The organism is Winogradskyella marina (assembly GCF_015645385.1).
Taxonomy (GTDB): domain Bacteria; phylum Bacteroidota; class Bacteroidia; order Flavobacteriales; family Flavobacteriaceae; genus Winogradskyella; species Winogradskyella marina.
The window spans coordinates 57,672-115,342 of sequence record NZ_JADOET010000001.1 but is presented as its reverse complement, the minus strand read 5'-3'; the positions used below and the strand labels follow the sequence as shown (position 1 = coordinate 115,342).

The 57,671-nt window shown below is 32.9% G+C and carries 57 protein-coding genes and 2 tRNA genes (2 of these 59 cut by a window edge); 34 read left to right on the top strand and 25 right to left on the bottom strand.

Going from position 1 to position 57,671, the window contains the following annotated elements; all coding sequences use genetic code 11:
• The 9 genes from ITJ86_RS00565 to ITJ86_RS00530 all read left to right on the top strand — a co-directional run.
• A protein-coding gene (locus ITJ86_RS00565) for a leucine-rich repeat domain-containing protein (RefSeq protein ID WP_195869654.1) crosses the window boundary here: on the top strand, positions 1 to 182 show its final stretch. 661 nt of this gene lie to the left of the window's left edge; 182 of the gene's 843 nt are visible here — the last part of the coding sequence; the start codon falls outside the window, past its left edge; it ends in the stop codon at positions 180 to 182.
• 173 nt (positions 183 to 355) lie between these two features.
• Positions 356 to 428: transfer RNA gene (locus ITJ86_RS00560), tRNA-Met, on the top strand.
• Positions 429 to 639: 211 nt separating this feature from the next.
• Positions 640 to 1,170, top strand: a complete 531-nt coding sequence (locus tag ITJ86_RS00555; RefSeq protein WP_195869653.1) for a lipid-binding SYLF domain-containing protein — start codon at positions 640 to 642, stop codon at positions 1,168 to 1,170.
• A gap of 162 nt (positions 1,171 to 1,332) precedes the next feature.
• Complete coding sequence (locus tag ITJ86_RS00550; RefSeq protein WP_195869652.1) at positions 1,333 to 1,890, top strand: helix-turn-helix domain-containing protein; 558 nt, start codon at positions 1,333 to 1,335, stop codon at positions 1,888 to 1,890.
• Positions 1,891 to 1,909: 19 nt separating this feature from the next.
• The gene (locus ITJ86_RS00545; protein ID WP_195869651.1) at positions 1,910 to 2,356 is read left to right on the top strand and encodes a response regulator; all 447 of its coding nucleotides are present in this window, start codon (positions 1,910 to 1,912) and stop codon (positions 2,354 to 2,356) included.
• Positions 2,357 to 4,138 (top strand): sensor histidine kinase, encoded by a 1,782-nt coding sequence (locus ITJ86_RS00540; RefSeq protein WP_195869650.1) that lies wholly within the window; start codon positions 2,357 to 2,359, stop codon positions 4,136 to 4,138.
• Between the two features lie 144 nt (positions 4,139 to 4,282).
• Positions 4,283 to 4,435, top strand: a complete 153-nt coding sequence (locus ITJ86_RS17295; RefSeq protein WP_230080177.1) for a DUF5670 family protein — start codon at positions 4,283 to 4,285, stop codon at positions 4,433 to 4,435.
• A 408-nt stretch (positions 4,436 to 4,843) separates the two neighbouring features.
• Entirely contained in the window at positions 4,844 to 5,860 is a 1,017-nt protein-coding gene (locus tag ITJ86_RS00535; protein ID WP_195869649.1) for a helix-turn-helix domain-containing protein, read from the top strand.
• Between the two features lie 140 nt (positions 5,861 to 6,000).
• The gene (locus tag ITJ86_RS00530; protein ID WP_195869648.1) at positions 6,001 to 6,459 is read left to right on the top strand and encodes an RNA methyltransferase; all 459 of its coding nucleotides are present in this window, start codon (positions 6,001 to 6,003) and stop codon (positions 6,457 to 6,459) included.
• An 80-nt stretch (positions 6,460 to 6,539) separates the two neighbouring features.
• Here ITJ86_RS00530 and rho read toward each other — a convergent pair whose 3' ends face one another.
• Positions 6,540 to 8,237, bottom strand: coding sequence for a transcription termination factor Rho (gene rho / locus ITJ86_RS00525; protein ID WP_195869647.1), 1,698 nt, complete (start codon positions 8,235 to 8,237; stop codon positions 6,540 to 6,542).
• 216 nt (positions 8,238 to 8,453) lie between these two features.
• On the opposite strand from rho, the gene ITJ86_RS00520 reads away from it, so the two are divergent.
• A complete protein-coding gene (locus ITJ86_RS00520) occupies positions 8,454 to 8,864 on the top strand; it encodes a DUF4293 domain-containing protein (protein WP_195869646.1) in 411 nt (136 codons plus the stop codon).
• 68 nt (positions 8,865 to 8,932) lie between these two features.
• On the opposite strand, the gene ITJ86_RS00515 is transcribed toward ITJ86_RS00520, so the two are convergent.
• On the bottom strand, positions 8,933 to 9,427 hold the full coding sequence (locus tag ITJ86_RS00515) for a metallophosphoesterase family protein (protein ID WP_195869645.1): 495 nt from the start codon (positions 9,425 to 9,427) through the stop codon (positions 8,933 to 8,935).
• 139 nt (positions 9,428 to 9,566) lie between these two features.
• Here ITJ86_RS00515 and truA point away from each other — a divergent pair, with 139 nt between their 5' ends.
• Both truA and ITJ86_RS00505 read left to right on the top strand, forming a co-directional pair.
• The gene (gene truA, locus ITJ86_RS00510) at positions 9,567 to 10,313 is read left to right on the top strand and encodes a tRNA pseudouridine(38-40) synthase TruA (protein ID WP_195869644.1); all 747 of its coding nucleotides are present in this window, start codon (positions 9,567 to 9,569) and stop codon (positions 10,311 to 10,313) included.
• Positions 10,314 to 10,364: 51 nt separating this feature from the next.
• Positions 10,365 to 12,134 carry an ABC transporter ATP-binding protein gene (locus ITJ86_RS00505; RefSeq protein ID WP_195869643.1) on the top strand — a complete coding sequence of 590 codons (1,770 nt, stop codon included), beginning with the start codon at positions 10,365 to 10,367 and terminating at the stop codon, positions 12,132 to 12,134.
• Between the two features lie 154 nt (positions 12,135 to 12,288).
• Here the strand turns inward: ITJ86_RS00505 and ITJ86_RS00500 are convergent, their stop codons facing one another.
• The 4 genes from ITJ86_RS00500 to folP all read right to left on the bottom strand — a co-directional run bounded on the left by ITJ86_RS00500 (position 12,289) and on the right by folP (position 15,635).
• Entirely contained in the window at positions 12,289 to 13,062 is a 774-nt protein-coding gene (locus ITJ86_RS00500) for a DUF3667 domain-containing protein (RefSeq protein WP_195869642.1), read from the bottom strand.
• Positions 13,062 to 13,844, bottom strand: a complete 783-nt coding sequence (gene cdaA, locus ITJ86_RS00495) for a diadenylate cyclase CdaA (protein WP_195869641.1) — start codon at positions 13,842 to 13,844, stop codon at positions 13,062 to 13,064. Before cdaA ends, ITJ86_RS00500 begins: the two co-directional genes overlap by 1 nt.
• Before the next feature lie 183 nt (positions 13,845 to 14,027).
• Positions 14,028 to 14,729, bottom strand: coding sequence for a hypothetical protein (locus tag ITJ86_RS00490; RefSeq protein WP_195869640.1), 702 nt, complete (start codon positions 14,727 to 14,729; stop codon positions 14,028 to 14,030).
• Between the two features lie 78 nt (positions 14,730 to 14,807).
• Positions 14,808 to 15,635, bottom strand: coding sequence for a dihydropteroate synthase (folP, locus tag ITJ86_RS00485; protein WP_195869639.1), 828 nt, complete (start codon positions 15,633 to 15,635; stop codon positions 14,808 to 14,810).
• Positions 15,636 to 15,854: 219 nt separating this feature from the next.
• On the opposite strand from folP, the gene ITJ86_RS00480 reads away from it, so the two are divergent.
• The 4 genes from ITJ86_RS00480 (at position 15,855) to tpiA (ending at position 19,568) form a co-directional block, all read left to right on the top strand.
• Positions 15,855 to 16,397, top strand: coding sequence for a DUF1599 domain-containing protein (locus tag ITJ86_RS00480; RefSeq protein ID WP_195869638.1), 543 nt, complete (start codon positions 15,855 to 15,857; stop codon positions 16,395 to 16,397).
• 85 nt (positions 16,398 to 16,482) lie between these two features.
• A complete protein-coding gene (locus tag ITJ86_RS00475; protein WP_195869637.1) occupies positions 16,483 to 17,577 on the top strand; it encodes a BT_3928 family protein in 1,095 nt (364 codons plus the stop codon).
• A 79-nt stretch (positions 17,578 to 17,656) separates the two neighbouring features.
• Positions 17,657 to 18,733: an ABC transporter permease gene (locus ITJ86_RS00470; protein ID WP_195869636.1), complete on the top strand. Its 1,077-nt coding sequence runs from the start codon at positions 17,657 to 17,659 to the stop codon at positions 18,731 to 18,733.
• 85 nt (positions 18,734 to 18,818) lie between these two features.
• Positions 18,819 to 19,568, top strand: coding sequence for a triose-phosphate isomerase (gene tpiA, locus ITJ86_RS00465; protein WP_195869635.1), 750 nt, complete (start codon positions 18,819 to 18,821; stop codon positions 19,566 to 19,568).
• 106 nt (positions 19,569 to 19,674) lie between these two features.
• On the opposite strand, the gene ITJ86_RS00460 is transcribed toward tpiA, so the two are convergent.
• Positions 19,675 to 20,877, bottom strand: a complete 1,203-nt coding sequence (locus tag ITJ86_RS00460) for a porin (protein WP_195869634.1) — start codon at positions 20,875 to 20,877, stop codon at positions 19,675 to 19,677.
• A gap of 72 nt (positions 20,878 to 20,949) precedes the next feature.
• On the opposite strand from ITJ86_RS00460, the gene prmA reads away from it, so the two are divergent.
• Both prmA and ITJ86_RS00450 read left to right on the top strand, forming a co-directional pair.
• On the top strand, positions 20,950 to 21,783 hold the full coding sequence (gene prmA / locus ITJ86_RS00455; protein WP_195869633.1) for a 50S ribosomal protein L11 methyltransferase: 834 nt from the start codon (positions 20,950 to 20,952) through the stop codon (positions 21,781 to 21,783).
• 62 nt (positions 21,784 to 21,845) lie between these two features.
• On the top strand, positions 21,846 to 22,118 hold the full coding sequence (locus tag ITJ86_RS00450; protein ID WP_195869632.1) for an ATP-dependent Clp protease adaptor ClpS: 273 nt from the start codon (positions 21,846 to 21,848) through the stop codon (positions 22,116 to 22,118).
• Positions 22,119 to 22,544: 426 nt separating this feature from the next.
• Here the strand turns inward: ITJ86_RS00450 and ITJ86_RS00445 are convergent, their stop codons facing one another.
• From ITJ86_RS00445 to ITJ86_RS00425, 5 genes are all read right to left on the bottom strand, one after another.
• Positions 22,545 to 23,951, bottom strand: a complete 1,407-nt coding sequence (locus tag ITJ86_RS00445; RefSeq protein ID WP_195869631.1) for an MBL fold metallo-hydrolase — start codon at positions 23,949 to 23,951, stop codon at positions 22,545 to 22,547.
• Between the two features lie 70 nt (positions 23,952 to 24,021).
• Positions 24,022 to 24,825: a sulfite exporter TauE/SafE family protein gene (locus tag ITJ86_RS00440; protein WP_195869630.1), complete on the bottom strand. Its 804-nt coding sequence runs from the start codon at positions 24,823 to 24,825 to the stop codon at positions 24,022 to 24,024.
• A gap of 1 nt (position 24,826) precedes the next feature.
• Positions 24,827 to 25,243: a DUF6691 family protein gene (locus ITJ86_RS00435; RefSeq protein ID WP_195869629.1), complete on the bottom strand. Its 417-nt coding sequence runs from the start codon at positions 25,241 to 25,243 to the stop codon at positions 24,827 to 24,829.
• Between the two features lie 2 nt (positions 25,244 to 25,245).
• Entirely contained in the window at positions 25,246 to 25,803 is a 558-nt protein-coding gene (locus ITJ86_RS00430) for a YeeE/YedE family protein (RefSeq protein WP_195869628.1), read from the bottom strand.
• A gap of 61 nt (positions 25,804 to 25,864) precedes the next feature.
• Positions 25,865 to 26,500, bottom strand: a complete 636-nt coding sequence (locus tag ITJ86_RS00425) for a Crp/Fnr family transcriptional regulator (protein ID WP_195869627.1) — start codon at positions 26,498 to 26,500, stop codon at positions 25,865 to 25,867.
• Positions 26,501 to 26,585: 85 nt separating this feature from the next.
• Here ITJ86_RS00425 and ITJ86_RS00420 point away from each other — a divergent pair.
• A tRNA-Arg gene (locus ITJ86_RS00420) sits at positions 26,586 to 26,659 on the top strand.
• Between the two features lie 146 nt (positions 26,660 to 26,805).
• Here the strand turns inward: ITJ86_RS00420 and ITJ86_RS00415 are convergent.
• Both ITJ86_RS00415 and ITJ86_RS00410 read right to left on the bottom strand, forming a co-directional pair.
• Positions 26,806 to 27,234 carry an organic hydroperoxide resistance protein gene (locus tag ITJ86_RS00415; RefSeq protein WP_195869626.1) on the bottom strand — a complete coding sequence of 143 codons (429 nt, stop codon included), beginning with the start codon at positions 27,232 to 27,234 and terminating at the stop codon, positions 26,806 to 26,808.
• Between the two features lie 220 nt (positions 27,235 to 27,454).
• A complete protein-coding gene (locus tag ITJ86_RS00410; protein ID WP_195869625.1) occupies positions 27,455 to 27,610 on the bottom strand; it encodes an SsrA-binding protein in 156 nt (51 codons plus the stop codon).
• A gap of 561 nt (positions 27,611 to 28,171) precedes the next feature.
• Between ITJ86_RS00410 and ITJ86_RS00405 the strand changes: the two genes are divergently transcribed.
• Entirely contained in the window at positions 28,172 to 30,133 is a 1,962-nt protein-coding gene (locus tag ITJ86_RS00405; RefSeq protein WP_195869624.1) for an endonuclease, read from the top strand.
• A 77-nt stretch (positions 30,134 to 30,210) separates the two neighbouring features.
• On the opposite strand, the gene ITJ86_RS00400 is transcribed toward ITJ86_RS00405, so the two are convergent.
• Both ITJ86_RS00400 and ITJ86_RS00395 read right to left on the bottom strand, forming a co-directional pair.
• The gene (locus tag ITJ86_RS00400) at positions 30,211 to 32,289 is read right to left on the bottom strand and encodes a M56 family metallopeptidase (RefSeq protein WP_195869623.1); all 2,079 of its coding nucleotides are present in this window, start codon (positions 32,287 to 32,289) and stop codon (positions 30,211 to 30,213) included.
• A gap of 2 nt (positions 32,290 to 32,291) precedes the next feature.
• Positions 32,292 to 32,651 carry a BlaI/MecI/CopY family transcriptional regulator gene (locus ITJ86_RS00395; protein ID WP_195869622.1) on the bottom strand — a complete coding sequence of 120 codons (360 nt, stop codon included), beginning with the start codon at positions 32,649 to 32,651 and terminating at the stop codon, positions 32,292 to 32,294.
• A 170-nt stretch (positions 32,652 to 32,821) separates the two neighbouring features.
• Between ITJ86_RS00395 and ITJ86_RS00390 the strand changes: the two genes are divergently transcribed.
• A complete protein-coding gene (locus tag ITJ86_RS00390) occupies positions 32,822 to 33,772 on the top strand; it encodes a calcium/sodium antiporter (RefSeq protein WP_195869621.1) in 951 nt (316 codons plus the stop codon).
• Between the two features lie 352 nt (positions 33,773 to 34,124).
• Here ITJ86_RS00390 and ITJ86_RS00385 read toward each other — a convergent pair whose 3' ends face one another.
• Positions 34,125 to 35,966 (bottom strand): T9SS type A sorting domain-containing protein, encoded by a 1,842-nt coding sequence (locus ITJ86_RS00385; RefSeq protein ID WP_195869620.1) that lies wholly within the window; start codon positions 35,964 to 35,966, stop codon positions 34,125 to 34,127.
• Positions 35,967 to 36,415: 449 nt separating this feature from the next.
• The gene (locus ITJ86_RS00380) at positions 36,416 to 37,429 is read right to left on the bottom strand and encodes a glutamine synthetase beta-grasp domain-containing protein (protein ID WP_195869619.1); all 1,014 of its coding nucleotides are present in this window, start codon (positions 37,427 to 37,429) and stop codon (positions 36,416 to 36,418) included.
• 178 nt (positions 37,430 to 37,607) lie between these two features.
• On the opposite strand from ITJ86_RS00380, the gene ITJ86_RS00375 reads away from it, so the two are divergent.
• From ITJ86_RS00375 to ITJ86_RS00360, 4 genes are all read left to right on the top strand, one after another.
• Positions 37,608 to 39,794, top strand: coding sequence for a glutamine synthetase III family protein (locus ITJ86_RS00375; protein WP_195869618.1), 2,187 nt, complete (start codon positions 37,608 to 37,610; stop codon positions 39,792 to 39,794).
• 217 nt (positions 39,795 to 40,011) lie between these two features.
• Complete coding sequence (locus ITJ86_RS00370) at positions 40,012 to 40,155, top strand: hypothetical protein (protein ID WP_195869617.1); 144 nt, start codon at positions 40,012 to 40,014, stop codon at positions 40,153 to 40,155.
• Between the two features lie 165 nt (positions 40,156 to 40,320).
• A complete protein-coding gene (locus tag ITJ86_RS00365; protein WP_195869616.1) occupies positions 40,321 to 41,499 on the top strand; it encodes an AIR synthase related protein in 1,179 nt (392 codons plus the stop codon).
• A gap of 12 nt (positions 41,500 to 41,511) precedes the next feature.
• Positions 41,512 to 42,516 carry a DUF3078 domain-containing protein gene (locus ITJ86_RS00360; RefSeq protein WP_195869615.1) on the top strand — a complete coding sequence of 335 codons (1,005 nt, stop codon included), beginning with the start codon at positions 41,512 to 41,514 and terminating at the stop codon, positions 42,514 to 42,516.
• Between the two features lie 10 nt (positions 42,517 to 42,526).
• On the opposite strand, the gene ITJ86_RS00355 is transcribed toward ITJ86_RS00360, so the two are convergent.
• Positions 42,527 to 43,186: an ATP-binding cassette domain-containing protein gene (locus ITJ86_RS00355; RefSeq protein WP_195869614.1), complete on the bottom strand. Its 660-nt coding sequence runs from the start codon at positions 43,184 to 43,186 to the stop codon at positions 42,527 to 42,529.
• Positions 43,187 to 43,728: 542 nt separating this feature from the next.
• Between ITJ86_RS00355 and prfA the strand changes: the two genes are divergently transcribed.
• From prfA to ITJ86_RS00340, 3 genes are all read left to right on the top strand, one after another.
• Complete coding sequence (prfA, locus tag ITJ86_RS00350; protein ID WP_195869613.1) at positions 43,729 to 44,805, top strand: peptide chain release factor 1; 1,077 nt, start codon at positions 43,729 to 43,731, stop codon at positions 44,803 to 44,805.
• Between the two features lie 34 nt (positions 44,806 to 44,839).
• Positions 44,840 to 45,649 carry an orotidine-5'-phosphate decarboxylase gene (gene pyrF, locus ITJ86_RS00345; protein WP_195869612.1) on the top strand — a complete coding sequence of 270 codons (810 nt, stop codon included), beginning with the start codon at positions 44,840 to 44,842 and terminating at the stop codon, positions 45,647 to 45,649.
• Positions 45,650 to 45,806: 157 nt separating this feature from the next.
• Positions 45,807 to 46,595 (top strand): ABC transporter substrate-binding protein, encoded by a 789-nt coding sequence (locus ITJ86_RS00340; RefSeq protein WP_195869611.1) that lies wholly within the window; start codon positions 45,807 to 45,809, stop codon positions 46,593 to 46,595.
• Positions 46,596 to 46,740: 145 nt separating this feature from the next.
• Here the strand turns inward: ITJ86_RS00340 and ITJ86_RS17290 are convergent, their stop codons facing one another.
• The 3 genes from ITJ86_RS17290 to purU all read right to left on the bottom strand — a co-directional run bounded on the left by ITJ86_RS17290 (position 46,741) and on the right by purU (position 48,753).
• Positions 46,741 to 46,944: a Lacal_2735 family protein gene (locus ITJ86_RS17290; protein WP_195869610.1), complete on the bottom strand. Its 204-nt coding sequence runs from the start codon at positions 46,942 to 46,944 to the stop codon at positions 46,741 to 46,743.
• A gap of 98 nt (positions 46,945 to 47,042) precedes the next feature.
• Positions 47,043 to 47,753 (bottom strand): DUF4197 domain-containing protein, encoded by a 711-nt coding sequence (locus ITJ86_RS00330; RefSeq protein ID WP_195869609.1) that lies wholly within the window; start codon positions 47,751 to 47,753, stop codon positions 47,043 to 47,045.
• Positions 47,754 to 47,898: 145 nt separating this feature from the next.
• Positions 47,899 to 48,753 carry a formyltetrahydrofolate deformylase gene (gene purU / locus ITJ86_RS00325; protein WP_195869608.1) on the bottom strand — a complete coding sequence of 285 codons (855 nt, stop codon included), beginning with the start codon at positions 48,751 to 48,753 and terminating at the stop codon, positions 47,899 to 47,901.
• Positions 48,754 to 48,898: 145 nt separating this feature from the next.
• On the opposite strand from purU, the gene ITJ86_RS00320 reads away from it, so the two are divergent.
• The 4 genes from ITJ86_RS00320 (at position 48,899) to ITJ86_RS00305 (ending at position 54,649) form a co-directional block, all read left to right on the top strand.
• The gene (locus ITJ86_RS00320) at positions 48,899 to 52,339 is read left to right on the top strand and encodes a methylmalonyl-CoA mutase family protein (protein ID WP_195869607.1); all 3,441 of its coding nucleotides are present in this window, start codon (positions 48,899 to 48,901) and stop codon (positions 52,337 to 52,339) included.
• A 381-nt stretch (positions 52,340 to 52,720) separates the two neighbouring features.
• A complete protein-coding gene (locus ITJ86_RS00315; protein WP_195869606.1) occupies positions 52,721 to 53,188 on the top strand; it encodes an OsmC family protein in 468 nt (155 codons plus the stop codon).
• Positions 53,189 to 53,434: 246 nt separating this feature from the next.
• The gene (locus tag ITJ86_RS00310; protein ID WP_195869605.1) at positions 53,435 to 53,974 is read left to right on the top strand and encodes a sigma-70 family RNA polymerase sigma factor; all 540 of its coding nucleotides are present in this window, start codon (positions 53,435 to 53,437) and stop codon (positions 53,972 to 53,974) included.
• 60 nt (positions 53,975 to 54,034) lie between these two features.
• Positions 54,035 to 54,649 (top strand): DEAD/DEAH box helicase, encoded by a 615-nt coding sequence (locus ITJ86_RS00305; protein ID WP_195869604.1) that lies wholly within the window; start codon positions 54,035 to 54,037, stop codon positions 54,647 to 54,649.
• Positions 54,650 to 54,652: 3 nt separating this feature from the next.
• On the opposite strand, the gene ITJ86_RS00300 is transcribed toward ITJ86_RS00305, so the two are convergent.
• On the bottom strand, positions 54,653 to 55,048 hold the full coding sequence (locus ITJ86_RS00300) for a hypothetical protein (RefSeq protein ID WP_195869603.1): 396 nt from the start codon (positions 55,046 to 55,048) through the stop codon (positions 54,653 to 54,655).
• A 117-nt stretch (positions 55,049 to 55,165) separates the two neighbouring features.
• On the opposite strand from ITJ86_RS00300, the gene ITJ86_RS00295 reads away from it, so the two are divergent.
• Complete coding sequence (locus tag ITJ86_RS00295) at positions 55,166 to 55,609, top strand: Lrp/AsnC family transcriptional regulator (RefSeq protein WP_195869602.1); 444 nt, start codon at positions 55,166 to 55,168, stop codon at positions 55,607 to 55,609.
• 52 nt (positions 55,610 to 55,661) lie between these two features.
• Here ITJ86_RS00295 and ITJ86_RS00290 read toward each other — a convergent pair whose 3' ends face one another.
• Positions 55,662 to 56,636, bottom strand: coding sequence for a YpdA family putative bacillithiol disulfide reductase (locus ITJ86_RS00290; RefSeq protein WP_195869601.1), 975 nt, complete (start codon positions 56,634 to 56,636; stop codon positions 55,662 to 55,664).
• A 117-nt stretch (positions 56,637 to 56,753) separates the two neighbouring features.
• Here ITJ86_RS00290 and ITJ86_RS00285 point away from each other — a divergent pair, with 117 nt between their 5' ends.
• Positions 56,754 to 57,368: a DUF1684 domain-containing protein gene (locus ITJ86_RS00285; RefSeq protein WP_195869600.1), complete on the top strand. Its 615-nt coding sequence runs from the start codon at positions 56,754 to 56,756 to the stop codon at positions 57,366 to 57,368.
• Positions 57,369 to 57,397: 29 nt separating this feature from the next.
• Here ITJ86_RS00285 and ITJ86_RS00280 read toward each other — a convergent pair whose 3' ends face one another.
• Positions 57,398 to 57,671, bottom strand: the 3' portion of a protein-coding gene (locus ITJ86_RS00280) for a GNAT family N-acetyltransferase (protein ID WP_195869599.1). Its footprint extends 191 nt past the window's final position; only the last 274 of its 465 coding nucleotides appear in the window; its start codon lies beyond the right edge, outside the window — the gene reads right to left on this strand; it ends in the stop codon at positions 57,398 to 57,400.

Here is a 57,671-nt window from a genome sequence, read left to right as displayed (position 1 = left end):
AACTTCCAACTGAGTTAGCACAGTTAACAAATCTAAAAACATTACTGTTGAGTGAAAATCAATTTAAAGGTAATTTTGCAGCGTTAAAAGATAAGCTTCCAAATATTGTTGATTTCGATTTAGACGATGTTAATAGTAAAGGAGCGTTAGCTACATTAGATACAGAGGATGACGACGATTAATTTTTGCCATATTATAAATTTATGATCATAGCGCTCAAATAAAAATTGAGCGTTATTTTTTGGTTTAGATTTTGGTATTCGAAAAAAAGTATTATCTTTGCAGTCCTAAAATGATATAGTCGGCATTATGAACCGAAAGTTAAGAGCTAAGTTTATCATTTTTTGAATTACATCGCGGGATAGAGCAGTAGGTAGCTCGTCGGGCTCATAACCCGAAGGTCACTGGTTCGAGTCCAGTTCCCGCTACTAGAAAAATCAAGCCTTCACAGAAATGTGGAGGCTTTTTTGTGTCTTAGACTCAACCATAGAGTAGGTTAATCAGAAGCATTAACAATCAAATGTTTTGAACTAAGTAAGGTTAGTTGTTATCCATAATTTTATCTCAAGAAAGTTAGAAGCAATTAGTTGCTGTTATAGGCTTTCTAAAAACAAAATGTTTAACCAAAAAAATAAAATTATGAAAATTAGAAATTTAATAGTAACGATAGCATTTATGTTCGTAACTGTATTCGCTTTTTCTCAAAATAAAGATGATATGCGTGTTATGAAAGATGCAGATAAGGCAATTTCAACTTTAAAAAGTTCAGATAAAGGATTAAATAAATTTTTTAGTAACGCTTCTGGCTATGTTGTCTTTCCTAATGTTGGTGAAGCCGCATTAATTGTTGGAGGTGCTTCGGGTAATGGTGTGGTATATGACAATGGTGTAGCCATAGGAATGTCTGATGTAAAAAAAATAGATGTTGGGCTGCAAGCCGGAGGTGAGGCTTATACACAAGTCATCTTTTTTGAAACAGATGATGCACTTAATGAGTTTAAACAAGGTAACTTTGAGTTTTCGGCTGAAGCAAAGGTTGTCATTGTAGAAGAAGGAGCTAGCAAAGCTGCTAATTACGATGATGGTGTTGTCGTTTTTATTCATCCTAAAGCAGGTGCAATGGCAGATGTTTCTATAGGTGGTCAGAAATTTAGCTACTCAGAATTTTAAATTAAACCAAAAAATTTAATATTAAAAAAAGCCGATTTTTATAGTCGGCTTTTTTGTATTTTTAATTCTTGTAATATCTCAAAACATTTTAGGGAGGAGATATGATATTGATGTGATGCTATTTTAATTAGAATAGACATTAATTATGTAATACATACCACGATGAAATTATTTTTAAAGTTTGATTACACTACGGTTTGTAATAGAGTTATTGAAGAACAGCTCAAAATGTTTAATTTTAAGTATCAGCAGACCGCTTTTGGAGAAATAGAACTGTTAGAAAAAGTAACGAGCAAGCAACTTCAAGAATTTAATAGTAGTATTGAAAATTACGGTATTTCTCTTATTGAAGATTCTAAAAAAATAATGGTTCAAAAAATTAAAGATGTTATAAGAGATATGGTCCTTAATAAAGAAAATGATGTCATTGTGAAAACGTCAGTATTTCTTTCCGAAAAATTGAATCACAACTATAGTTATTTATCCAATCTGTTTTCTGAAGTGACTTATACGTCTATAGAAAATTACGTGATTTTGCAAAAAATAGAATATACAAAAACATTACTGGTGAAGCAAGATTTATCGCTTACCGAAATAGCCTATAAACTCAATTACTCTAGTGTGGCGCATTTAAGTAAGCAGTTTAAAAATACAACAGGAATAACACCATCTGCTTTTCAGCGTATAGTAGCAAAGCGAAAAGAAAGCCATTTACAATAATTTATTAGGTTTTATAATTATGATAAAAGAATATATGAAAATAGCCTTAGCGGACGATGATGAAGATGACAGATTCTTTTTCACAGAAGCCTTCGATGAGTTAAAGGTAAAAAGTAAAGTCTCTACTTTTAAAGATGGCATTGAACTAATGCATTATTTAGAACAAGCCGAAAATGAACTTCCAGATTTGTTGTTTTTAGATTTAAATATGCCTAAAAAATCAGGGATTTCTTGCTTACAAGACATCAAAGCTAATAGTAGATTAAAAGATTTAGTTATTGCTATTTATTCCACATCTTCTTCTGAAGAAGACGTAGAACACACCTTTGTTCTTGGAGCTAATATTTATATAAAGAAACCTAATGATTTTGAAAAATTAAAGAAAGTACTTTCTGAAGTGGTCACTACAAATTGGCAATACATAACAAGTGGCTTAAATAAAGATAATTTTTTATTACGCTTATAAATGATAAGAATAACTCCTAGTAAACTTTTAAAAATTGTATTTGGTGTAGGCCTTTTTGTGATATTATGCATTGGTGGTTTTACATATAAACATATTCAAGAACTTTCAGAGTCTACTGAGGAGGTTAACGATACCCAAACTTTACGAACTGAGTTAGAACATATGGTATATAACCTTAAAGAAGCCGAAGTAGGTCATAGAGGTTTTTTGCTAACTCACGATTCTTTATTTCTAAAACCTTATCACGAAAGTCGATTAAAAATAGATCAAAACCTTAAAAGGTTAGATACGTTAATTGTTAAGGATAAAGCTCAGCGAGAAAATCTAAACCAACTAGAACAAGATATAGTTAAACGATTTATAATATTTAATAAATCTTTAAACATTGCCACAGACGATGAAATATTGACAAAAGACATCTTATTGTTGCTGCATGAAGGAAAAATAAAAATGTCGCGTATACGTAACGATATATCTGTAATGTTAGAATTAGAAAACAAATTACTACATGAACAACAGAAAAAAAATGAAGAAGCAATTGGTATTACACCTTTGTTTTTATACAGCATATTAATTCTTACCTTATTGCTTTTATTGTTGGCTTATGCTAAAATTAACAAAGATCTTATGGTTCTAAAAAAAACGAATAAGGATCTTAAAATATTTAAAACATTAACAGAACAGGCCGAAATAGTTAGTAAAAGCGGTACATGGATGTGGAAAATAAAAGACAATACATATCACTTTTCAGATAATTTGTATAAACTATTAGGTACAGAGCCGCAATCTTTTGAACCAAACTTAGAAAGTATTTTTAAATATGTACACGAAGATGATGCTGAAGATTTGAGGCAAGAAATAAGCAATATGATAAAAAACGAAGACTTACCTTTTGTAACCTTTCGTATTGTGCAACCAAACGGGGCAACTAAACATCTTAAAGCACATGCAAAGCTTATTGATATTGGGTTTGAAGAAAAACAATTATTAGGAGTTGCTGTAGATGTCACGGATGAGTTTGATAGTTTTAATCTTATTCAAGAACGCAACCAAGAATTAGAACGTAATAATAAAGAACTGTCTGATTTTAATTATGTAGCCAGTCATGATTTACAGGAGCCACTAAGAAAAATACAAACTTTTATTTCACGATTAGAAACTAATGATGGTGAACAAATTTCAGAAAAAGGACAATTTTACATATCTAAAATAAAGTCATCTTCAGCTAGAATGCGAATGTTAATCGAAGATTTACTACAGTATTCACGCACTAATAATGCCGACAAAGATTATGTGAATACCAACATAAATATGCTATTAGAACACGCTAAACACGAACTCTCTGATAGTATAGAAAGTAAAGGTGCTATTATTACTAATGATAACCTGCCAAATCTTGAAGTTGTTGCATTTCAGATACAACAATTGTTTATCAACCTAATTAGTAATTCTCTCAAATATTCCAAAGAAGGTATAGCACCTGTAATAAATATCTCGCATCAAGAAGTGCGGACTAATACGGTTAAAGACATAGAGAAATCACTCTTCAAATATCACCATAAGATCTCATTTAAAGACAATGGTATTGGTTTCGAACAAGTTTATGCTAAGAATATATTTGAGCTTTTTAATAGGTTACATGGAAAAACTGAATATTCTGGAACAGGAATAGGCTTGGCCATTTGTAAAAAAATAGTCGAAAACCATAATGGTGTAATCGTTGCAGAAGCAGAACCAAACATCGGTACTACAATTACCATTTATTTGCCATTTTTAAAATAGTATAATATATTTTTAAAATTGTATAATAGAAACCACCTTCTATTACTGACATTTGTTCTAAGTAATTTAACAGTATTATATTCAGCTACTTCTCTTATTAAGTCCTCTGTTTTGTTAAAGCCTTAATTAAAATGTATACACGTTATGAAAACTTTTCTTAGCATTATATTGGTGTTATTAATAATTCTTTGGGCACTTGGTTATTTTGTTTTTATGTTTACATCGGCAATTCACTTTCTATTGCTAATTGCTGCCGTTGTCTTATGGCTATTAAATAAGAAATTTAACGACAATTAGAGCTCATAACTTCTCAATGCTTTAGTGATTACTGATTTTAATTACCGCTCTTAAATTGTAAACACTTTATTTTCAGGTCTCTTATAAGACATTAATCAATCAAATAATCGATTTATTATGTTTTGTTTAACAATAAAACTGAATGTTGTAACAAAACCTCAGAATTGTATAACACATAACCTGCCTTTGTGTCTTTACTTTGTAGTATCAAAAACTAAAACTAAAATTCTTAATGAAAATTACAAAATCACACATCAAAAAGCAATTCGCTAAAGTGGGAAGAATATTCCCGAAACCAATTCTTGGCGGAGCTGTACTAGCGGATTCTAAAAATAGTAAGAAATAAAGAATTTAATGCAACCGCAACAAACTACAAACTAATCAATGTCTAACCAAAAATCAGTACTCATGAAAACCATAGAAATTAAAGCAAATAATTTACAGTCAATGTTTACCACGCTAAAAAGAAAGATAGGCGGTACATTTACTTTACAACGAAATGAAGGTGAGCTACACATTGATAGCACGTTTGGAAAAGGTATCATTAGAGGTATAGAATTAGAGCGCAATACGACCTTTGTTGAGTTTGATCTAAAGTTTAATGAAGATGTTGAATTTATTTTCGCAAGTCCACAACAATCAGTGGTTAATTTTCTGTATTGTGCAGAAGGTAAATTGGCTCATGCATTTAATAGTGACAAAACGAAAAAAACAGTAGAAACTTTTCAAACAGGAATTGCTGCAAATATGGTATCAGAAAAAAATCATATTTATTTTTATAAAGATGTATTTGTGAATTCTACATTAATTTCGGTGAATACTTCAAAATTAAGTACATCAAAACATCGTATTAATAAAATGGTATCTGAAATTTTTAATACAGATACTTCCAATGACTATAGTTTTGTTGGCTCTTATAATTTAAAAATTGCAGATAGTATTAAGCAGTTACAAGCAATAAAGCAACAGGGAGTTGTGAGAACATTGTTAATTCAAGGTTTAGTTAATCTTATACTAGCTTTAGAAATAGAGCAACATTCTTTAGATATGAAACGTGCAGAGCAGCCTAAAGGTTCGCTAACTGCTTACGAGTTAAAACAAGTAAAAGAATTGTCAGATTATATTAATAATTTCCCAGAAACTAATCTGAATGTCATTGAGTTGGCCGCAAAAATAGCTTTAAGTCCGGCAAAAGTACAAGAAGGCTTTAAGCTTATGCATGGCAAAACTTTAAATAGTTATATACGTTTTGTAAGAGTGAAAAAATCTGAAGAACTTATTAAAACGACAGATTTAAATATTTCAGAAATAGTGTACTCATTAGGATTCTCTAGTAGAAGTTATTTCTCTAAAATTTTTAAAGAGCAATACAATTGTTCACCAATAAATTACAAACAAAACATTAAGTTAGCTGCAACAGCATAATTATATATCCAAAAGTGGTTGTGAAAAATTATAATTTAAGATTTTTCACAACCACTTTTATTAAGAACGCATTTAAGTATTTAAATGAGTTCTTTTTTTATTTATAGGAATAAATATCGTCAAATTTATATTTTTGAATTATGAACGATAACTTTACAAATGAATTTTTCGGTATAGGAATCCAAAATGGTAAAACACCTGAAAATCTAGGTGTCCTTTGGAGATCTGCTCAAAACCTTGGAGCGAGTTTTATTTTTACTATTGGTAATCGCTATGCTAAACAAGCATGTGATACACACAATGCCGTAAAGTCAATGCCTTATTTTCATTACGATACTTTTGAAGATTTCTTTACTAATATCCCAAAAGGAGCAAGACTGGTTGGTGTAGAGTTAACCGAAGATGCTGAGGCTTTAGAAACGTTTAAGCATCCAAGACGATGCGTGTACTTGCTTGGAGCAGAAGATCATGGCTTGTCTAAACAAGCCATTGAGAAAAGTCATTTTTTAGTTAAGTTTAATTCCCAATTAAGCCTTAATGTGTCCGTTGCAGGTAGTATTGTAATGTACGATAGAGGTATCGCTAAACCAAGAGTTTAATAGTAATCACTAGATACAAAACACAAAAAAACCTTGAACGTTCAATTCAAGGTTTTTTTAATTTATTTTTAGTTTAAAATCTATCCATTCATAGAAATTAAGAACTCTTCATTATTTCGGGTTTGTTTAAAGCGATCATTAATAAATTCCATCGCTTCAACCGGATTCATATCTGCAAGATACTTACGCATTACCCACATTCTCTGAATAGTATTCTCGTCTAATAATATATCATCACGTCTTGTGCTCGATGATGTTAAATCAATAGCTGGGAAAATACGACGGTTAGAAATCTTACGATCTAACTGAAGCTCCATGTTACCAGTTCCTTTGAATTCTTCAAATATAACTTCATCCATTTTAGAACCAGTCTCTGTTAATGCTGTTGCAATAATGGTTAATGAACCACCATTTTCGATATTACGAGCAGCACCAAAAAAGCGTTTTGGTTTGTGTAGAGCATTGGCATCAACACCACCAGAAAGAATCTTTCCAGAGGCTGGTTGAACCGTATTATAGGCTCTTGCTAAACGTGTAATAGAATCTAATAAAATCACTACATCATGGCCACATTCTACCAATCGTTTCGCTTTTTCTAAAACGATATTAGCAATTCTAACATGCTCATGCGCTTCTTTGTCAAATGTAGACGCAATGACTTCGCCACGAACGTTACGTTGCATATCCGTAACTTCTTCAGGACGTTCATCAATTAATAAAATCATTTGATAAACTTCAGGATGGTTCGCTGCAATAGCATTTGCAACATCCTTAAGAAGCATTGTTTTACCTGTTTTTGGTTGCGATACAATCATACCACGTTGTCCTTTACCTATTGGTGAGAACAAATCCATAATACGTGTAGAAATCGTCGCTTGTTTTTCTGCTAAATTAAATTTCTCTTGTGGAAATAATGGAGTTAAATGCTCAAAAGCAACTCTATCTCTAACAACGTTAGGGTTTTGGCCGTTAATTTTACTGACCCTAATTAATGGGAAGTATTTTTCACCTTCTTTTGGTGGTCTTACATGCCCAAGAACCGTATCACCTGTTTTTAATCCAAATAATCTAATTTGAGATTGCGATACATAAATATCATCTGGAGATGACAAATAGTTATAATCCGAAGATCGTAAAAAACCATAGCCATCTTGCATGATATCTAAAACACCCTCACTTTCAATAATCGCATCGAATTCAAAGTCTGGCTCACGATAGCGATTTCTGCTATCCTTGTTGCCATTGTTTTTAGAATTGTTGTTGTGTGAGTTATTATCTTTAGAACGTGATGGCCTGTTGTCCTTATTCTGAGAACGTCTTTTGTCGTCCTTTCGAGGATTTGGCTTCTTTTGATCTTGAGATTTATTATTGGATTTATCAGTATTCGTTTTATCCTCTTTAGGTTTGTTTTCTTGTGGCTTACGCTCTTGAGGTTTGCGAGGTTTAGGCTTGTCTTTAGCTTGTGGTTTAGCTTTTGTGCCTTCCTCTTTATCTGTAAACTCTAAGGATTTTTGGTCCTTTTGGTCCTTAGTGTCTTTTGGCTTTTGTGGAACTCGAGCACGCTTTTTGGTCGGTTTATTCTCCGGTTGTTTTGGTGCTGAAGTAGTTTCGGTATCGACTTTGGCCTTTACTGCACTAGGATTTGCAGCTTGGTAATCTAAAATTTGATAAACCAAGTCTAATTTTTTTTGTGTACGGTATTTTGGTACCTTTAGTTGTTTTGCTATTTCCTGTAATTCTGGAAGTTTTTTAGCTTTTAACTGTGAAATTTCAAACATTCGTATGTTGTATATGTATTATAATTTTGATATTATTAATTCAATATTTTCTAAATGAAATAAAAAGAAAAAAAGTGAGATTAATTTGGAAGATTAGAACGATGCAACTCAGTATGTTACTTCTTTCTATTGCAATAATACAATTTTATTTTAAATTAATTTCTATCTTTTTAAAAAATAAACTACTAATTTTGCATTCGTTTTAGAGTTAAAGATATGATTCAACGCATTCAGACCTTATATTTGTTTTTAGCAGCTGTGATTTCAGCTGGCTTAATATTCGTGTTTCATTTGTGGACAAACAATGACGATGTAAAAATTTACGCACTAGATAATTATTTGTATTTAGGTTTATTTTTAGGATCGGCTTTATTATCTTTGGCTTCGATTTTTAGATTTAAAGACAGAAAATCCCAGTTTATTTTGGGACGACTCAATATAGTATTAAACTTTATTTTACTAGGAATCTTTGTATATCAATCGCTAAACTTATCTGGAGAAATTAACGTTTCTGAGAAAGGTATTGGGATTCTTCTTCCTATTTTTTCTATTGTGTGTTTAGTCTTGGCTAACAAGGCTATTAAAAAGGATGAAGAACTTGTAAAATCTGTAGATCGATTACGATAGACCTAAAATCTTAGTAGTATTAGTGTGAAAAACCCAAACGCTGCCGTTTGGGTTTTTTTTATTTTTATTTATCGCTTTTCAAACTCTATAACTTCTAAATCTTTTATTTGTTTTCCATCAATCTTAAACCGTAACATGGTTCTTACGTTATGAAAGCCATGTTTGCCTACTGCGCCAGGATTCATGTGTAGTAAATTTAGCTTTTTATCTGGCATTACTTTTAATATATGAGAATGGCCAGTAATAAAAATATCTGGCGGATTGTTAAGTAATGCGTCTCGCACCTTGTTATTATATTTAGGAGGATAACCACCAATATGTGTAATCCAAACACTGACGTCTTCACACATAAATCTGTTATGAAGCGGAAATTCTACACGTACTTTGGTATCGTCAATATTGCCATACACTGCTCTTAAGGGTTTAAGTTTTTTTATACGATCAGTAACGTTTAAATCACCAATATCACCTGCATGCCACACTTCATCTGCTTGTTTAACATGTTTTAAAATGGCATCGTCTATGTAACTATGTGTGTCTGATAAAAGGAGTATTTTTTTCAAGAAAATGTTTGATTTAATTCGAAATTACGTTTCAAGTAAGTATTACTATTGCTTTTTCGATTCTAAATAATACGTTAATGAGATTCCTGCGTTCACAGGAATAGAGTAACTTTGCACTTTAACAAAAGTAAGATTTCTATTGCGATTTTTCATTGAACTTTCATATAATGGTAAAGCCTATCATGGTTGGCAAAATCAACCTAACGCTATTTCGGTACAAGAAGTATTAGAAAAAGCATTGTCTACCATTTTGAAAACCGATATCTCAGTTATGGGTGCAGGTAGGACAGATTCAGGTGTGCATGCCTCACAAATGTTTGCGCATTTTGATTATGAAGGTGATTTTAAGTCCATAGATATCGTTTTTAAACTCAATTCGTTTTTACCAAAAGATATTGCGGTTAGTGCTGTATTTGAAGTTAAACCAGAAGTACATGCTAGGTTTTACGCAACGAGTAGAACGTATCACTATAAAATTTCTACGTCTAAAAATGTATTTAACTACGATTTTGCATATCAAATACAATTGCCTTTAGATATAGATGCGATGAATGAAGCTTGTAAGATCTTATTTCAGTATAAAGATTTTCAATGCTTTTCTAAGACAAATACAGACGTAAAAACGTATAATTGTGAAATAAAAGAAGCGCATTGGACAAAAATTAATGACCAACTTGTCTTTACAATCACAGCCGACCGATTTCTAAGAAATATGGTTAGAGCGATTGTTGGCACTATGGTGAATATTGGTTTAGGAAAAATGAAAGCTGAAGAATTACACGCAGTTATTGCTTCAAAGAGTAGGAGTGAAGCTGGATTTTCAGTACCAGCACACGGCTTGTATTTAGTGAAAATTGTGTACCCTGAAAGTATAAAAAATTATTAAAGTGATTTCCGTTTTTACGGAAAGTAGATACCGAAAATAGTTCGGCATAAGATGGCAGAAAAAGGTAAAAAAATATTTGATGTTTCGTTGTTTAAACGATTATTGCAGTACATAAAACCGTATCGAACGGTTTTTTTAGTGTCATTAATATGCGTAATTGGCTTGGCACTTTTTGGTGCTTTTAGACCGTATGTATTAAAGGAGGCTATAGATGTTAAAATAGCTAATAAGGAGTACAATGGGTTTGTGGTTTATATGCTCATAATGTTAGCCTTATTGGTGTTAGAAGTCGTTTCGCAATTGCTCTTTATTTATTATGCGAGTTGGTTAGGACAATCTGTGGTTAGAGATATCAGAGTTAAATTATTTAAGCACATGCTTAAATTTAAAATGACCTATTTTGATAAATCATCTGTAGGTGTTTTAATCACAAGAGCCGTTACAGATATGGAGCGTATTGCCGATATATTTGGACAAGGACTCTTTATGATTTTTAGTGATGTGTTAAAAATGTTGGTCGTTGCTGGTTTTATGTCTTTTATAAACTTAAAGTTAAGTCTTATTGTTTTTACGACCATGCCAATAGTTTTGTTTGCTACTAAAATTTTTCAGAAGTATATGAAAATTGCTTTTGAAGATGTACGTACCGAAGTTTCAAACTTAAATTCCTTTGTGCAAGAACGTGTCACAGGCATGAAAATTCTACAATTATTTACACGAGAAGATGTAGAGTATAAAAAGTTTAAAGCCATTAATGAACGTCATAAAAAAGGATGGTTAAAAACGGTTTGGTATAATTCTATTTTCTTTCCTATTGCTGAATTTTTAGCCTCTTTAACCATGGCCATGGTAATTTTGGTTGGTGGCTTTGATGCCATTTCAGGAAGTGGAGGAACCACCTTAGGAGAGTTAATTTCTTTCACCATGTTTATTCCTATGTTATTTAGACCTTTAAATCAAGTAGCGAATAAGTTTAATACCCTTCAAATGGGAATGGTTGCTGCAGATCGTGTTTTTAAAGTGCTAGATACAAGCTCTAATATTGATGATTCTGGTACTATTGAAGCCAATCACTTTAAAGGCACAATAGCATTTGAAGCTGTTCGATTCGCTTATATTAAAGATGAAGAAGTATTAAAAGGAATTTCGTTTAATGTTGAAGCAGGTGAGACGGTTGCCATAGTTGGTGCAACTGGAGCTGGAAAATCGACCATCATTAATTTATTAAATCGTTTTTACGATATTAATTCAGGAACCATTAAAATTGATGATACTGATATTAAGGATATGACGATTAGTTCGCTTAGAAGTCAGATTGCGGTTGTATTACAAGATGTATTTTTGTTTGCAGATACTATTCTTAATAATATTACCCTAAATAGCGAGGATATTACCGAAGACGATGTGGTAAATGCGGCAAAGGCTATTGGAATTCATGATTTTATTTCAAGTCTTCCAAATGGCTATCAATACAATGTGAAAGAACGTGGTGTCATGTTATCTTCTGGTCAGCGTCAATTAATTTCGTTTTTAAGAGCATATGTAACCAATCCTAGTATTTTAATTTTAGATGAAGCGACCTCTTCTGTAGATTCACATTCCGAACAATTAATACAAGATGCCACCGATAAAATAACAAAAGGCAGAACTTCAATTGTAATTGCACACCGATTGGCAACGATACAACAGGCCGATAAAATTATTGTCATGGATGCTGGTGAAATTGTTGAAATTGGGACACACAAAACCCTTTTAGAAAAAGAATCGGGATATTACAAAAAACTATATGAAGTCCAGTTTCTGAAAGCTGAGGCGGTTTAATCTATTGGTTACTTAGCGTGTTCTATCGAAGCTTTTTAGAACTTCAATAATGTTTTTGCATAAAGGCAGAATCTTTATATAGTAATGCCACAACAACGTTAACAGTAGTCATCTAGTTCTTCAAGTTGCGTATGGCAGTTTTTACAATTCATTTTTATATTTTGAAATTGCCACTTAGATATAATATTAAAAAGAGTAACATTATTGCAATAAAATAGATAACCACGTATACGAACATTACCATTAAAAACTTGGCGAAAGTACTCCAGAAATCTTCATTAAATACTTTTTTTAATACGTAAGCCAAATAGATGAAGGTAGGTAAGCCAAGAAGACTAGATACAATTAGATAATTCATACCTGTCACTAAGAATAATATGCTTAAGACCGCAGTTATTATGATGATTTGAGCGGAGTAATATAGGTTTAAAACTAAATGTTCTGTAAAATTAAAACGTCTATCGCCTAAAATAAGATATACAAGCCATGTTGCTAACGCAGATACAGGAACACCTAAAATATAAATTAAACCTTGATATTTTGTGAACAAATCTGAATTAAAACCTGGTAAAGGATTAATATCTTTTTCTGGATTGATAAAACCTGGCGTAAAATCTAATGCGTCTTTAAAAAATGTAGTTATTAAAAATACCTGAATACCAGCAAGAGTTAAAGAAATTGCAAAATACTGAAGAACATCAATATATTTTTTTCGTGTACCATTAATGTAACCAATAATTACAGATTCAGGTTGTTTAAATAGATCAAAGAAAGTGCGAAAAAATTTATTGTCAATCGAAATAAACTGTTCATTAACTTGTTGTGCAATTATTTTAGGCTGAAGTCGATTATTAATTATTTTTGCACCACATTCATCACAAAATTTTTGTGTGTCTTTAAGGCTGTTATCGCAGTTTTTACATCTCACTAGCCTAAATCTTCTTTAATTTTTTGAGTTAATTCGCTAGTGTTTTTAAAGATTACAAATTCACCATTTTTTATATATGAAATCTGACCTGTTTCTTCACTTACACAAAGTGCAATCGCATCTGTTTTTTCGGTAATACCAATGGCAGCTCTATGGCGTAAGCCAAAACGCTCTGGTATGTGTTTTTCGTTGTTAACAGGAAGAATAACACGTGTCGCTTTTACAACATTGTTGTCTATTATAATAGCTCCATCGTGTAATGGGCTGTTTTTAAAAAAGATACTTTCTATTATAGGTTGCGAGACTAAGATATTCATTTCGTCTCCTGTATTGGTTAGAAAGTCTAAGTTATTGTTACGTTCAAGTACAATTAAAGCTCCTGTATTTGAAGCTCCCATTTTGTTACAAGCATTAATAATGGCATCAACATCTGTTGTGGTTTGATCGTCGTTTTTAAGGAATTTAAAATTTTTAAAAAGATTACGTTTGCCTCCAATATTAGTAGAGCCAACCATTAACAGAAACTTTCTAATCTCAGGTTGAAACACCACGATTAGTGCAATAATTCCAACTTTCATAAAACCATCAAAAATGCTATAAAGCATGTACATGTTGAGGTAGTCGGTTAATCGCCAAGCAAAATAGATAATAAGAATACCAATAAAAATATTGATGGCAACGGTTCCTTTTACAAGTTTGTAAATGTAGTAGAGTAGGATAGCCACGAGGAAGACATCCACAAAATCTATAAATCTAAAATCCCAAAGTTGTAAGTTTTCCAAAAGGTAGGTGTTTCTGCTAATTTAAGAATTTATGTTTAGTAGTGAAGAAAAAATTATAATTGTTGCCCCAGTTTTATTTGATAAATAAAAATTCACACACTTAAATTCCCTTAAAGCGGATAATCCAAGGAAGTTTAATTAGTCTGTTGTCCCCTTGAGGGGACTTTAGGGGTGTTTTTCTATTTAATAAATATATTCATTGAAATCCACCGAAATTAAATCTGAATTATATGATATAATTTTTCTTTTAATAGTTATATACTCTTGAAATGATAAACTCTTATTGAAATAAAGTTGTAAATGAATACCGATAAAATTAATTTCTGTTAACTTATCAAGTTCATTTTTTAAATTATCGATGTTGAATTGTTGTTTACCAATTTGAAATTGGTTCTTTTCATCGAAAACTAAAGGAATTGTTGATTGAGCATGGAAACCTGCCTTACTCATTAAGTTTTCTTTTGTGGGCAGATTGTATTTGTGATATACAGTATCAATTTTAATTTTTTCATTAAATACTACATCCGTAAACTCCAAAAATCCTAAATTCTGAATACTAGTATCATTACAAGTAAAATAATTTTTAGCATCCTCATTTTTATGCATTTTAGCGTTGCGCTTTTTTTCTTGCATCATTATAATTTTAGGAATGGCTTGTTTTAATGTTAAGCGCTTATCCACATTCACTAACCAATTGGTAGTACTAATTAAGTTTTTTCGATTTAATAACGTAGAATCTGGTTCTGTTTCATCATAAAATATATATGCAGGCGAAACGTCTAAAACTTCCGTGACTGTCGCATTTTCAATTTCAGGTAGTAATAAGGTGCGTTCGTTGTTGCAACTGAACAGTAAAAGAATAGTAAGTAAATAGATGTAGCGCATTTTTTTGTAATAATTTAAGATTTTATTTTTTTATTTCAGACAGACTTGCAAGGTTATGAAAACCTTCTAGACCTTAGGTTAAGACTTGTTTAGCTGATTAAAAAGGGTGACACATTCCATAGCTTCCTTCACATCATGCACACGTAAAATTTTAGCACCTTTCTGTAAAGCAACCATGTGCAAAGCCGTTGTTCCATTCAGTGCGTCTTCAGCAGTTGAGTTTAATGTTTTGTAAATCATGGATTTTCTTGATACTCCAGCTAAAAGAGGTTTGTCTGTAAGTTGCAGCAATTCCATTTGGTTTAACAATTCAAAATTTTGTGTTCTCGATTTTGCAAACCCGAATCCAGGATCTATAATAATATCATTTATTTTGTCTTGGTGTGCAGCTGCGATACGTTCCGCAAAATAGGCGATGACTTCTTTGGTTAAGTCTTTATAATCTGTTTGTTGCTGCATGTTTTTTGGATTTCCTCTCATGTGCATCATAATATAAGGAACTCCTAATTTTCCAACGGTAGACAGCATGTTATCATCGAGCTGTCCTGCAGAAATATCATTAATTAATGCAGCACCAGTTTCAATACTTCGTTTGGCGACGTCACTTCTAAACGTGTCTATAGAAATTAATGCTTCAGGGAAATGTTTCAGAATTAATTCAATTATTGGAAGTACACGTTTTAATTCTTCTTCTTTACTAACGTCATCTGCATGTGGTCTAGAACTATAACCACCAATATCAATAAAAGTTGTTCCAGCGTTCAGCATAGTTTCAACTTGGGTCAAAACCTCAGAGTCGTTCTTGTATTTTCCACCATCAAAAAACGAATCTGGAGTGATATTCAAAATTCCCATCACTTTTGGAGTGGATAAATCGATAAGTTGGCCTTTGCAATTTATAGTCATTTCTTCGTTTAAGATTCAAAATTTAAAATTCAAAGTTGAACTAAATTCTTAAAAACTTTGAATTTAGATCGTAGAACTTTGAACTCTTAACTATTTGTCCGAAATTTACGGAAATTTACGCGATAATCGCGATTTGTAAATTTCTAGTGATTCGTTATGCTATTTATTTGGAAACGCAAATACTTAAGTAATACCTTACAAGAAAATATTTTTTAATAGATGCAAGATACTTCAAAACAATACGATACTATTATCGCAAAATGTAGAGCGCTTTTTGTCAATAAAATGAGTGATTATGGTAGTGCATGGCGTATTTTAAGATTGCCATCATTAACCGATCAGATTTTTATAAAAGCACAACGCATAAGAGGTTTGCAGCAAAATGCCGTTAGAAAAGTAGATGAAGGTGAAGTAAGTGAGTTTATAGGTATTATTAATTATTGTATAATGGCGTTGATTCAGTTAGAAAAAGGCGTTGTAGAACAACCCGATTTAAATACTGAAGAGGCTGCGAAACTTTATGATGAAAAAACGGCACTCACAAAACAATTAATGCTCAATAAGAATCACGATTATGGTGAAGCTTGGAGAGATATGCGTGTAAGCTCCTTGACCGATTTAATTTTACAGAAATTACTACGCGTTAAGCAGATTGAAGATAACGCAGGTAAAACAATTGTTAGCGAAGGGATTGATGCCAATTACCAAGACATGATTAACTATGCGATTTTTGCTTTAATTCACTTAAACGAAGCTAATTAATTTGTCATTCCTGAGAAGGCAGGAATCCAGTTAAATATAAACAACCTTAAAGTAGGTTTCTGCTTTGCAGGAATAAAAAGAAATTATGAAATACATAGTACAACTTAGTCGAATTTTTACAGGAATATTATTCATCATCTCAGGATTCATTAAATTGAATGACCCATTAGGCTTTTCGTACAAACTTGAAGAGTACTTTGGTTCTGATGTTTTAAATATCGAATTTCTAATTCCGTATGCACTTGGTATTTCAGTGATTGTTGTGGTGTTTGAAGTGGTCTTAGGTGTGTTCTTATTAATTGGTTATAAACCAAAATTCACAGTTTGGAGCTTATTATTAATGATTATCTTTTTTACATTCCTTACATTTTATTCGGCGTATTTCGATAAAGTAAAAGACTGTGGTTGCTTTGGTGATGCCTTAAAATTAACACCTTGGGAGAGTTTTACAAAAGATGTCGTCTTATTGGTGCTGACTTTAATTTTGTTCATTGGTGTTAAACACATTAAGCCTATTTTTTCAAAATTACCAACAACTGTAATTGCGCTGTTGAGTTTTATTGCATCGCTTTGGTTTGGATACCATGTGTTAATGCATTTACCGTCTATTGATTTTAGAGCGTATGCCATTGGTAAAAATTTACCAGAGCAAATGGAAACACCTGAAGATGCTCAAAAACCAATTTTGGAATATACTTGGACTTTTAATGTTGATGGTGAAGAACAAGAAATTGTGACTAATGGAAGTTACCCAACTGTTGATGGTGAGTTTATTGGTGTAGAAACCAAAACTATTGACGAAGGTTATACACCTGCAATTCAAGATTTATCCATTGAATCTGAAGACGAAAACTTAACCGATTATTTCTTAGGGAAAGAAAAGTTAGTGATGATTACTATGTATAATGTAACCAAAGGTGAAGCCGAAGGTATGGCGAAGTTAAAACCCTTCACTGATGATGCCATAAAAAAGGGATACACTGTAATTGGTTTATCTTCTTCAGGACCTGCAGATAAAGCTCAAATTAAAGCAGATTATAACTTAAATTTTGATATTTATTTATGTGATGAAAAAGTGGTTAAAACTATTGTGCGTGCTAATCCTGGAGTAATAGTGTTAAACACAGGTACTGTAACACAGAAAGCTCATTGGAATGACTTAGACGATATTGAATTGTAGTTGACATGTTGAGTCTGCTGTCTCATTTTACAGATAAAATTATTTAATCTGAATTTGAAAATTATAATAACTAACTTTTTTGATACGATATTTATTTAACAAAATAGGTTACGCTTTCATCACTTTATTAGGTGTTATAACTGTCATTTTCTTTTTGTTTAATAAACTTGGTGATCCTGCAAAAATGATGTTAGGGCAAAACCAATCAGAAGAGCAAGTTATTGCTGTAAAAAAGAAATATGGATTTGATAAACCAATAGGAACCCAGTTTTTATACTACCTGAACGATTTATCGCCAATTTCATTTCACTCTACAAGAACAACAGGTCATTATACGTCGTTAGGAATAAATAAATACACGTATTCTAAACTTTTTTCAACAGACAAAATAGCTGTCGTATTAAAGTTTCCATATTTAAGAGAATCCTTTGCGAAACAAGGAAAAAAGGTCAGTCAGATTATTGGTGAGACCATTCCCAATACATTTGTTTTAGCTCTTTCTGCTATTATCATTGCGATTATTTTAGGTGTTGTTTTCGGAATTATTTCAGCATTGTATAAAGATACTTGGATAGATAAAACCATTCAGGTACTAAGTACGTTTGGTATGAGTGTGCCATCGTTTTTCAGTGCTATTTTATTTGCTTGGCTATTTGGTTTTGTGTTACATAAATACACCAATTTAGAAATGACAGGTAGTTTATATGAACTCGATGATTTTGGTGAAAAAATGAGCATTCAATGGAAGAACTTAATCCTACCAGCAATCGTACTTGGTATTAGACCATTAGCAGTTGTAATTCAGTTAATGCGAAATTCACTTTTAGAAGTGTTAAATCAAGATTATATAAGAACAGCAAGAGCCAAAGGATTGAGCGAGTTTAAGGTGATTAAAAATCATGCTGTAAAAAATGCATTGAATCCTGTAGTTACAGCTATTTCTGGTTGGTTTGCCTCTATGTTAGCCGGAGCCGTATTTGTAGAATACATTTTTGGTTGGAATGGTTTAGGGAAAGAAATTGTAAACGCACTTAATACATTAGACTTGCCCGTAATTATGGGAGCTGTATTAGTCATTGCTATAATATTCATTACAATTAATATTTTGGTAGATGTAATTTACGCGTGGTTAGATCCTAAGGTGAAGCTATCATAACGAAATACTTACTGTAGTCAATTTACTTTCACCTTTATTATGTTATTTTTGTGTACTAAAATTAAAAATTCAATATACTTATATTATGAGAAAACATATCGTAGCCGGAAACTGGAAAATGAATAACGATTTACCTCAAACGGAGCTTTTAATAGCAGATTTATTAAAGCAAAACCAAACATCAGATGCTGAGGTGATGATTGCACCGACGTTTACCAACTTATGGCAGGCGTTTGAATCTTTAAGACAAGAGTCTGTAGAGGTTATTGCTCAAAATATGCACTTTGCAGAAAATGGAGCTTATACAGGTGAGATTAGCGCAAGCATGCTAAAAAGTATAGGTATTAAAACTGTTATTTTAGGTCATAGTGAACGTCGTGCTTATTTTAACGAAACGGATGAATCTTTGGCTAAGAAAGTAGATGCTGCTTTAGCTAATAATATGCGAACTATCTTTTGTTTTGGTGAAGAATTAGCAGATAGAAAAGCTGAAAACCATGAGTCTGTTGTTGAAGGGCAAATTAAAAACGCACTTTTTCATTTAGAAGCCGACGCTTTTAAAAATATCGTTTTGGCTTACGAACCAGTTTGGGCTATCGGAACAGGTGAAACGGCAAGTCCTGAACAAGCACAAGATATGCATGCCTTTATCAGAAAAACATTAGCAAACAAGTATGGAAACGATGTCGCTGATTCTGTTTCGATATTATATGGTGGAAGTGTAAAACCAGGAAACGCCAAAGAGATATTTGGTAAGCCAGATGTTGATGGTGGATTAATTGGAGGAGCTGCTTTAAAAGCAGAAGATTTTTATGCGATTGTAAACGCATTCTAAAACCTTAATTTTATTCAGGCATAAAAAAAGTCCTTAAACAATTGTTTAATAGCAATTGTTTAAGGACTTTTTAGTGTCTAACATCTCGTTAACTCAATAAAGGTTGTTATATCCCTATCTCAACCTGAAAACGTAAATACCAATCATTAGATGTGCTAGAATCTATATAAGAATATTCACTATTGGTAATTTCAGCTTGTAATTTTAAAGCGTGTTCCCAAATGTATTTGGTGACACCAAGACTATACTGATTAGTTTGTGGTGTTAAAGCTTCTATATCTTTATGAGGTTCTTGGTAAGAATACCGTCCTACTAGCTCGTAATTACTTAAAAACATATAACTTAATTGGGTGTCAAAACCACTACCAGTAAAGACATATCTAGATTCTGACATGTCATCTGGATTTACAGTAATAGGATCATCAGAAATTCTATTCATATAAGCCGTTTGAAATGCCCAACCATTATATTTTACTATAGCATCTAATAATACAGATTGCATATCGCGTTTTTCAAATAAGTCCTCACCAATTGTTCCACGTGTTCGTCGCGCATTGTTATTGTAATGGTAAACACCAGATAGCATTAATTTTGGGGTGTCTTCTCGTTTTAAATCCCCTTCAAATAATGTTCCATTACTTTTAAAAGATCCAAAAGGAAAAAGTTCTAATCGACCAGTAAATGCTAATCCGTTATCGGGTTCTTTCGTCCAATTTCTACCTTCACCTGTACTAATGGCTGTTTTTATGTTGTATGATAGCTTGTCTTCAAGTTCATTTAAATAATAGACTTGTAATCCAAAATCCCTATCAATATTAAAGCGTGCATTGTTTATAGAACGATCGGTGAGTTGTAAAGCACCAGATGAGTTTATACGTTGCCTATTTCCAGGGAGTTTGGTTTGCCCGAAACCAATGTTCCAATGTTCATTAGGTCTGTAAAAGACGATAGCATCTCTAATAATGTTAAGGTTGTCTCCATCTTCAATAGCACCAACATCATTCGGTGAAAACGATAATTGCACAACATAAATAATACTAGGATCACCAACATAACCATCAAAACGTAAGCGCATACGTCTTATCATAGCTTCGTAGCCGTCATCTTCCTCATCATTGTTTAAATAGGTTAATCTGTTTTGCATTCTAAAGCGAATGTTTAGCTTAAAAATACTGTCTGGTGATGTAATACCCAAACCTTTACCATAACTGTAATAAGGTAATGCAGATAATTTAATGTCGTTATTGTCTTGAGCAATAGCTATTTGAGATAACGCTAAAAATAGAATGCCTATAATATACTTGTTCATGTAAATGTTATTTTAATGCAAAAATAATAGTAACTAAATTAAGGATTAGTAAATTTGCAAAAAAAATATTAAATGTCTGAAATATATATTGGCTATACCTTTTGTGTAAAACCCTTACAGCCAGCTGTTGAGATTTTAATTGCTGAATTAGGATACGCAGGTTTTGAAAGTTTTGTTGAAAATGAACAAGGTGTAATAGCTTATATTCAAAAAGACGAATGGAATGAAAACATTCTAGATGATATTTATATTTTAAATTCAGACGAATTTGAGATTTCATACACGTTTGAAGACATAGAGCAAACCAATTGGAATGAAGAATGGGAGAAAAATTTTAATCCTATTGTCGTTGATGATGTGGTTTCCGTACGTGCTCCTTTTCATGAGAAACCAGATACTAAGTTCGATTTGGTTATTGAGCCTAAAATGAGTTTTGGAACAGGTCATCATGAAACGACACACATGATGATTCAACATATTCTAAAAAATGATTTTAAAGGTAAAACTGTTTTAGATATGGGTTGCGGAACAGGTGTTTTAGCAATTTTGGCAGAGCAGGTTGGTGCTCGTAAACTTGATGCTATTGATATAGATAACTGGTGTTATTTAAATAGTATAGAGAATGTAGAACGAAATGATTGTAAGCATATTTCGGTTTATGAAGGTGATGTTAAATTGTTAAAAGGTAAAAAATACGATACTATTATAGCAAACATCAACAGAAACATATTGTTAGCTGATATCTCAGAATATGCTAAGTGTTTAAATGAAAATGGGTCACTGTTTTTAAGTGGTTTTTACGAACAGGATATTCCAATAATTGAAGCAGAATGCAATAAACAGATGTTAAAATTAGAGGAAACTCTCCAAAAAGGGCAGTGGGTTTCATTAAAATTTATAAATTAGTAGTAATTAAAATAGAGTCTGTCAGACTAAGCGCATAAGAATTGCTTAAAAAGATATCTACTATGACTAAAGAAAAATATTCAGAAGAACTACTTCTGCAAGAAGAAGATTTAAAGCAAAACGAAATAGTATTATTTAATGACGAGGTCAATACTTTTGACCATGTTATAAATACACTTATTTATGCTTGCGACCACATGCCAGAACAAGCAGAGCAATGTGCCTTATTAGTACATTATAAAGGAAAGTGTACGGTTAAAACGGGGCCATACGAAGATTTAGAGCCACGGTGTTCCAAGCTTTTACAAGCCGGACTTAGTGCTGAAATAGTTTAAATAAAAATCCCACAATGCGTGGGATTTTTTATTTTTATAGACGGTTATATTCATATTCTCATATCAACAACGCGATTCTAGTAGTTACCCGTAGCGTAACAAGAAATCTAATAAATTAAAGGTTGCCCTTCGTGTCTCACCGGAATGACAATAGGTGCTTTCATCGTCATTCTGCCAACAGCACAACTCACAAAAGATATTACCTTTTTAGCTAATGCGTATACCTATCCATCAGCTGGATAGCCTAATTGCAATAATTTATTTTTCACAGCTTTAAAATCCGTTGTCTGATGATGACTTAAAACTTACTTCGTCGGTATCGTTATCAACTTTAACGTCAGAAACATCATGTAATTTAGATAATTAGTTGATGATAATGTTTGCATAACCACCACATTTTAAGTGTGTTTTTCGAAATCTTTAAGTTTATAATGTAGTAGGACAAACAAAATCGGTTGTCTTTAAGTCCGTGTTTTGAATAGCTCCAAATCCACCAGCAACATCAATAAGTTTGTCATAACCTCTAGCTTTTAATATGGATGCAGCAATCACAGAACGGTAACCACCTGCACAATGCACATAATAGGTTTTGTCTTTGCTTACTTCGCTCATCTTTTCATTGATATAGTCTAATGATAAGTGTTGCGCATCGACAATATGAGATGATAAGTATTCACCATCCTTACGAACATCTAAAATATTAACAGAATTTTCGTTTGCTCTTTTGGCAAGTTCTTCAGCCGAAATAGAATCTAATGTTTCAACATCTTTGCCTGCTTTTTTCCATGCTTCTAATCCACCTTCAAGATAGCCTAAGGTGTTATCATAACCAACACGAGAAAGTCTTGTTACAGCTTCTTCAGATTTACCTTCAGGAACGACTAAAACAATCGGTTGCTTTATATCTTTAATTAAAGCTCCAACCCAAGGTGCAAACCCTCCATTCAATCCAATAAAAATAGAATTAGGAATGTGGCCTTTTATAAAATCGGCTTGCGTTCTAACATCTAAAACCAAAGCCGACTCATGATTTGCCATGGCTTCAAAAGCCTCAGGATTGAGCGCAACATTACCAGTTTTTAAAACAGTATCAAAAGCATCATACCCCATTTTGTTCATCATGGCGTTTTTTGCAAAATACTGTGGAGGTGGAGCGATACCATCTAAAACTTCTTTTACAAATTCAGCTTTAGTCATATCTTCTCTCAGTGCATAGTTTGTTTTTTTCTGTTCGCCTAAAACACCAACCGTTTCTTTGCTGAGGTTTTTTCCACAAGCAGAACCTGCACCATGAGCAGGATAAACGATAACGTCATCTGCAAGGGGCATAATTTTATTTCGAAGCGAATCGAATAACATGGCCGCTAAATCTTCCTTCGTTAAGTCTGACTTAATAGCTAAATCTGGTCGTCCAACATCACCTAAAAACAACGTGTCACCAGAAAAAATAGCGTGATCTTTTCCATCTTCATCAATTAATAAGTACGTCGCAGATTCTAGGGTGTGTCCTGGTGTGTGTAACACTTTAATGGTCACATTACCTAATTTTAATTCTTCACCATCCTTAGCTGTATGAATGTCATATTCGGTTGTTGCTCCAGGACCAAATACGATAGTTGCACCAGTTTCTTTCGCTAAATCTACATGACCAGAAACAAAATCGGCATGAAAGTGTGTTTCTAAAATATATTTAATTTTCGCATTACTGTCTTTTGCCTTATCAATATATTGCTGTATCTCTCTAAGAGGATCAATGATAGCAACCTCACCTTCAGATTCAATATAATAAGCACCTTGTGCTAAACAGCCTGTATATAATTGTTCTATTTTCATTCTTTATGTATTTGTTTTACAAATTTACTAAACTTCATTTTTAGACATGTGATAATTATCACAAACTGTGTTAAAAGAGCTCTTTAAACAAGATGTATATTGCCATGACTATCGTAAAGTATCCAAAGCCTCTTTTTAAACGTTTGGCGCTTATTTTTTTTGATAATGCTAATCCTATAAAAATTCCAATAATAGAAATAAAGGTAAACGTAATTAAAAATTCCCAGTTGATATTTAGGGTTTTTAAATCGCCTAAAAATCCTATTAACGATTGTATGGCAATAATAAATAAGGATGTACTTATCGCTTTTTTAATCGGTAGTTTTACCAATAGAACTAATGCAGGTACAATTAAAAATCCGCCTCCAGCACCAACTAAGCCTGCTAATGCACCTATTCCAATGGCTTGTGTGCCAATTGCAAAATAGTGTGAGCTATCAAATTGTTTAACGGTATCTTCACTAATAACGTTTTTGGATTTAATCATTGACCAACCTGCTAATAGCATCGTAATAGAAAATATCAACATAATTAAAAGTGAATTGGTCAGTGAAAAACCACCTAGAGTAAAAATCACTTCTGGTAAGTTGGGTATAACTAAGCTTCTTACCATAAAAATTGTAATTATGGAAGGTATGGCAAATATGATAGCAGTTTTAAAATCAATACTATTTTTCTTTATGTTTCTAACGGTACCGACTAAAGCCGTACTACCAACAACAAATAGTGAATAGCCAGTAGCAACTATTGGACTGAAATTTAAAAAATATACTAAAATAGGCACCGTTAAAATAGAACCTCCTCCGCCTATTAGACCTAAAACAAGTCCAACAATTAGTGCGCCGATATAACCTAAAATCTCAACGAGTTCCATTTTAATGTGGTAATTTATCTTTTAATAATCCGTAAACATAAGTGCCTAATAATGCTGCAGCAATAACAATTAGAATTGAAAAAGCTCCTGTGCCAATTAGAATGTACATTGGTCCAGGACATGCACCAGATAAAGCCCAGCCTAATCCAAAGATTATACCTCCTAGCATATATCGGGTAAAACCACGGTCTTTTAAAGGTACTCTCAACGATTTGCCTTCTGTGGTTTTAATTTTTTTATTTTTTGAAAGTAAAAGGATAATAATACCTGTTGTAACGGCTGTTCCTATGATGCCATACATATGAAAGGATTGAAACTTAAACATTTCAAAAATGCGATACCACGATACAGCTTCAGACTTTACTAAAACAATTCCGAAGAAAATACCTACGCTAAAAAATTTTATATACTTACCCATAATTAAAAGAGAATTGGAAAAATAAGGTGAATCATAATTAAGCCTCCGACAAAGAAACCTATAACAGCAATAAGTGAGGGTAGTTGTAAACTACTTAATCCTGTGATGGCGTGGCCAGAAGTGCAACCACCTGCGTAACGTGTGCCAAAGCCAACAAGAAATCCGCCAACAACAAGAATAGAAATGCCTTTAATACTAAAGACGGCATCCCAACTAAATAATTCTGGAGGTAATAAGCTTTGCCCAACATCACTAAATCCAAGTGCAGACAAATCTTTTATAGTGGCTTCGCTCAAATCCATATTTATGGGGTTTGACAATAGATAGTGGGCAATAAAACCGCCAACAATAGCGCCTAAAACGACGACTAAGTTCCATTTATGGTTTTGCCAATCGTAATTGAAAAAGGCAACACGTTTTCCGGCTCCTCCTATAGCACACATAGTTCTAAGGTTAGATGACATCCCAAAGGTTTTGCCAAAATAGAGTAGTAGATACATAACGATTGCAATACATGGTCCGGAAACATACCAAGGCCAAGGTTGTAAAATATAATCCATAATTTTAATTTGATTCAATAAATAATAGGGTTCTGTAGTTTAGACTGTGCGTTAAAAGTTACTAAAATTCTAAGACAAGAATTTTGTTTCTTCCAAGTTCAATTTTATTCTCTCGCTCTAATTGTTTTAATAAACGCGAAATGACGACTCGAGACGTATTTAAATCTTCCGCAATTTCTTGGTGTGTGATTTCTAAACTGGTGGATGCAGATAACTTTACTTGATCTGTAAGGTATTTGAATAAGCGTTCATCCATTTTCATAAATGCGAGCGTGTCAATGGTTTCTAGCATTTCGTCAAATCGAATTTGATAACTTTGTAGTATGAAGTTTCTCCAGCTCTCATTAGAGTTAAACCACAATTTCATATTTTCAATAGGTATCATTATAACTGTTGCGTCTTCATCTGCAATGGCTCTAATTTTACTTACAGACTTAACCATGCAACAGGTTAATGACATGGCACATGTGTCTCCAGATTCTAAAACATACAGCAAAAGTTCATCTCCATCATTATCTTCGCGTAAAACTTTAATGTTTCCTTTGATTAAAAGTGGAATGAATTTTAAATCTTGACCAATATCTATAATAATATCTGCTTTTTTAAAAGATTTTAATAAAGCAACATTAGCTATATTATCGATTGTTTCTGAATCGAATAAGTAATGAAAAGGTTCGAGTAGTTCTTTTGAAATCATACTTCAAAAATAGTAATTTAAAAATTTGAATTAAATAGTTTGGCTATGATTTAATAAAAGTATTATATTTGCACCCACTTAAAACGGCCTCGTGGCGCAACTGAATAGCGCACTTGATTACGGCTCAAGAGGTTACAGGTTTGAATCCTGTCGAGGTCACTAGTGTTTATAAGGGTTTCAAGAAATTGAAGCCCTTTTTATTTATCTCTTTTTCACACTATTTACCCAAAAAATATAAAAAACCACGCAAGTCTAAAAAATGATTTACGTGGTTTTATAATGTATTTAGTTTGTGAAATGACCACTTATTCGTCTATCAATAAATTTAAATTTACTGTAATATTATCTCGTGTCGCTTTACTAAAAGGGCAAATTTCGTGTGCTTTTTCTACTAAGTCTTCACCTGTTTTTAAATCCACTCCTGGAATGTAACAATCTAAAGTGGCTTCTAAGAAAAAACCATCATCGTCTTTACAAAATCCTATGGTCGCAGATACACTTAATGCTTCGTTATCTATAGTTATCTTTTCGTTTTCAGCAATGGCTTGTATCGCTCCGCCAAAACATGCTCCGTAGGCAGCTCCAAAAAGTTGTTCAGGGTTTGTACCGTTTCCACCATCGCCTCCCATTGCTTTTGGCACGGAAAGATTATGATCTAAAGGACCATCTTCAGACGTAATATGTCCTGCTCTACCTCCTTCAGCTTTTGTGGTCGTTTCATATAATGTTTTCATAATTAATTGGTTTTTGTGTTAATGTACTAAAGATAATACGACAGAGCAGCCTAATAAAATCTATAGTCTTAAAGTTGTCTTAAACTTAGGATTGCAAATAAACGCTGTTTTGAGTATTCTTAATGCCTAAAGGCCGTTGTAAAGAAATACTTTTAATATTTATGAAATAATTGTTTAAACGCTGAGGTTGCCTTTATACAGAGGAGTAAAACGTTAAGTTTTAATTATGCAATGCATTTTTAGTAACATAAACGCGCCAACCTATTATAGCAAGTTGTAGTTTAGACGCTTTGCTAAGGTCTAATTGTTTTTTGGTATAAGATGGAAGTATGGCTTTGTTAAGTTTTGCCAGAAGTTTAAAGATTTTAGTTTTCATTGTAAGTTGAATTTTAAATCTTTAGCAAAAATAGTAAAACTTATTCTAGAACTAAGTTTTACATGTTTTGATTGGTGGTTTGGTTGAAATTTAGATTATTACTAAAATAAATTCAATAATTAGGTTTGTTAGTGTCATCATAATTTTTTTGGTTTTAAAGGTTAATAAAATACACTGTTTGTTTGATTGAGTTTTCAATATATAATCTAAACCTGTATTGTTCCAAATGTTTTAGTATAAATCAATGAAATTGAATTCTAATTTATAACTAAAAAGATTGTTTGTGTTTCGATATTTTATAAGCTGTCTATAAAAAAGTTTCATATTAAAACCTTATGATGTGTTTGTAGTTTCGATTTTATGGTTTTTAAGGGCTGTTTTAGGCTTGTTTTAAAAATCGTAGAGGTGTTTTGTGCCTAAAACACTCATTTTCTTATATTTCATTGTTTTTAAGTTTTGATAAACTGATAAATTTCATGTTTTAAGTCGTCTATTTTTTGTATTTAATTTATGCATAACAGTTAGACTTAATAATATTCTATCTTTGTAAAAAATATAGAGATGAAAAAAATTACGTTTGCAGTATTACTATTAATTTCTGGGTTGAGCTGGTCTCAAGTTTTAATAATTAACGAACTAGAAGCCGATAGTCCTGGCATTGATACTCATGAGTTTATTGAGTTAAAATCTGAAACTCCAAACTTTTCAACCGATGGTTATATATTAGTTTTTTTTAACGGATCGAGTAGTGGTGGTGATCGCAGCTATTTTACATATGACTTAAATGGGTTAACAACAGATATTAACGGGTTGTTAGTTATAGGGAGTTCTAACATAACGCCTTTTCCGCAGGCCTTAATGTCTGAAAATGTGATTCAGAATGGGCCAGATGCTGTTGGTATTTATCAAGCTTCAATTTTTGACTTCCCAGAAGAAACATTAGCAACTCAAGACAATTTAATTGATGCGATGGTTTATGGGACAAATGATGCTGATGCTACTGGCTTATTAGATAAGCTTGGTGAAACTACGCAACACAATGACAGTGGTACTAATGCTAACCCAAAATCAATTCAACGTTTTGTAGATGAGATGGGAGTTGAAACATATGCGTCGGCAACTCCAACTCCAAGAAGAGAGAATGATGGCTCTGGTATTGCCATAAATGCGATTCATATTTCCGTATTAGAAACACAAATAGATGAAGGAGATGATTTTGAGATCACATTCACAGCAGATACCAACATGACTTCGGATTTAAATTTCAATATAAGTTTAGATAATTACGGATTTAATACCTCCGATTATACAGGAAATACAAGTTTAACAATCTTAACAGGTGAGAATACGACAAGTACTACAATTACACTAATTGATGATGAATTAGATGAAGGTGATGAGGTTTTAAAAATTAGATTTTTAGATTTAGTAGAACCTATTGTCGCTAATAATGGAGATGTTGAAGTACGTGTTGTAGATAATGATTGGACAGTTGCCGCTTGGGGAACACCATTAGATCCTACATATGGTATTGTTGAAAGTACACAACCAAATGGTTACTATAATAGTTTAGATGGTTTGGAAGATGTTGCATTAAGACAAGCGTTACAAGACATTGTAGCAGACCCAAATGTGGTTAGAGCACAGACCTATGCAGATGTTAATGATATTTTAAAAGAGGCAGATCAAAATCCTGCTCATAGTAATCAGGTTTGGTTGGTTTATTTAGAGGAAGGTAGACCTAAGTTAGACATTCAATCGAGTTCATTAAGCACTGGGAAATGGAATAGAGAACATACGTTTCCGAGATCTCGAGGTGGCTTTTATAGTATAGAAGAAGATGAAATCGCAGATGGTATTGATATTTATTGGACAACAGAAGCAGATTCTTTACGTCATGGTAACTCTGATGTACACGCTTTAAGAGCTGCAGATGGTCCTGAGAACAGTAGTAGAAATAATCAGTTTTACGGTGAATATAATGGGCCAACAGGAACTGCTGGAATGTTTAAAGGTGATGTCGCAAGGGGTGTTTTTTATATGGCAGTGCGTTACAATGGGTTAGAAATAGTAAACGGTTTTCCGGAAGGGAATGTTGGACAGTTTGGTGATTTAGAAACATTGTTAGAATGGCACAGAAATGATCCACCAGACGATTTTGAAATGAATAGAAATAACGTAATTTATGAATGGCAGAAGAATAGAAACCCGTTTATAGACCAGCCAGATATGATAGAATATATTTGGGGAAATATGATTGGTGAAACATGGAACCAACCATTAAGTGTAGATGATGCTACAGCACTTAAAGTTGCTATTCACCCTAATCCTACAACAGGACGTGTTTATTTTTCTGGTTTAAATGCTACAGCAGATATCGAAGTGTACGCTATGGATGGAAAACTTTTAAAGCGTGTTCAAGGAATTGAAGAGTTTGTAGATTTAGAGGTTGCTTCAGGAATATACCTTTTAAAACTAACGAGTGATAACCGTTCTATAATTAAGAAGGTTATTGTAGAGTAATTAAAAGAATTAATACATTAGAAAGCCAAACTAAATGATTTTAGTTTGGCTTTTTATTTTTAATAGAAAAGAACTAGCTATGGTTGTTTTGTTCTAGCAATTAATGCACCATCAGACTTACCATATTCTATATTTGGAATACCGTCGTTTACTTTCCAGGTTGCGCTAGCTTTGCTACCGTCTTTATCGTCCAAACTAATTTTTATGCTGGTAATTTCTCCAGCTTTATTGCGTTTTAATTTTGAGTATTTAACAGTAATTCCATTGTTTTTGAGATTCATTTTATGATTGTCTAATACTTCATCTGTAGTGTATTTTGAAATATATGCGATAGAGGCATTTTTTGAAGCATCTTCATCATCTATAAAAGTTACACTTGTAATTTCAGACCTCGTAATCTGCTCTAGATTATCTTTCTTTGTGATGACGACATTTTCTTTTGTTGTTAATTCAATGACACCATTTTTACCTTTTTCGCCATATTTATGAATAGCTTTCTCGTCTTTTAAAACAGTTACGCTCTCAATATTTTCAGGAGAAATAGATTTTAAATAATCCGATGAAACTTCTTTGCCATTAAAAAGGACTAATGGTTTTGGGTTTTGAAAATAATTGTTTTGAGTACTAAAAGTTTTTTTGTTTGTAGCATCATAGATTATAATGTCTTCACTTATGATTTCAGGTTGTGATCCATCTTCATAATAAAAATCAGATGTCTCATTAGTTAGACGTTTTACCTCTGAAGAATCTATAGAGAAATATATACTGTCTTGCGCATTCTTAGTGGTTTTCATCTTCTTAAAGAATGTATTGTTTTTCGATGTTTGAGTTTTTATATATGTACTGTCTTCGACAATAACCACTATACTGTCTTGATCTATAGCTTGCTTTTGACCGCTTTGCGACTGATTGTGGATTTCTTCAACGATAAGCATTGTTTTTATATGATTGTCATCTTGAATTGCTCCAACACTAAAATTTCCATCATCAGTCACTTTAAATTCGAAAGGGTTAATACCTTCTGTGTCTTTAACACTATAATTTGCGGTGCCATTTGGTGTTTTAAAATCAATATTAATATTTGAAATTTCGTTTTGACTATTGCGCTTCAAACGTTTTATGGTCATAGTCACATTTTTAGACTTTAACCATGTTTTTATTTTGTCAATGCTTTTGTCAGTTGAGTTTTTTGTGAACTTTACCTTAATGGTTTCTGATGTAATAGAATCTTGTTTTGCTGCGGAAGTTTCTTTAGATTGTAAAGTATTGATTTGTTTAGAATCGTTAGTTTGAGTTTCAACATAAACAGTTTCTGAATTCATACTCATCATGAGTCCAGCTAAAAGCGGTAATACAAATACATATTTCCATTGATTTTTCTTGTTTGATCTCGATTTGTTTAACATAAGGATTCGTTTTTTGATGGATGAATTATAAAAGTTATTAGATAATATGCTGTGATGATTAGCAATACTAGTTTTTAACAATAAATGCTGATAGTCCTTTTTAGAATGAGAACTATTTTGACTTTTAAAATCAGCAATATATTCTAAGTTTTGGCGCACTTCTTTTCTGTATAACCAAATCAAAGGATTGAACCAGAAAACAACACAAGCTAATTGTGTTAACAGAATATCTATGGAATGTAACTGGTTAACATGAACTTTTTCATGCGTTAAAATAAGTTGAAGTTCTTTGTTTTCATATGTTTCAGGATTATAAATGATCCATTTAAAAAATGAAAACGGTGAGATGTTGTGGTTTACAATGACGTAAGTAAAATGTTGGTCTTTACGCTTTGGGTTTTTTAACAGCAGTGAAACTAAAGAACTAAACTGAAATACAAATTGAATGCTAAATACTACCAACCCAATACCATATAGTATAGGTATGAGGCTATACCAATCAAACGAGGTAGAAGGTTGTGCTGCAACAAAACCTGATGATGTAGATGGTATAAATGTAGTGGTTTGCGTTATGATAGGCTCAATAGGAACATAGATGGGAATTACAATTAACGGAAAAACCAATGCAAGTAGTAATCCCGTTAAAAGGAACCATCTGTTGTGTTCAAAAAATGTTTCCTTCTTCAGAAATACGTAAAAACACAAATACATTAAAATGATTACGGCTGAAGCTTTTAATAGATATTCCATAATTATTTTTTATTTTCTATTAATGCTATAATCTCTTTTAGCTCATCAACACTTATTTTTTCTTCTTTAGCAAAAAAGGAAACCACGTTTTTATAAGAGCTATTAAAATAATTTTCAATAGCGGTATTCATAAACTTGGTTTTATAGTCCTCCTTTGTAACTATAGGGAAATATTGATGTGTTTTTCCATAGGCATTGTAGCTAACATATCCTTTTTCTTCAAGATTGCGTATTATGGTAGACAAGGTGTTGTAATGTGGTTTGTCTGTAGTTATCTCTGCTAATACATCTTTCACGAAGGCTTTTTCTAGCCTCCACAAAATATGCATTATTTCTTCTTCTTTGTTTGTTAGCTTTTGCATAGGAATGAAGTCTATTATTAATAGTGTTCTTCAAAAGTACAACTATTTTTATAGTTACACAACTATAAATATAGTTGTGTAACGAATAATATAGTTGTATTGAGTGTGAAAATGAAATATTATCTTTGCGCTTTTAACAGAAGTTGGGATATTAAAAAATTAGATAGAGAATGAGTGTGTTTCTTGTATTAGCTGGTTTAGCGTTGTTGGTTGTTGGTGGAGATTTTTTAGTGAGAGCGTCGGTTGGCTTATCATTTAAACTGAAACTATCTAAGTTGGTAATAGGGATGACAGTTGTGTCTTTTGCAACTTCTGCACCTGAGTTATTAGTGAGTTTACAAGCAGCTTTAGATGGAGTGTCAGATATATCCTTGGGAAATGTTATAGGTTCTAATATTGCAAATATTGGGCTAGTCTTAGGTATTACAGCAATCATCTCTCCATTGGCAGTAGATAAAGATTTCTACAAGTTAAATTGGCCAATGATGATGTTGATTTCCTTTGTGTTGTATTATTTCTTATTAAATGATAACATATTAACCGCGTTAGAAGGAGCGATTTTGTTTGTAGCCCTAATTGTATTTTTATTTATTTTAATTCGGAGTTCTAGGAAATCTACGAAAGCAAATTTAGAGGAGGTAGACGATGCATTGGCTGTCGTTTCTAACTTTAAAATTGGGATGTGGTTATTGATTGGTGCAGCCGGATTGTATTTTGGATCTGAGTGGTTAGTAAAAGGTGCTAAAGACTTGGCGGAAACTGTAGGTATTAGCGATTATGCAATTTCGGTTACTGTTATTGCAATTGGAACAAGTGTGCCAGAACTAGCAGCATCAGTAATTGCGGCATTAAAAAAGGAGAAAGCATTATCTTTAGGAAATCTTATTGGCTCCAATATTTTTAATATAGCATCTGTTTTGGGTTTAACTGCGATAATAAAACCAATTGCTGTGAATCCAGAAACTCCAGAAATACTATCAACTAACATTTGGTGGATGATTGCTTATGCAGCTATTTTAATACCGTTAATAATTATCCCAAAACGATTTGAAATAGGAAGAATAAAAGGCATGCTATTGTTTGGTGGCTATATCGTTTTTATATTTTTAGCTTTAAAATAAGCGATACATTTGTTTTTGTAATGTGAAAAAATGCTCTACAAAGTTAAGGTTTCGTATCGACTTGAATACGAAATAAGTAATAGTTACAAAATGATTCGACTCTGATTTGAGAAGGTTTACTGCGGCCTAGTTATAACTAGTATGTTTTAACAACATCTTTACGAGCGTCTTTAATATAGACTGTGCTACACGCATTAAATTTCTGTATACTAATCCTATATGTTGAATGCAATAGCACTTAAATTGGTAGCCACTACTTAAATTTATGTATTGTCATAAAGAAAGCCACCTGAGAATTGAATCTCAGGTGGCTTTTTTATTTGTAAATAGAATTGCTATTTAAAGTCGGTATTTATTTAGTTACAACAAACTTCTTAGTAATACTTGTATTACCTGTTGTAATCTTATAAATGTATAAACCTGAAGCTAAACTACTAGCATTGAACTCAGCTTTGTACACTTTACCAGGATAAGCTTCTTCATTGAACACCTGACCAACATTACGACCATTTATATCAAATACTTCGATTAGAACGTCACCTGTTGCATTAGGCGTAAATTCAATATATGAAACACTGTTTGTTGGGTTAGGGTAAGTTCTAAATCCAATTTCTTCAGCATCTAATGTCTCTACATTTAGCGCATTGTAGTGAGCCTCAGCATAAGCTGCATAGTTAAACTCTTCGCAAGTTCCAACAGCAATTACACCATCTAAATCATAGCCATCGTGAGTTTTTGTTAGCTCATTATTGTTTACAATTTTCACATAGTTGATGAAGTCAAAATCTCCCGCATCTGAAATGTCAATTGCATTATTTGACTTACATACAGTACCTGCATAATGATAATTAATATTGTCAGCAGAAACTAAAACATCAGCATACTCTTTATAAGTATCACAACCCCAAGTGTTTTGGAATGTAGTTTCAATAACCACTAAGTCTGGTCCTTCTGTATTGTATACTGCGCCACCAAAAGTTAAAGTGATTTCGCCACCGTAACCAAGTGAAGTAAATACATATTCGTCAGTTTGTTCTGGAACACCAAGTACATTTTCTGGAGTTTCAGTTCTGATAGCGTCAATAACACCACCATTTTTTGTAGTTCCTTCAACATAGTTAAAATAAGCTACTGGGTAACAACCTGCTGGTGTAGGCTCTATTGGTTCGTTACAACCTGTTAAAGCTATAACCCCGTCTAAATCGAATCCGTCAGTAGAAATAGAATCAGTAGGTGTAGTGTCTATTATCTTTACTTCTGAAATATAAGTTAGTGCAATTGGGGCATCACTAATATCTAAATCTCCTGAATCACCTGTACGTACTGATCCTATTAAATAAAAGTCAATACCATTTTGAGAAACGTAAACATCAGCAGATTCTGGGTAAGCTGCGTACGAAGCATTGTCATAAGTAGTTTCAACAACTCTAATGTCTGAACCTTCGTTGTTATATACAACACCATCAAAGCTAATAGTAACTTCTCCACCGTGACCTAACGATAAAAAATTAACTGTGTCATCCATTTCTGGTTCTCCTAAAGCTTGGTTAGTGTCCATACGCTCTAACGTTTTTATAGTCTCTCCATTATCATCCTTTCCTGGTATGTAATCAAAAGCTTCTGAGCCATAACAAACTTCAGCAGGAATATCTTCACAACCGTTAACTGCTTCAATACCATCTAAATCATAGCCATCACCTGATCCAGTTGTCGTATCTGTAATTCTGATTTGTGTAATGTAATCTAAGTCAACAGCATCAAGGTCAATATCTCCATCACGGCATATTGTACCATATTCAACCCATGTTGAACCGTCTTGAGATAATTCAATTAAAGCTTGCTCATCATCACTAGAACCACAGTTATCTCCACTAAATGAAGTTTCATAAATTGCGATATCAGTTCCAGGTTGGTTGAATACAGCTCCACCTAACTCTAGCGTAATACTTCCGTTGATACCTAAAGAGTAAAAACCGCCAGGTTCGTTAGCTTTATCTGGTGCGTGTAATGCAGCATTTACATCTGAACGATCCGCATTAACAGCAGTTCCTTCTGATGTAGTTCCTTGTGTAGAAGTAATGACTTCAACGGCATTACAGTTTTCTTGTGGACTGTCTTGAGCGTTTAATCCCATTGTCATAAAAATAGCTGCTCCACACAAAACTGGAAGCACCTGTTTAGTAATTCTTTTCATAAGTACATAAATTTGGTTAATAACAAGCACGAAGTTAAAGTAGGAAAGATGTTTTGATGTAAATAAAACGAGGACTGTATTGGAATACTCGATGAAATGACAGAGTTTACCTTAAACCGTTAAAATAACCGATGAAATTTAGATTGTTGTGAGTTAGGTGTAAATAAGGAAATTACACTGTATTCATTTAGTTATATATATAAGGAGTGAATAATTATATATAGAGGGGTGTATTTTGCTGATTACTAAGAGTAAAATTGGTAGGGCAGCTATGGTATAAGATTATTGTAAGAAAAATATATCGCTTAATCAATGGAATAAATTGTGGTGCAAAGGACCAGCTATCGCTATTGTGTGTGGCTTTTATAACAGATAGCTATAGACCAAAAAAGTCGTTTAGAATTTATAATCTAAACGACTTTTTGATATTTATAATAGGCTTAAGATTATTAAGAAATCTTAGCGTTATTTACGGTTTTAATAATTCTACCTGCAATCTTGTATGGATCACCGTTAGAAGCAGGTCGTCTATCTTCTAACCAACCTTTCCAGCCTTTTTCAACTGTAATAATTGGAATTCGGATTGAAGCTCCTCTATCAGAAACACCATAACTAAAATCGTTAATAGAAGCTGTTTCATGATCACCAGTTAATCGTTCATCATTAAATTCACCATATACATCCATGTGTTCATCAGTAACAGGTCTAAATGCTTCACAAATTTTCTCGTAAGTTTCTTTAGATCCACATGTTCTTAGAACGGAATTAGAGAAGTTAGCGTGCATACCAGAACCATTCCAATCTCCTTTTACAGGCTTAGGGTGATACTCAATATAATACTCATACTTTTCAGTTAAACGATCTAAAAGGTATCTGGCAATCCAAATTTCATCACCAGCTTTTTTAGCTCCTTTAGCAAATAATTGAAATTCCCATTGTCCTGGTGCAACTTCTTGGTTAATACCTTCAAAGTTTAAACCAGCATCTATACAAAGGTCTGCATGTTCTTCAACAATATCTCTTCCCCAAGTATAACGTCCTCCAACAGAACAATAATATTGTCCTTGTGGACCAGGAAAACCACCTCTAGGGAAACCTAATGGTAAATCTGTTTTAGAATCCATTAAAAAGTATTCTTGTTCAAATCCAAACCAGAAATCATCATTGTCATCATCAATTGTAGCTCTTGCATTAGATGGGTGTGGAGTTCCGTCAGCGCTTAAAACTTCTGACATAATTAAAAATCCATTCTTTCTTACAGGATCTGGATATATAGCAACAGGTTTTAACAAACAATCCGAAGCACCACCAGAAGCTTGCTCAGTTGAAGATCCATCAAAAGACCATATCTCACAATCTTCTAATTTTCCGCTAAAGTCTTCTACAACCTTAGTTTTGCTTCTCATATTTTGGGTTGGTTCATGGCCATCTAGCCATATGTACTCTAGTTTTGATTTACTCATTGTTGTGTTTTTATTAAAAATTTATTTGTTACAAATATTACTTTTATTTCTTTGTCATCAAAAAAATGAGGGTGATTTATGGTGTATTTGCTTAATTTTTATCAATGACCCTATTTTTGTGTGGGTGTGCTAACAATTTTTTAAAAAAATTGTATTTTTGACCTCTAAAAATAATAATATGTCAACACTTAGATTTCATGCTGTAAAAGCATCTTTAAAAAGAAAGCCACTAAAGATAAAAGATAAGAAACGTCGTTCTGAAATTTTCGGAGCAAATGTATTTAATGAGGTCGCTATGCGTCAGTATTTAACTAAGACAGCGCTAAATAGTGTTTTGGAAGCTATTGAAAAAGGGACTAAAATAAATCGTCATGTGGCAGATCATATTTCTACAGGAATGAAAGAATGGGCCATTTCTAAAGGAGCCACACATTATACGCACTGGTTTCAGCCATTAACGGGAGCAACTGCAGAAAAGCATGATGCATTTTTTGAAACTATTGGAGATGGTCTCGCCATTGAAAAGTTTGGAGGTAATCAACTTGTACAACAAGAGCCAGATGCTTCTAGTTTTCCAAATGGTGGTATTAGAAACACGTTTGAAGCAAGAGGATATACAGCATGGGATCCTACATCACCTGCTTTTATTTATGATAAAACTTTATGTATTCCAACTGTTTTTGTGGCCTACACAGGTGAAGCCTTAGATTTTAAAACTCCACTTTTACGTGCATTACAGGCTGTTGATAATGCAGCTGTAGCGGTTTGTAAATACTTTGATAAGAACGTAAAGCGCGTAAGTACGTCCTTAGGGTGGGAGCAAGAGTATTTTTTAATAGATGCTGCTTTAGCAAGTTCTAGACCAGATATTCTATTTACAGGTAAAACATTATTGGGACACTCACCTGCCAAAGGTCAACAACTCGACGATCATTATTTTGGTACCATTCCAGCGCGAGCAATGTCGTATATGCGTGATTTAGAACACCAATGTATGTTATTGGGTATTCCTGTGAAAACAAGACATAATGAAGTTGCACCAAACCAATTTGAATTAGCTCCTATTTTTGAAGAAGCGAATCTGGCAGTTGATCATAATACGCTTTTAATGGATATTATGCAGAAAATTGCTAAACGTCATGGTTTTACTGTGTTAATGCACGAAAAACCATTTGCAGGTGTTAACGGTTCTGGAAAACATAATAACTGGAGTTTGTCAACCAATACAGGAGTTAACTTATTGTCTCCTGGAAAAACACCAATGAGTAATCTTCAATTTTTAACCTTCTTTATTAATACCATTAAAGCAGTACAGACACATGAAGAATTACTAAGAGCAGCTATTGCTTCTGCGAGTAATGATCATCGATTAGGAGCAAATGAAGCGCCTCCTGCTATTATTTCTATTTTTATAGGAAAGCAACTGACTAAAGTGCTAGGAGAGCTAGAAACGGTAACAAAAGGAAAGTTATCTCCAAAGGAAATTACAGACCTAAAACTTAATGTCGTTGGTAAAATACCGGAGGTTATTTTAGATAATACAGATAGAAATAGAACATCATCATTTGCTTTTACGGGTAATAAGTTTGAGTTTAGAGCGGTTGGTTCTACTGCTAACTGTGCTAATCCAATGACGGTTTTAAGTACTATTGTTGCAAAACAACTCAAGGACTTTAAAGTTGAAGTCGATGAATTAATCGATAAGAAAACAATGAAAAAGGATGATGCTATTTTTAATGTATTAAGAGAATACATTAAAACATCGAAAGCGATTCTTTTTGAAGGCAATGGTTATAGCGAAGCTTGGGAAAAAGAAGCCAAAAAACGAGGATTAAGTAATAATAAAACAACTCCAGAAGCCCTTAAGATTAAAAAAGCGAAATCTACAATAGAGCTATTTGATAGCTTAGGAGTTATGAATAAAGTAGAGTCCGAATCGCGCTATGAAATAGAAATAGAAGATTACAGTCTTCATATTCAAATAGAAAGTAGAGTTATTGCTGATATTGCTAGAAATCATGTTGTACCAACAGCTGTGAGATATCAAAATATTTTGTTAGAAAATGTTACAGGTCTTAAATCTATTTATGGTGAAAAATTTAAAGATTATGCAAAAGCACAATTAGTACTAATTGAAGAAATATCAGAACATATCGAAACAATTAATACTACTGTAACTAAAATGACAGAAGCCCGAAAAGTATGTAATAAAGAAACGAGTTTAGAAAAGAGAGCAGATGGCTATTGTAATATGGTAAAGCCATTGTTTGAAGACATTAGATATCATTGTGATAAGCTGGAGATAATGATAGATGATGAGCTGTGGCCATTAACCAAATATAGAGAGTTATTGTTTACTAAATAATATGCAGAATACAACTTCAAGTTAATAAGGTTACATGATGAAATACGTATTTATACGTACATTGAATGATGATTTATTTGCGTTTTGTGTAGTTTGTCGATTACATTAAACTAGTTGTCGAAAAGGTGGTGTTTTCATGTTAAATATTTCTGGATAGTCTGATTTACAACACGTTTATTTCGTATTTTTGTAGGGCTATTAATCAATATTTGTAAAAATGAAAAAGTTACTACTTAGTGTAGCTATTCTTGTTGGAGCAACTCTTATTTTATCACAAGACAATTCAGATGAATTGAAAAATGTTAATAATAATGATGTTGCGAGTGTACAGGTAGAGCTACCAACAGATCTTAAAAAATAAGATAAAATAATTAGGTGAAATTTACCTTTTATTTAAAAAGATAAAATCGATAATAATTCGGTTTTATCTTTTTTTTGCTTCAATAGGCGTTAATTCCAACCTAATCATTCCTTATAATTAAACGCAATCCTTATTTTTGCACCACCAATACTAATAAATTGTACCATGAGCAATTCGGTGAGTAAAAGATATGCGCAAAGAGGTGTTTCTGCTTCAAAAGAAGACGTCCATAATGCTATTAAAAATATAGATAAAGGGTTGTTCCCTAGAGCGTTCTGTAAGATAGTTCCAGATTATTTAACTAATGATAACGACTATTGTCTAATAATGCATGCTGATGGAGCAGGGACAAAATCATCATTGGCTTATATGTACTGGAAAGAAACTGGAGATATCTCAGTTTGGAAAGGTATTGCTCAAGACGCATTAATAATGAATATTGACGATTTGCTTTGTGTTGGTGCAACAGATAATATAATGCTATCTTCAACCATAGGAAGAAATAAAAACTTAATTCCTGGAGACGTCATTTCTGCAATTATCAATGGAACAGAAGATTTAATTCAAGATTTAAAATCATTTGGTGTAACTATTCACTCAACTGGTGGAGAAACAGCAGATGTTGGAGATTTGGTGAGAACGATTATTGTAGATTCTACAGTGACAGCGCGCATGAAGCGTTCAGATGTTATTGATAATGCTAATATAGTAGCAGGTGATGTTATTGTTGGTTTAGAATCTTTTGGACAAGCCTCTTACGAAACCGAATATAATGGTGGTATGGGAAGCAATGGTTTAACATCTGCTAGGCACGATGTGTTTTCAAAGTATTTAGCCGAAAAATACCCTGAAAGTTATGATGCTGCTGTTCCTGAAGATTTAGTCTATTCCGGACAAACAAAATTAACAGACAGTGTTGAAAATGCTCCAATAGATGCCGGAAAGTTAGTGTTGTCGCCAACAAGAACCTACGCTCCAATTATAAAAGCGATTTTAAACACTTACAATAGTGATTCTGTTCATGGTATGGTACACTGTAGTGGTGGTGCACAAACTAAGATCCTTCATTTTATTGATGAGCTGCATATTGTTAAAGATAATATGTTCGAAGTTCCACCGTTATTTAAACTCATTCAAGAGCAATCTAAAACAGATTGGAAAGAAATGTATCAAGTATTTAACTGTGGTCATAGAATGGAGTTGTATGTAAAACCTGAGATAGCAAAAGCTATCATTGAGATTTCAAAATCGTTTAATGTCGATGCTAAAATAATAGGTCGAGTAGAAGCCTCCGATAAAAAACAACTTACCATTTCTAGTGAATACGGAACATTTACATATTAATTTTATTTAAGCATGAAAATTTATTCTTGGTTTGTCTTTGGTGTATTTATCTTATGTTCTAGCGTGCTTTTTGCTCAGCCAGATTCTTTATACTTTCAAAAGAAAAAAAATGAACCTGTTCAGTTGGGTTGGAGAACAAAAAAAGAAGTTGGCTTAAACCTTAATCAAGTTTCTTTTACCAATTGGAATTCTGGTGGTGCTAATTCTATTTCGGGTATTGTAACAGGTAAAGCTGAAGCAAAATATAAACAAAAAAAATGGTATTGGAATTCGAACTTCAATATACGTTATGGTTTAAATAAACAAGAGGAATTAAATATTAGAAAAACAGAGGATGTTATTGAGGTGATTTCTAATGTTGGATTAGAAATTGACCCGAAAAGTAATTGGTTTTATTCTGCAAAATTTAGTTTTAATTCACAGTTAGCTAAAGGGTATAGTTATCCTAATAGAGATGATGCCATTTCAAAATTTATGGCGCCTGGTTATATGTTTTTTGGTGTAGGAATGGAGTATGGACGATTTATTGAGCGTTTATCATTCTACGCGTCTCCATTTACGTTAAAAACAACCTTTGTATTAGATGATGATTTGGCTAATAAAGGGGCTTTTGGTGTAGATCCAGCTATATATGATTTGGAAGGCAACATTCTTAGAGATGGAAAAAAAGTAAGACAAGAATTGGGGATTTTATTTACCAATCAGTACGAAGAAGAAGTTTTTGAGAATATAAAAATTACTAGCCTTTTGCGTCTGTATACCGATTATATTAATAGTTTTGGGAATATAGATTTAGAGTGGGAATTAAACTTAGATATGAAAGTTAATAAATTTGTAAAAGCAACTTTAGGGTCGCACCTCAGGTATGACGATGATATCAAAGTAGAAGTAGAAACAAACGAGGTTACCAATGAAGAAAATGTTATTGTTGGTGCAAAATTGCAATGGAAGCAGATATTAGGTGTTGGTGTTGTTGTGGATTTGGATAACATTATCAGATCCAATAGATCATCTTAATTTAAACGTGTTACAAGCATCCTGTGCTTAAGTATTTGTAATCTTCCAATTCAGTAAGCTTATTAATCTTTTTAGTAGTACCATTTTTAAGTAAATAAATAGTGTCAGATGCCTCAATGATATGTTGATACATATGATCTGAAATAATGATAGCTTTCTCTTTTTTTTCGTCTTCAATAAGTTGTTTTACAGTCTCAATGTGTAGCGGTGATAAATGTGAAAATGGTTCGTCCAAAAACACGATTTCGCTTTTGGTTTTTAAAACAATATACGTTTCAATAATTCGGCGTTCTCCACCAGATAAATCATTGAATTTAGAACTTTTGTAGATAGAAAAGGCTTCAAAACCCTGAATAAAAGTTTTCCAATCGAGGCCATGTAATGTAAAAACAAAAGACAACTTCATTTCACCTGGAATAAAATTGTATTGTGGTAAATACATCACAATTCCTGTTGTGTGTAAAGGCTTTAAAAGTGGTTTTCCATCTAATCTAACAAGCATATACTTCGGTTTTAGATTTCCAAAGGCAATATTGAGTAAACAAGTTTTTCCACAGCCGTTTCTACCTAATATAGCTGTAACTTTTCCTGTTTCAGCTTTAAGGTAAATACCATTTAAAATACGTTTGTTTTTAAAGTAAAGTTCTACATTGTCTAATTCAAATATCATGTTATTATCAAGTGAATTCTTTAAGTATCGTAATAAAAATAATGGTAAAGATACAGTCTACTATAAATACAACAGAAAAAAGCTTAAGCGTAGAAATTCCTAAATTCTTGTAAAAAGTTAATTTTCTTTTATTATTAGTTTCGCTGACATAATACCATGCAAAAACCGTAAGAAATAATTTGGTTATTAAGGCTGGCGCGATAACTGGATTAAAAAAACCGATAATAGCATTAGCAATAAAAGACCAAACCACAAACTGTTTGTAAAAAGTGAGTATAGCTAGGAAACGATACATACTTATAATAACGTTAGTTATGTTCAATTTATTTTTAACAGAATAGGAAAACTCAAATATTTTAGAAAATAGAACCACGCAACAGGTCATAAGATGTATGGTGAATAAGATTAGTTGTTAATTGGTTAAATAAAAATCACAAATTTAATCAGTGTGTTATACTTGGGGCTTAATTCTATATTCTAACAGCGAAGCGGTCTAATATCTTAAATTTATCGTATTTTTGAACTTCAATTTTTGAAGAGAGATGTTAGAGAAAATACAGATTATAAAACAACGCTTCGATGAGGTAAACGACCTTATCATTCAACCAGATATCATATCAGATCAGCAACGCTATACAAAGCTGATGAAGGAATATAAAGACCTTAAGCTTATTGTAGATAAAGGGGAAGTTTATAGAGAAGCACTTGATAATGTTTCTGAAGCCGAAGAAATCATTGCAGATGGTTCTGATGATGAAATGGTAGAAATGGCCAAAATGCAGCTTGAAGAAGCTAAAGAAGCAATTGAAAAACTAGAAGAGGAAATTCGCTTTATGTTGATTCCTAAGGATCCAGACGATGCTAAAAATGTTGTCGTTGAAGTACGTGCAGGAACAGGTGGAGATGAAGCTAGTATTTTTGCAGGTGACTTATACAGAATGTATTCTAAATATTGTAGTGATAAAGGATGGAAAGTCGATGTCGTAAGTCAGAGTGACGGAACATCTGGTGGTTTTAAAGAAATTATTTTCGAAGTTTCTGGCGAAGATGTTTATGGCACACTAAAGTTTGAAGCTGGTGTTCACCGTGTACAACGTGTACCGCAAACCGAAACGCAAGGTCGTGTGCATACAAGTGCTGCAACGGTTATGGTATTGCCAGAAGCAGAAGAGATTGATTTTGAACTCGATATGACCGAAGTGCGTATTGAGCGTACAACATCAACAGGTCCTGGAGGTCAGTCGGTAAATACAACCTATTCTGCAATTAAATTGCATCACGAGCCAACTGGCATGATTGTAAGTTGCCAAGATCAAAAGTCGTCACACAAAAACTTAGAAAAAGCATTGAAGGTTTTACGTTCGCGTTTGTATGAAAGAGAACTAGAAAAACAACGAGAAGAAGATTCTGCTAAACGTAAAAGTATGGTAAGTTCTGGTGATAGAAGTGCTAAAATTAGAACTTATAACTATGCGCAAGGACGTGTAACAGATCACAGAATTGGATTAACACTTTATGATTTATCGAACATCATAAATGGTGATATTCAAAAAATAATAGACGAATTAATGTTGGCTGAAAACACAGAGCTGTTGAAGGCTAATGATGATGTAATTTAAATTGAAGCCTCGTTTTTGAGGCTTTTTTTATAATATGACAACACAACAACTCATTACCCAAATCCACAAAAAGAAATCCTTCCTTTGTATAGGATTAGACGTCGATTTAACTAAAATACCAAAGCATTTATTAAAAGAAGACGATCCAATATTTGCTTTTAATAAAGCTATAATTGATGCCACACATCATCTTTGTGTGGCTTACAAACCCAATACAGCGTTTTACGAAGCTTACGGCATTAAGGGCTGGCAAGCTTTAGAAAAAACCATCAAGTATCTCAATAAAAACCATCCTGAAATTTATACGATTGCAGATGCCAAACGCGGAGATATAGGCAATACAAGTACCATGTATGCCAAAGCATTTTTTGAAGATTTGGGGTTTGATAGTGTAACTGTAGCACCGTATATGGGGAAGGATTCAGTAGAGCCTTTTTTAGCCTTCAAAGACAAGCATACGATCCTTTTAGCCTTAACATCTAACCAAGGAGCTTTCGATTTTCAAACAAAAGAGATAGATGGGGTAGAGTTATACAAGCAAGTGTTAGAGACCTCTAAATCTTGGGAAAATTCTGAAAACTTAATGTATGTGGTTGGTGCCACCAAAGCTGAGTTTTTAGGAGATATTCGTAAAATTATTCCAGATAGCTTTTTGTTAGTGCCTGGTGTTGGTGCACAAGGAGGAAATCTTCAAGAGGTTTGTAAATATGGTATGAATGATGCTGTCGGATTATTAATTAATTCGTCGCGAGGGATTATTTATGCTTCACAAGATGAAAATTTCGCTGAAGCTGCTGCTAAAAAAGCTGAAGAATTACAGTTGCAGATGGCTTTTGAATTGTAGACCATCATTAACTAAAAGGATAGCTGCGTAAATTGTCCCCTTGAGGATTACTGAAAAACAAAAAGTTTTTGTTTTTCAAGTACCTAGCGTAGCTCTTAGGGGTGTTCTTGAAATAGCTTTTTAAGGTGCCTGATTTTATAATTTTCGATAAAGCTCTATGAACTACAAAGACCAACTCAAAAGAGATATCCAACTCAAAAACACACCCAAACGCATCATCTCGTTAGTACCATCGCAAACCGAGTTGTTAGTTGATTTAGGTTTGGAAGCTTCAATCGTTGGTGTCACAAAATTCTGTGTGCACCCAAAACATATGCGACTATCTAAAGCGGTTGTTGGAGGTACAAAGCAAATCCATATTGAAAAAATAAAAGCCCTTTATCCAGATATTATTCTATGCAATAAAGAGGAAAATACAAAGGAAATGATTTCGGAATTGGAACATATAGTTCCAGTTCATATCAGTGATATTTATAACCTCGAAGATTGTTTTGAATTAATTTCCATGTATGGGGAAATTTTTAATATTACAAGAACAACGTCAACGTTAGTAGCAAATATTAAATTACAACGCGAAGCATTTCAAGTTCAACTTCAAAACAAAGACAGGTTAAAAGTGGCTTATTTCATTTGGAAAAACCCTTGGATGGTTGCAGCTTCAAACAACTTTATAGATGTTATGATCAAAGAAGCTGGGTTTGTAAATGTTTTTGAAGATGAAACACGCTATCCTGAAATCGACTTAAATAATTCAAAATTAAAAGACGCAGATTTTATATTTCTGTCTAGTGAACCTTTTCCATTTAAGGAGGATCACATTATAGAATTTCAAAAGGAGTTTCCAGAAAAAACCATTAAAATTGTGGATGGTGAGTTGTTTTCTTGGTATGGTAGTCGGTTGTTACTGTCGTATTCGTATTTTCAAACCCTTCACGATAAGACATAAAAAAGTCGATACCTAACTACAAATACCGACTTCAAAACTAACTAATCTATAATCTAACTAACTCATTCTTTTGCAAGGCAAAGATGGTAAGTTTACGCGTTTTGAAGGTTATGCTAATGTTAGGATATAATTAAGTATGAATTAATTAAGTTGGCTTGATTTGAGTTTCCGAGTTATTGACTACGAATCCTAATTTATTAATTTTATGAAGTACTTTTGTGGCTTGGTATTCAGAAAAATCACTTAAAGCATGATCGGTTTGTCTTAAATTGTAAGCATCTTCAATAAGTTGAATGTACTTTTTCTTAAGCTTTATCCGTCTTTTTAATAATTTACCTCTATAGTTCACAACTAAATTTTAATAAATACCTTAGTAAATTACTAAAATTTAGCTAGAATTATTGTTTTTTATTAAAAAAATTAGAAAATTAATTGAAGACTTGTCATTTAGTCTTGTAGGGCAAATACCTTCTTTAGTAAATCTGATCCACGAGAAGAAACCTTCGTTCTAATTTCTTTTTCTTCAACGGCAATCATGGTATACACACCTTTTAAAGCTTCTTGGGTAACGTAATCCGTTAAATCCGGATTTACATTATTTGTTAATGGAATATTGTTGTATTTAGTTATTAGATTAGACCATATTTGATCGGCACCAACTTTACTAAACGAATTATTAATAACAGGCTTAAACTTGCTGTAAAGTTCCGTTTCAGTTTTTGATGTCAAATATGATGTTGCTGCATTATCTTCTCCTAATAGAATGTTTTTAGCATCATCAAAAGTGATGTCTTTTACAGCATTTACAAAAATTGGAGTTGCTTCAGAAACCGCATCTTCAGCAGCTCGGTTCAATACTTTTAACCCTTCGTCAGCTAAACTACTTAATCCAATTTTACGCAGTGCACTATCTACTTTTTGTAATTCTTCTGGTAAAAGGATTTTTACCAATTCATTTTTAAAGAAACCATCTTCAGCTGTTAATTTAGTTACTTGTTTCTCAATTCCTGTGTCTAAGGCTTCTCTTAAACCTGCAGCAATATCAGCATTTCCTATTACACCACCTGCGCCTTGTGGTAAAGAGTCTACAACCTGCTGTAATTCAGCACATGCTGTTAAATTGAAAATAACGAATAGGGCAAAAATTCTTTTAATCATAATTAAAGTCTTATTTTTTTTGTAAAGATAATTTATAAAGCCAATACCATTTCAAATTTTAGTCTATAAATTAATAAAATGTATTACTCAGCGTAATTGTTACTTAATTAATAGACACCAATTAATACAATTAGTCACATTCAATTTATGAGAAAATAATAGTCTTATTATTGTACACCATAACTTTTCTATTCGCATGTAGTTTAATCGCATTAGACAATACAATTTTTTCCAAATCACGACCCTTTGCTATCAAATCTTTTATGGAATACGTATGTGATACATGTGCAATATCTTGTTCTATAATCGGTCCTGCATCCAATTCTTCAGTTATATAATGACTTGTAGATCCAATAATTTTTACACCGCGTTTGTAAGCAGAATGATAAGGTTTTGCACCAACAAAAGCAGGTAAAAACGAATGGTGAATATTAATAATTTTGTTCGGATATTTATCAATTAACGTTTTAGATACAATTTGCATATAACGTGCTAAAACAATAAAATCAATAGCGTGTTTTTCTAATAGTTCTAATTGTTTCTGTTCGGCCTCACGCTTCGTCGCTTTTGTTACTGGAACATGATAAAACGGAATATTAAAGCTATCTGCAATCGGTTTTAAATCGAGATGATTACTTAATATAAAAGGAATTTCTAAAAACAATTCACCAGAATTATAACGTCCTAAAATATCATATAAACAGTGGTCGTATTTAGACACAAATAAAGCCATTTTAGGTTTTCTCTCAGCAGAATACATGCGCCACTTAAGTTTATATTTTTCTACTAAGGTGCTTTTGAATAGCTCCTTAAATTTATCAAGAGAAAAAATACCAGATGAAAACTCACATGCCAATCGCATAAAAAAGATATTCTGTTCTCTATCAACATGCTGATCAATATAAACAATATTACCATCGTTTGAAGCCATAAAACTCGTTACCGAAGCAATAATATTCGGTTGATCTGCGCAATGGATAAGTAGTGTAATTTTATGCATAAATCTAATCTTGAATGAATTGATAAAATTAATTAAAATTGAAAGCATTACCGACTTTCTGTAAGTTTTAGATATTTTTCGATTGATGCCCTAAATTTTTGAATATTCCGTAAATTTGTCACTCAAATTAGCAAGATTTTTACGAATGGAACAAGTTGCACCTTATAACCCAAAACATAAAGTACGAATAGTAACAGCTGCATCACTCTTTGATGGACATGATGCTGCCATAAATATTATGCGTCGTATTATCCAATCTACAGGAGTGGAAGTGATTCATTTGGGTCACGATCGCAGTGTAGAAGAAGTGGTTAATACAGCCATACAAGAAGATGCAAATGCTATTGCATTAACCTCTTATCAAGGTGGACATAACGAGTATTTTAAATACATGTATGATTTGCTAAAGGAAAAAGGAGCAGAACATATCAAAATTTTTGGAGGTGGAGGAGGAGTGATTCTTCCAGAAGAAATTAAAGAATTAATGGATTATGGAATTACCAGAATCTATTCTCCAGATGATGGAAGAGCACTTGGTTTACAAGGCATGATTAACGATTTGGTACAACAATCTGATTTTGCCATCGGAGATAAATTAAACGATGAAGGTAAAACGCTTCATGAAAAAAATCCGAAGTCTATAGCAAGAGTAATTTCTTCGGCAGAAAATTACCCAGATGTTGCTAAAGATACTTTAGAAGCCATTCACGAAAAAAATAAATCATCAAAAACACCAGTGCTTGGCATAACAGGAACAGGTGGAGCCGGAAAATCCTCTTTAGTTGATGAGTTAGTACGTCGTTTTTTAATTGATTTTCCTGAGAAAACAGTTGGATTAGTGTCTGTAGATCCTTCAAAACGAAAAACAGGTGGTGCACTTTTAGGAGATAGAATTCGTATGAATGCAATTAATTCACCACGCGTTTATATGCGAAGTTTGGCAACACGTCAATCTAATTTAGCATTATCTAAATACGTCAATGAAGCTGTTGAGGTTTTAAAAGCGGCCGAATATGATTTAATTATTTTGGAAACATCTGGGATCGGTCAATCAGATACCGAAATTATAGAACATTCAGATGTGTCGCTTTACGTAATGACACCAGAATTTGGTGCTGCCACACAACTTGAAAAAATTGATATGCTCGATTTTGCAGACTTAGTTGCCATCAATAAGTTTGACAAACGAGGAGCGCTCGATGCACTTCGTGATGTGAAAAAGCAGTATATGCGAAATCATAATATGTGGTACGCAGATCCTAATACAATGCCAGTTTTCGGAACTATTGCATCGCAATTTAATGATCCTGGAATGAATACGCTTTATAAAGCGGTTATGGATAAAATGGCAGAGAAAACAGAAACAGATTTAAACTCAACTTTTGAAATATCAAAAGAAATGAGTGAGAGGATTTTTGTTATTCCACCATCAAGAACGCGTTATTTATCCGAAATAGCAGAGAACAATAGAGCTTACGATAAAACAGCAAATGAGCAAGTTGAAGTTGCTCAGAAATTATATGGCATATATAAAACCATTTGTTCGGTTGGAAATGTCACCATGAGCACAGTAGAAAAATCATTTATTGGAAAATTAGGACTAAATGAAGAGGAAATTCTCAGTCAAGTTGAAGACGAAAGTTCAAAAGACTTTTTAGGACTTTTAATTAAAGAATTCGACCGTGTAAAACTCAACTTAGATCCATACAATTGGGAAATAATTACGGGTTGGGATGAAAAGGTCAATCGTTATAAAGATCCAATTTATACTTTCAAAGTAAGAGATAAAGAAATTAAAATAGAAACGCACACCGAGTCGCTTTCACATACTCAAATTCCTAAAGTAGCTTTACCTAAATACCAAGCTTGGGGAGATATTTTAAGATGGTGTTTACAAGAAAATGTACCAGGAGAATTTCCTTATGCTTCAGGTTTGTATCCTTTTAAAAGAACAGGAGAAGATCCTGCAAGAATGTTTGCAGGCGAAGGTGGACCAGAACGTACCAACAGACGTTTTCATTATGTAAGTGAAGGTTTACCAGCAAAACGATTATCAACGGCTTTTGATAGTGTAACGCTTTACGGAAATGATCCGGATTTACGTCCAGATATTTATGGTAAAATAGGAAATGCAGGTGTTTCTATTTGTTGTTTGGATGATGCCAAAAAATTGTATTCTGGTTTCGATTTAGCACATGTAATGACGTCGGTTAGTATGACGATTAATGGTCCTGCTCCAATGTTATTAGGCTTTTTTATGAATGCTGCTATTGACCAACAATGTGAGCTTTATATTAAAGAAAATGGATTAGAAAAAGATGTAGAAAAGAAAATTGCGGCAATTTATAAAGGAAAAGAGCGTCCGCAATACAACGGAAAACTTCCTGAAGGAAATAATGGCTTAGGCTTAATGCTTTTAGGTGTTACAGGCGATCAAGTTTTGCCTGCAGATGTATATGCCGAGATCAAAAAGAACACTATTGCTCAGGTTAGAGGAACGGTTCAAGCTGATATTTTAAAAGAAGATCAGGCGCAAAACACCTGTATTTTCTCAACAGAATTTGCATTGCGTTTAATGGGAGATGTTCAAGAGTATTTTATTGAAAATAATGTGCGTAATTTTTATTCGGTTTCTATTTCTGGATATCACATTGCTGAAGCTGGAGCTAATCCTATAACACAGTTAGCATTAACATTATCTAACGGATTTACTTATGTGGAATACTATCTTTCAAGAGGAATGGATATCAATAAATTTGGACCAAATTTATCGTTCTTCTTTTCAAACGGAATAGATCCAGAATACGCAGTTATTGGTCGTGTAGCTCGTAAGATTTGGTCTAAAGCCATGAAGCACAAATATGGAGCAAATCCTAGAGCACAAATGTTGAAATATCATATTCAAACCTCTGGACGTAGTTTGCATGCTCAGGAAATTGATTTTAATGATATCAGAACCACACTTCAGGCTTTATATGCTATTTATGATAATTGTAACTCATTGCATACTAATGCTTATGACGAAGCGATTACAACACCAACAGAAGAGTCAGTTCGCAGAGCCATGGCCATTCAGTTGATTATTAATAAGGAATTAGGATTAGCTAAGAATGAAAACCCAATTCAAGGGTCTTTTATTATTGAAGAGTTAACCGATTTAGTTGAAGAAGCTGTATTGTTAGAATTCGACCGTATCACAGAACGAGGTGGAGTGCTTGGCGCAATGGAAACCATGTACCAACGTAGTAAAATTCAAGAGGAAAGCTTGTATTATGAAACTTTGAAGCATAATGGGCAATTTCCAATTATAGGTGTAAATACGTTTTTAAGTAGTAAAGGTTCGCCTACGGTTCAACCAGCAGAAGTAATAAGAGCAACCGAAGAAGAAAAGAAATTCCAGATAAACACCTTAGAGAAGTTGCATGAGGCTTATGATTCGGAAGACATATTAAAAGAATTGCAAAGCAAAGCCATTAATAATGAAAATATTTTTGAAGCATTAATGGAAGTTTGTAAAGTGTGTTCGTTAGGTCAGATCACATCAGCATTGTTTGAAGTTGGAGGTCAGTATCGCCGCAATATGTAAGCAGAGAACCACGTTTTGCTTTTTGCAAAATGTGAGTGAATCGCTTATCCCAAATTAGCTTTGGGATCTCAGAGAACCACGTTTTGCTTTTCGCAAAATGTGTGTGAATCGCTTATCCCAAATTGGTTTTGGGATCTCAGAGAACCACGTTTTGCTTTTCGCAAAATGTGAGTGAATCGCTTATCCCAAATTGGCTTTGGGATCTCAGAGAACCACGTTTTGCTTTTCGCAAAATGTGAGTGAATCGCTTATCCCAAATTGGTTTTGGGATCTCAGAAAACCACGTTTTGCTTTTTGCAAAACAAGCAACCTAAAAATATATAATTTAAAAGCGTTTCGTTTATCGAAACGCTTTTTTTACATTCAATAAAAGTTTTACCAATGCATCATACTTTTAAAGCCCAAGTCAATTGGACAATCAACGAAGGAGAAAGCACTAAGAATCCCAGAAGGTTCAGTAGAAACCATAAAGTAACAAAAGGGAATAAAGTTTCCGATTTACAAGTTTCAGCAGCAAAACCGTTTCGAGGTGATGATACATTATTTAATCCTGAAGATTTATTGTTATCAGCTTTAATATCGTGCCATATGATGTCATATTTATATGTTTGTGCACAGCATCAAATTGAAGTTTTGAGTTATACAGATACGTCAGAAGGCGATTTAGTAGTCGAAGCAAATGGCAGTGGTAGTTTTAAAATGGTAAGATTAAAACCTATAGTCACCATAAAAGATGGAAGCCAAAAAGATTTAGCTTTAAGTCTTCACAATAAGGCCAATGAACTCTGTTTTATTGCCAATTCTTGTAATTTTCCTATCTATCATGACGCTACTATTGTGGTAGAATAATTCCACTTAAAAAAAATAATCACATTTTTTGCATCTTTTCAACAATCTCATCGTCTATTAGATGAACAATAAAACGTAATATCATGAAAAATAAAGATTGTACTTGCGACTGTGAAGGTTGCAAAAAAGGAAATTGCAATAATTGTACCTGTGAAAATTGCACTTGTACTAACTGTAATTGTTAAATCATTAAATCAGTTCGGATACAAATTTTGGTATTCGAGCTGATTCTTATTACCTTTAAGTATGACCACAAAACAGGTTTGGAATAGTTATGCAGATGATTTAAAACGCTTTATTTTAAGTAAAGTGAAACAGGCTTCTATTGCTGAAGATATTTTGCAAGAAACGTTTATAAAAGTCCATACTAAATTACATACACTTAATGATGACAGTAAGTTAAAGTCTTGGCTGTTTTCCGTAGCGAGATATACGGTTTTAGACTATTTTAGAACAACGAAACAAGCGTTACCAGTTGAAGATTTAGAAGTCGCAACTACACCGACTACACACGCACATTCCGAACACGATTGCCTTAGAGGCATTATAAAAAGCTTGCCTAAAAAATACAGAGACCCATTGTTTTTGTCTGATATAAAAGGGATGAAGCAACAAGAGATTGCCAATCAATTACACTTACCTTTAGCTACGGTTAAATCTCAAATTCAACGTGCAAGAAAACAAATAGCACAAGGCTTTATGGACTGTTGTGGCTTTAAAATGAATGATGAAGGTCATTTAGTTGGCGAAATTCAAGATAAAGCAGACTGTAAAGTTTGTCAATAATAGTATCTTTGAAAATTAAAAGCTAAATCATCAAATTAGCTGTTCTCATAAATTCCACAAATGTCTTTCAAAAAACTGCATCCTTTATTAAAAGAATCTTTAACTAACGTTGGTTATGAAACCTCAAATGCGTTTCAGAAAAAAGTATTACCTACATTAAAAAGTGGGTCAGATGCTTATATGATTGCTCCAAAAGAAAGTGGTAAAACGATAGCACTCATAATTTCTACTATTCATAAATTAAAGGCAGCGGCTTTTGAAGATTCGCCACGTGCCATTATAGTTGTAAAAGATAAAACCGACGCCTTAGCTTTAAAGGAGCAGTTTGAAATTTTTACAAAGAACACCGATTTAAGAGTTTATGCGCTTTATGATGGTTATGATATTGAAAAGCAAAAAACGGAAGTTTACTATGGTCAAGATATCGTAATTGCATCTCCAGCACGTTTAAGTAAGCTCTATTTTTTAAATGGTATTCACTTAGGAGAAGTTCAGTTGTTTGCTATAGAAGATGCTGATTATTTAGGAAGACAAAACGCTTACAATCATATTTTGCGTCTTTCGGAAAGTATTCAAAAATGCCAATATATAATAATTGCAGATACGATGAATTCTAAAATTAAGAATTATCAGAACAGTTTTATGTGCAATGCGCACATTTTAAAAGGAAAATAAAGCTTATAAAGTCAACATCCACGTACGTTGCAGTTTCTTGAACTTTTTTAATTCACCACGAAGAATAGGTAAATAATCTCTACCGTTACTATTCGATTTTTCAAGCCGTCTACAATTACTATATAAACGTGTCGTTAAGCGATCTAAACTTTCTAAATGTTTACTTTTTTTGTCTGAACAATTTTCTCGTTCAGCACTTATAATTTGTGGTGCAAGATTGGTAGATTGCTGAATAATATCACCAGTAAAATAGATATGTTCATCTTCTGAACCATCAGAATTTAAATAGGATAAGTCCTGATTAAGGTAAGTAGATATACTTCTGGATAGTACAATAATATCCATAGCCTTTTGATATATAGGCAAATCCGAAAATTGTGTAGGTAGATGGTAACTCATAATTTCAATAGCAATTGTAACGAAATTAAGGACTAAATTTGAAAATAAACTTTAATATTTAAAGTGAATTTGTATATTTGCTTTAAATATTATGTTTTTTTAGTTAAATTTCTTTAAATGAGTATTGATAGTTTAAATTGGAAGATTTTAAAATGTTTGCAGCAAAATGCACGTATGTCTAGCGCAGAAATAGGACGACGTGTTGGTATTACTTCTCCTGCCGTTTCAGAACGTATAAAAAAGATGGAAGATGCTGAAATTATTCAAGGATATACCACGTTTGTTTCGCCTTTTGAAGCTGGTTATCAATTAAAAGCCTTAATCACTTTAAGGGCATTTATGGGCATGTTGAAACCCTTTTTAGAAAAGGTGAAAACCTATGATGAAGTGGTGAATTGCTACAGAATCACAGGAAACGAAAACATAGTGATGGAAGTGGTGCTTAAAAATCAGAAACACCTTGAGATTTTTATAGATCAATTAATAAGTTACGGCGAAACCAAAACACAGATTGTGTTGTCTCATGTGGTGAAGTATAAAGAGATAAAACCACTTTCGTAGAGGCAAATCTTGATTTATTCCAATTTATTATAGAAATAATGTTCTCCAAATATTAATCAGCTTTATTTTCGATGGCTTTTGCAATCATCTTCGCATGAACTCTAGAGTTTTCAATAAACCATTTATGAGTTTCCATGCCTCCGCAAATCACACCCGCTAAATACAAGCCTTTTACATTAGATTCCATAGTTTCAAAATTATAACTCGGAATATGCTTTTCATCCTCAGAAAATTCAATACCAGCGTTTGCTAAAAATTTAAAATTAGGTTGGTATCCTGTGAGTGCCATCACAAAATCGTTAGCAATAGTTTTTTCTCCTTCTGGTGTATTAATACTAATTTCTGTAGGTTTAATGGCTTTAATTTCAGAATTAAAATAGGCTTTAATGCTGCCTTCTTCAATTCGGTTTTCAATATCTGGTTTTACCCAATATTTTACGCGTTCTCCAATTGCTTCACCTCTTACAATCATGGTAACATGGCCACCTTTTCTATAGATTTCAAGTGCTGCATCTACAGACGAATTACTAGCACCAACAACCGCAACATCTTGTAAGGTAAACGGGTGCGCTTCTTTGTAATAATGAAACACTTTTGGTAAATCTTCGCCGGGAACGTTCAATAAATTCGGTAAGCCATAAAATCCTGTAGCAATGATGACGTTTGTTGCAGAGTAGCTGGCTTTATCGGATTGTATTTTAAATCCGTGTTCTGTTTTGTTGAGGTCAGTAACGGTTTCATAGAGATTTATATTTAAGGCATTTGACGTAGTCACTCGCCTATAATATTCCAAAGCTTCGTTTCGTGTTGGTTTTGGGTTATTACTGATAAAGGGAATGTTATCGATTTCCAATTTCTCGGACGTAGAAAAAAAGGTCATATTTAAAGGGTAGTTGAATAATGAGTTGGTTAGTGCTCCTTTTTCAAGAACTACATAATTCAAATTTTGCTTTTTTATTTCTAAAGCACAAGCAATTCCGATTGGTCCTGCTCCAATAATTAAAACGTCTAAATGTAAGTTTTTCATAAGTGTTTAAAATTACGCTTAATGTCGATAATTATAAAATCTACGCTATTAAATATCTCTATAAAACCAAAATGAAAATCTATATGTTGTATTTTTGAAGTTTAAAATTTAATTGATATGCGAATTTTAATTGTCTTATTTACGTTAGCTCTTTTTGCGAGTTGTTCTGAAAACAAAAAAATGATTGTTCATGAAACTCCGTTTCAGGAAAAAATGAACACTGAATTTAAAGACGCTTCAGTATCACCTCTAAAATCTAAAGATTTAAAAGGTTTTAAAGGTTTAGATTTTTTTACTTATGATTCTACTTTTGTGGTGACAGCAACTTTAAAACGCACACCAAATACAGAATGGTTTGATATGAGAACAACCACAGACCGCATATCTAAAGAGCGCGTTTTCGGGATTGTAACCTTTGAGTTAAAAGGAAAAACATTTCAGTTAAACACGTATCAAGGTAAAGAACTATCAGAACAAGAAGGATTTGAGAATTATTTGTTTCTACCTTTTTTAGATCATACCAATGGGACTTCAACCTATAAAGGTGGGCGTTATATTGACTTAGAAATACCTAAAGGGAATACCATTGAAATAGATTTTAACTCAGCTTACAATCCGTATTGTGCTTATGACGAAAAATATTCTTGTCCAATAGTTCCTATGGAAAATTATGTAGCAGTTGACGTTGAAGCAGGTGTAAAGGCCTTTGTTAGCGTGTATGATGAAGATTAATGTGATTTTTACGAATTAGCATTAATCCTTTATAGTGTTTTTTCAACCAAGTAATTTTCAAAAATTACACCTTTATGCGTTTTCTTTTGTTTTTTAATGACTTCAAAATAGTTGTTGTCAAAAAAAGGTAAAGCCGTTTTACTTACATCTGATTTTAGGATTTCAAAATCAGTCATCATTACTTGAGATTCTATAATTCGCAATAATTTTGAACCGATCCCTTGGCGCTGATAATCTTTATGTACAAATAGTCCGTCTAGGTAATTTCCATTTTTCAAATAGGCAAAACCAACCATATTCGAT

Coding starts and splice junctions, on each gene's coding strand:
- ITJ86_RS00555 (WP_195869653.1), top strand. CDS start 640: ATGAAAATTAGAAATTTAATAGTAACGATAGCATTTATGTTCGTAACT.
- ITJ86_RS00550 (WP_195869652.1), top strand. CDS start 1,333: ATGAAATTATTTTTAAAGTTTGATTACACTACGGTTTGTAATAGAGTT.
- ITJ86_RS00545 (WP_195869651.1), top strand. CDS start 1,910: ATGATAAAAGAATATATGAAAATAGCCTTAGCGGACGATGATGAAGAT.
- ITJ86_RS00540 (WP_195869650.1), top strand. CDS start 2,357: ATGATAAGAATAACTCCTAGTAAACTTTTAAAAATTGTATTTGGTGTA.
- ITJ86_RS17295 (WP_230080177.1), top strand. CDS start 4,283: ATGAAAACTTTTCTTAGCATTATATTGGTGTTATTAATAATTCTTTGG.
- ITJ86_RS00535 (WP_195869649.1), top strand. CDS start 4,844: ATGAAAACCATAGAAATTAAAGCAAATAATTTACAGTCAATGTTTACC.
- ITJ86_RS00530 (WP_195869648.1), top strand. CDS start 6,001: ATGAACGATAACTTTACAAATGAATTTTTCGGTATAGGAATCCAAAAT.
- rho (WP_195869647.1), bottom strand. CDS start 8,237: ATGTTTGAAATTTCACAGTTAAAAGCTAAAAAACTTCCAGAATTACAG.
- ITJ86_RS00520 (WP_195869646.1), top strand. CDS start 8,454: ATGATTCAACGCATTCAGACCTTATATTTGTTTTTAGCAGCTGTGATT.
- ITJ86_RS00505 (WP_195869643.1), top strand. CDS start 10,365: ATGGCAGAAAAAGGTAAAAAAATATTTGATGTTTCGTTGTTTAAACGA.
- ITJ86_RS00490 (WP_195869640.1), bottom strand. CDS start 14,729: ATGCGCTACATCTATTTACTTACTATTCTTTTACTGTTCAGTTGCAAC.
- folP (WP_195869639.1), bottom strand. CDS start 15,635: ATGACTATAAATTGCAAAGGCCAACTTATCGATTTATCCACTCCAAAA.
- ITJ86_RS00480 (WP_195869638.1), top strand. CDS start 15,855: ATGCAAGATACTTCAAAACAATACGATACTATTATCGCAAAATGTAGA.
- ITJ86_RS00475 (WP_195869637.1), top strand. CDS start 16,483: ATGAAATACATAGTACAACTTAGTCGAATTTTTACAGGAATATTATTC.
- tpiA (WP_195869635.1), top strand. CDS start 18,819: ATGAGAAAACATATCGTAGCCGGAAACTGGAAAATGAATAACGATTTA.
- ITJ86_RS00460 (WP_195869634.1), bottom strand. CDS start 20,877: ATGAACAAGTATATTATAGGCATTCTATTTTTAGCGTTATCTCAAATA.
- prmA (WP_195869633.1), top strand. CDS start 20,950: ATGTCTGAAATATATATTGGCTATACCTTTTGTGTAAAACCCTTACAG.
- ITJ86_RS00450 (WP_195869632.1), top strand. CDS start 21,846: ATGACTAAAGAAAAATATTCAGAAGAACTACTTCTGCAAGAAGAAGAT.
- ITJ86_RS00445 (WP_195869631.1), bottom strand. CDS start 23,951: ATGAAAATAGAACAATTATATACAGGCTGTTTAGCACAAGGTGCTTAT.
- ITJ86_RS00440 (WP_195869630.1), bottom strand. CDS start 24,825: ATGGAACTCGTTGAGATTTTAGGTTATATCGGCGCACTAATTGTTGGA.
- ITJ86_RS00435 (WP_195869629.1), bottom strand. CDS start 25,243: ATGGGTAAGTATATAAAATTTTTTAGCGTAGGTATTTTCTTCGGAATT.
- ITJ86_RS00430 (WP_195869628.1), bottom strand. CDS start 25,803: ATGGATTATATTTTACAACCTTGGCCTTGGTATGTTTCCGGACCATGT.
- ITJ86_RS00425 (WP_195869627.1), bottom strand. CDS start 26,500: ATGATTTCAAAAGAACTACTCGAACCTTTTCATTACTTATTCGATTCA.
- ITJ86_RS00415 (WP_195869626.1), bottom strand. CDS start 27,234: ATGAAAACATTATATGAAACGACCACAAAAGCTGAAGGAGGTAGAGCA.
- ITJ86_RS00410 (WP_195869625.1), bottom strand. CDS start 27,610: ATGAAAACTAAAATCTTTAAACTTCTGGCAAAACTTAACAAAGCCATA.
- ITJ86_RS00405 (WP_195869624.1), top strand. CDS start 28,172: ATGAAAAAAATTACGTTTGCAGTATTACTATTAATTTCTGGGTTGAGC.
- ITJ86_RS00400 (WP_195869623.1), bottom strand. CDS start 32,289: ATGGAATATCTATTAAAAGCTTCAGCCGTAATCATTTTAATGTATTTG.
- ITJ86_RS00395 (WP_195869622.1), bottom strand. CDS start 32,651: ATGCAAAAGCTAACAAACAAAGAAGAAGAAATAATGCATATTTTGTGG.
- ITJ86_RS00390 (WP_195869621.1), top strand. CDS start 32,822: ATGAGTGTGTTTCTTGTATTAGCTGGTTTAGCGTTGTTGGTTGTTGGT.
- ITJ86_RS00385 (WP_195869620.1), bottom strand. CDS start 35,966: ATGAAAAGAATTACTAAACAGGTGCTTCCAGTTTTGTGTGGAGCAGCT.
- ITJ86_RS00380 (WP_195869619.1), bottom strand. CDS start 37,429: ATGAGTAAATCAAAACTAGAGTACATATGGCTAGATGGCCATGAACCA.
- ITJ86_RS00375 (WP_195869618.1), top strand. CDS start 37,608: ATGTCAACACTTAGATTTCATGCTGTAAAAGCATCTTTAAAAAGAAAG.
- ITJ86_RS00370 (WP_195869617.1), top strand. CDS start 40,012: ATGAAAAAGTTACTACTTAGTGTAGCTATTCTTGTTGGAGCAACTCTT.
- ITJ86_RS00365 (WP_195869616.1), top strand. CDS start 40,321: ATGAGCAATTCGGTGAGTAAAAGATATGCGCAAAGAGGTGTTTCTGCT.
- ITJ86_RS00360 (WP_195869615.1), top strand. CDS start 41,512: ATGAAAATTTATTCTTGGTTTGTCTTTGGTGTATTTATCTTATGTTCT.
- ITJ86_RS00355 (WP_195869614.1), bottom strand. CDS start 43,186: ATGATATTTGAATTAGACAATGTAGAACTTTACTTTAAAAACAAACGT.
- prfA (WP_195869613.1), top strand. CDS start 43,729: ATGTTAGAGAAAATACAGATTATAAAACAACGCTTCGATGAGGTAAAC.
- pyrF (WP_195869612.1), top strand. CDS start 44,840: ATGACAACACAACAACTCATTACCCAAATCCACAAAAAGAAATCCTTC.
- ITJ86_RS00340 (WP_195869611.1), top strand. CDS start 45,807: ATGAACTACAAAGACCAACTCAAAAGAGATATCCAACTCAAAAACACA.
- ITJ86_RS00330 (WP_195869609.1), bottom strand. CDS start 47,753: ATGATTAAAAGAATTTTTGCCCTATTCGTTATTTTCAATTTAACAGCA.
- purU (WP_195869608.1), bottom strand. CDS start 48,753: ATGCATAAAATTACACTACTTATCCATTGCGCAGATCAACCGAATATT.
- ITJ86_RS00320 (WP_195869607.1), top strand. CDS start 48,899: ATGGAACAAGTTGCACCTTATAACCCAAAACATAAAGTACGAATAGTA.
- ITJ86_RS00315 (WP_195869606.1), top strand. CDS start 52,721: ATGCATCATACTTTTAAAGCCCAAGTCAATTGGACAATCAACGAAGGA.
- ITJ86_RS00310 (WP_195869605.1), top strand. CDS start 53,435: ATGACCACAAAACAGGTTTGGAATAGTTATGCAGATGATTTAAAACGC.
- ITJ86_RS00305 (WP_195869604.1), top strand. CDS start 54,035: ATGTCTTTCAAAAAACTGCATCCTTTATTAAAAGAATCTTTAACTAAC.
- ITJ86_RS00300 (WP_195869603.1), bottom strand. CDS start 55,048: ATGAGTTACCATCTACCTACACAATTTTCGGATTTGCCTATATATCAA.
- ITJ86_RS00295 (WP_195869602.1), top strand. CDS start 55,166: ATGAGTATTGATAGTTTAAATTGGAAGATTTTAAAATGTTTGCAGCAA.
- ITJ86_RS00290 (WP_195869601.1), bottom strand. CDS start 56,636: ATGAAAAACTTACATTTAGACGTTTTAATTATTGGAGCAGGACCAATC.
- ITJ86_RS00285 (WP_195869600.1), top strand. CDS start 56,754: ATGCGAATTTTAATTGTCTTATTTACGTTAGCTCTTTTTGCGAGTTGT.